General features: G+C 72.0%; 51 protein-coding genes and 1 tRNA gene (1 of these 52 running past the window's edge). 33 read left to right on the forward strand and 19 right to left on the reverse strand.

The window, feature by feature from the left end:
• Window positions 1-95 precede the first annotated feature (95 nt).
• The 5 genes from murJ to OO63_RS21120 are packed head-to-tail and all read right to left on the reverse strand — an operon-like array spanning window position 96 to window position 7407.
• On the reverse strand, window positions 96-1892 hold the full coding sequence (gene murJ, locus OO63_RS21100) for a murein biosynthesis integral membrane protein MurJ (RefSeq protein ID WP_051811050.1): 1797 nt from the start codon (window positions 1890-1892) through the stop codon (window positions 96-98).
• Window positions 1889-3361, reverse strand: a complete 1473-nt coding sequence (locus OO63_RS21105; protein ID WP_063750436.1) for an O-antigen ligase family protein — start codon at window positions 3359-3361, stop codon at window positions 1889-1891. Before OO63_RS21105 ends, murJ begins: the two co-directional genes overlap by 4 nt.
• 4 nt (window positions 3362-3365) lie before the next feature.
• Window positions 3366-4973, reverse strand: coding sequence for a sugar transferase (locus OO63_RS21110; RefSeq protein ID WP_030360546.1), 1608 nt, complete (start codon window positions 4971-4973; stop codon window positions 3366-3368).
• Complete coding sequence (locus tag OO63_RS21115) at window positions 4970-6247, reverse strand: glycosyltransferase (RefSeq protein ID WP_030360547.1); 1278 nt, start codon at window positions 6245-6247, stop codon at window positions 4970-4972. The genes OO63_RS21110 and OO63_RS21115 overlap by 4 nt, the downstream gene beginning before the upstream one ends.
• Window positions 6248-6291: 44 nt before the next feature.
• On the reverse strand, window positions 6292-7407 hold the full coding sequence (locus tag OO63_RS21120; protein WP_030360548.1) for a hypothetical protein: 1116 nt from the start codon (window positions 7405-7407) through the stop codon (window positions 6292-6294).
• Window positions 7408-7691: 284 nt separating this feature from the next.
• On the opposite strand from OO63_RS21120, the gene OO63_RS21125 reads away from it, so the two are divergent.
• From OO63_RS21125 to OO63_RS21160, 8 genes are all read left to right on the forward strand, one after another.
• A complete protein-coding gene (locus OO63_RS21125; RefSeq protein ID WP_030360549.1) occupies window positions 7692-7931 on the forward strand; it encodes a chaplin in 240 nt (79 codons plus the stop codon).
• A gap of 299 nt (window positions 7932-8230) precedes the next feature.
• A complete protein-coding gene (locus OO63_RS21130; protein WP_030360550.1) occupies window positions 8231-8902 on the forward strand; it encodes a hypothetical protein in 672 nt (223 codons plus the stop codon).
• Window positions 8903-9004: 102 nt separating this feature from the next.
• Complete coding sequence (locus OO63_RS21135; RefSeq protein ID WP_030360551.1) at window positions 9005-9283, forward strand: hypothetical protein; 279 nt, start codon at window positions 9005-9007, stop codon at window positions 9281-9283.
• A 127-nt stretch (window positions 9284-9410) separates the two neighbouring features.
• On the forward strand, window positions 9411-9659 hold the full coding sequence (locus tag OO63_RS21140) for a chaplin (RefSeq protein WP_030360552.1): 249 nt from the start codon (window positions 9411-9413) through the stop codon (window positions 9657-9659).
• Window positions 9660-9862: 203 nt separating this feature from the next.
• Window positions 9863-10366, forward strand: a complete 504-nt coding sequence (locus OO63_RS21145) for a DUF5949 family protein (RefSeq protein WP_030360553.1) — start codon at window positions 9863-9865, stop codon at window positions 10364-10366.
• Window positions 10366-11028, forward strand: coding sequence for a vitamin K epoxide reductase family protein (locus OO63_RS21150; protein ID WP_030360554.1), 663 nt, complete (start codon window positions 10366-10368; stop codon window positions 11026-11028). Before OO63_RS21145 ends, OO63_RS21150 begins: the two co-directional genes overlap by 1 nt.
• Window positions 11029-11074: 46 nt before the next feature.
• Window positions 11075-11476 carry a tyrosinase cofactor gene (locus tag OO63_RS21155; RefSeq protein ID WP_051811051.1) on the forward strand — a complete coding sequence of 134 codons (402 nt, stop codon included), beginning with the start codon at window positions 11075-11077 and terminating at the stop codon, window positions 11474-11476.
• A 45-nt stretch (window positions 11477-11521) separates the two neighbouring features.
• Window positions 11522-12391, forward strand: a complete 870-nt coding sequence (locus OO63_RS21160; RefSeq protein WP_030360556.1) for a tyrosinase family protein — start codon at window positions 11522-11524, stop codon at window positions 12389-12391.
• Window positions 12392-12478: 87 nt separating this feature from the next.
• On the opposite strand, the gene OO63_RS21165 is transcribed toward OO63_RS21160, so the two are convergent.
• On the reverse strand, window positions 12479-12745 hold the full coding sequence (locus OO63_RS21165; RefSeq protein ID WP_030360557.1) for a chaplin: 267 nt from the start codon (window positions 12743-12745) through the stop codon (window positions 12479-12481).
• 219 nt (window positions 12746-12964) lie between these two features.
• Here OO63_RS21165 and OO63_RS21170 point away from each other — a divergent pair, with 219 nt between their 5' ends.
• Entirely contained in the window at window positions 12965-13246 is a 282-nt protein-coding gene (locus tag OO63_RS21170) for a hypothetical protein (RefSeq protein ID WP_030360558.1), read from the forward strand.
• Window positions 13247-13275: 29 nt separating this feature from the next.
• On the opposite strand, the gene OO63_RS21175 is transcribed toward OO63_RS21170, so the two are convergent.
• Complete coding sequence (locus OO63_RS21175) at window positions 13276-13971, reverse strand: M23 family metallopeptidase (RefSeq protein WP_078619265.1); 696 nt, start codon at window positions 13969-13971, stop codon at window positions 13276-13278.
• Window positions 13972-14292: 321 nt separating this feature from the next.
• Between OO63_RS21175 and OO63_RS21180 the strand changes: the two genes are divergently transcribed.
• The 4 genes from OO63_RS21180 (at window position 14293) to OO63_RS21195 (ending at window position 18447) form a co-directional block, all read left to right on the forward strand.
• Window positions 14293-14847 (forward strand): chemotaxis protein CheB, encoded by a 555-nt coding sequence (locus tag OO63_RS21180; RefSeq protein ID WP_051811052.1) that lies wholly within the window; start codon window positions 14293-14295, stop codon window positions 14845-14847.
• A complete protein-coding gene (locus OO63_RS21185; RefSeq protein ID WP_030360561.1) occupies window positions 14847-16712 on the forward strand; it encodes a CheR family methyltransferase in 1866 nt (621 codons plus the stop codon). Before OO63_RS21180 ends, OO63_RS21185 begins: the two co-directional genes overlap by 1 nt.
• 158 nt (window positions 16713-16870) lie before the next feature.
• Window positions 16871-17734 (forward strand): GAF domain-containing protein, encoded by an 864-nt coding sequence (locus OO63_RS21190; RefSeq protein ID WP_030360562.1) that lies wholly within the window; start codon window positions 16871-16873, stop codon window positions 17732-17734.
• Entirely contained in the window at window positions 17731-18447 is a 717-nt protein-coding gene (locus tag OO63_RS21195; RefSeq protein WP_030360563.1) for an ANTAR domain-containing protein, read from the forward strand. Before OO63_RS21190 ends, OO63_RS21195 begins: the two co-directional genes overlap by 4 nt.
• A 210-nt stretch (window positions 18448-18657) precedes the next feature.
• On the opposite strand, the gene OO63_RS21200 is transcribed toward OO63_RS21195, so the two are convergent.
• Entirely contained in the window at window positions 18658-19380 is a 723-nt protein-coding gene (locus OO63_RS21200) for a DUF5324 family protein (RefSeq protein WP_030360564.1), read from the reverse strand.
• 287 nt (window positions 19381-19667) lie between these two features.
• Here OO63_RS21200 and OO63_RS21205 point away from each other — a divergent pair, with 287 nt between their 5' ends.
• Together OO63_RS21205 and OO63_RS21210 are read left to right on the forward strand one after the other, a co-directional pair.
• Window positions 19668-20201 carry a peptidylprolyl isomerase gene (locus tag OO63_RS21205; RefSeq protein WP_030360565.1) on the forward strand — a complete coding sequence of 178 codons (534 nt, stop codon included), beginning with the start codon at window positions 19668-19670 and terminating at the stop codon, window positions 20199-20201.
• Window positions 20202-20334: 133 nt separating this feature from the next.
• Complete coding sequence (locus tag OO63_RS21210; RefSeq protein WP_030360566.1) at window positions 20335-21231, forward strand: rhomboid family intramembrane serine protease; 897 nt, start codon at window positions 20335-20337, stop codon at window positions 21229-21231.
• Between the two features lie 378 nt (window positions 21232-21609).
• On the opposite strand, the gene crgA is transcribed toward OO63_RS21210, so the two are convergent.
• Window positions 21610-21867, reverse strand: a complete 258-nt coding sequence (gene crgA / locus OO63_RS21215; protein ID WP_030360567.1) for a cell division protein CrgA — start codon at window positions 21865-21867, stop codon at window positions 21610-21612.
• A 148-nt stretch (window positions 21868-22015) separates the two neighbouring features.
• Between crgA and OO63_RS21220 the strand changes: the two genes are divergently transcribed.
• Genes OO63_RS21220 through OO63_RS21245 form a run of 6 tightly spaced genes read left to right on the forward strand, consistent with a single transcriptional unit; the run spans window position 22016 to window position 26235 of the window.
• Window positions 22016-22786 carry a DUF881 domain-containing protein gene (locus OO63_RS21220; protein ID WP_033264321.1) on the forward strand — a complete coding sequence of 257 codons (771 nt, stop codon included), beginning with the start codon at window positions 22016-22018 and terminating at the stop codon, window positions 22784-22786.
• Window positions 22787-22809: 23 nt separating this feature from the next.
• Entirely contained in the window at window positions 22810-23508 is a 699-nt protein-coding gene (locus OO63_RS21225; RefSeq protein WP_030360569.1) for a class E sortase, read from the forward strand.
• A 51-nt stretch (window positions 23509-23559) separates the two neighbouring features.
• Window positions 23560-23721, forward strand: a complete 162-nt coding sequence (locus OO63_RS44770; RefSeq protein ID WP_030360570.1) for a hypothetical protein — start codon at window positions 23560-23562, stop codon at window positions 23719-23721.
• Window positions 23718-24368 carry an aminodeoxychorismate/anthranilate synthase component II gene (locus OO63_RS21235; protein WP_030360571.1) on the forward strand — a complete coding sequence of 217 codons (651 nt, stop codon included), beginning with the start codon at window positions 23718-23720 and terminating at the stop codon, window positions 24366-24368. The genes OO63_RS44770 and OO63_RS21235 overlap by 4 nt, the downstream gene beginning before the upstream one ends.
• Entirely contained in the window at window positions 24299-25435 is a 1137-nt protein-coding gene (locus OO63_RS21240; RefSeq protein WP_397622137.1) for a class E sortase, read from the forward strand. Before OO63_RS21235 ends, OO63_RS21240 begins: the two co-directional genes overlap by 70 nt.
• A gap of 26 nt (window positions 25436-25461) precedes the next feature.
• Window positions 25462-26235, forward strand: a complete 774-nt coding sequence (locus OO63_RS21245) for a class E sortase (RefSeq protein ID WP_030360573.1) — start codon at window positions 25462-25464, stop codon at window positions 26233-26235.
• 170 nt (window positions 26236-26405) lie between these two features.
• Here OO63_RS21245 and pknB read toward each other — a convergent pair whose 3' ends face one another.
• From pknB to OO63_RS21275, 6 genes are all read right to left on the reverse strand, one after another.
• A complete protein-coding gene (gene pknB, locus OO63_RS21250; protein WP_030360574.1) occupies window positions 26406-28445 on the reverse strand; it encodes a Stk1 family PASTA domain-containing Ser/Thr kinase in 2040 nt (679 codons plus the stop codon).
• 170 nt (window positions 28446-28615) lie between these two features.
• Window positions 28616-30079 (reverse strand): peptidoglycan D,D-transpeptidase FtsI family protein, encoded by a 1464-nt coding sequence (locus OO63_RS21255; protein ID WP_030360575.1) that lies wholly within the window; start codon window positions 30077-30079, stop codon window positions 28616-28618.
• Window positions 30076-31503 (reverse strand): FtsW/RodA/SpoVE family cell cycle protein, encoded by a 1428-nt coding sequence (locus OO63_RS21260; RefSeq protein WP_030360576.1) that lies wholly within the window; start codon window positions 31501-31503, stop codon window positions 30076-30078. Before OO63_RS21260 ends, OO63_RS21255 begins: the two co-directional genes overlap by 4 nt.
• 26 nt (window positions 31504-31529) lie before the next feature.
• Window positions 31530-33146, reverse strand: a complete 1617-nt coding sequence (locus tag OO63_RS21265) for a Stp1/IreP family PP2C-type Ser/Thr phosphatase (RefSeq protein ID WP_030360577.1) — start codon at window positions 33144-33146, stop codon at window positions 31530-31532.
• A 98-nt stretch (window positions 33147-33244) separates the two neighbouring features.
• On the reverse strand, window positions 33245-33751 hold the full coding sequence (locus tag OO63_RS21270) for an FHA domain-containing protein FhaB/FipA (RefSeq protein WP_030360578.1): 507 nt from the start codon (window positions 33749-33751) through the stop codon (window positions 33245-33247).
• 10 nt (window positions 33752-33761) lie between these two features.
• The gene (locus OO63_RS21275) at window positions 33762-34655 is read right to left on the reverse strand and encodes an FHA domain-containing protein (protein ID WP_030360579.1); all 894 of its coding nucleotides are present in this window, start codon (window positions 34653-34655) and stop codon (window positions 33762-33764) included.
• A 746-nt stretch (window positions 34656-35401) separates the two neighbouring features.
• Here OO63_RS21275 and OO63_RS21280 point away from each other — a divergent pair.
• Window positions 35402-35485, forward strand: a tRNA-Leu gene (locus OO63_RS21280).
• Window positions 35486-35696: 211 nt separating this feature from the next.
• On the opposite strand, the gene OO63_RS45455 is transcribed toward OO63_RS21280, so the two are convergent.
• Genes OO63_RS45455 through OO63_RS46865 form a run of 3 tightly spaced genes read right to left on the reverse strand, consistent with a single transcriptional unit; the run spans window position 35697 to window position 39972 of the window.
• The gene (locus OO63_RS45455) at window positions 35697-37406 is read right to left on the reverse strand and encodes an ATP-grasp domain-containing protein (RefSeq protein WP_030360580.1); all 1710 of its coding nucleotides are present in this window, start codon (window positions 37404-37406) and stop codon (window positions 35697-35699) included.
• Window positions 37400-38632: an argininosuccinate synthase-related protein gene (locus OO63_RS46860; protein WP_030360581.1), complete on the reverse strand. Its 1233-nt coding sequence runs from the start codon at window positions 38630-38632 to the stop codon at window positions 37400-37402. The genes OO63_RS45455 and OO63_RS46860 overlap by 7 nt, the downstream gene beginning before the upstream one ends.
• 59 nt (window positions 38633-38691) lie before the next feature.
• Window positions 38692-39972, reverse strand: coding sequence for a hypothetical protein (locus tag OO63_RS46865; protein ID WP_030360582.1), 1281 nt, complete (start codon window positions 39970-39972; stop codon window positions 38692-38694).
• Window positions 39973-40411: 439 nt separating this feature from the next.
• Here OO63_RS46865 and gpmI point away from each other — a divergent pair, with 439 nt between their 5' ends.
• From gpmI to OO63_RS21350, 11 genes are all read left to right on the forward strand, one after another.
• Window positions 40412-41941 (forward strand): 2,3-bisphosphoglycerate-independent phosphoglycerate mutase, encoded by a 1530-nt coding sequence (gene gpmI / locus OO63_RS21300; RefSeq protein ID WP_078619266.1) that lies wholly within the window; start codon window positions 40412-40414, stop codon window positions 41939-41941.
• A 53-nt stretch (window positions 41942-41994) separates the two neighbouring features.
• Complete coding sequence (locus OO63_RS42330; RefSeq protein ID WP_030360584.1) at window positions 41995-42840, forward strand: TauD/TfdA family dioxygenase; 846 nt, start codon at window positions 41995-41997, stop codon at window positions 42838-42840.
• Between the two features lie 194 nt (window positions 42841-43034).
• Window positions 43035-43859, forward strand: a complete 825-nt coding sequence (locus OO63_RS21310; protein ID WP_033264323.1) for an isocitrate lyase/phosphoenolpyruvate mutase family protein — start codon at window positions 43035-43037, stop codon at window positions 43857-43859.
• Entirely contained in the window at window positions 43856-45010 is a 1155-nt protein-coding gene (aepY, locus tag OO63_RS21315; protein ID WP_030360586.1) for a phosphonopyruvate decarboxylase, read from the forward strand. Before OO63_RS21310 ends, aepY begins: the two co-directional genes overlap by 4 nt.
• Window positions 45000-46175, forward strand: coding sequence for a phosphonoacetaldehyde reductase (locus tag OO63_RS42335; protein WP_051811053.1), 1176 nt, complete (start codon window positions 45000-45002; stop codon window positions 46173-46175). Before aepY ends, OO63_RS42335 begins: the two co-directional genes overlap by 11 nt.
• 29 nt (window positions 46176-46204) lie before the next feature.
• Window positions 46205-51394 carry a non-ribosomal peptide synthetase gene (locus OO63_RS47590; RefSeq protein ID WP_063750437.1) on the forward strand — a complete coding sequence of 1730 codons (5190 nt, stop codon included), beginning with the start codon at window positions 46205-46207 and terminating at the stop codon, window positions 51392-51394.
• Window positions 51395-51467: 73 nt separating this feature from the next.
• A complete protein-coding gene (locus OO63_RS21330) occupies window positions 51468-52784 on the forward strand; it encodes a biotin carboxylase N-terminal domain-containing protein (protein ID WP_030360589.1) in 1317 nt (438 codons plus the stop codon).
• 85 nt (window positions 52785-52869) lie between these two features.
• A complete protein-coding gene (locus OO63_RS21335) occupies window positions 52870-53772 on the forward strand; it encodes a hypothetical protein (protein ID WP_030360590.1) in 903 nt (300 codons plus the stop codon).
• Window positions 53769-55109: an MFS transporter gene (locus OO63_RS21340; protein WP_030360591.1), complete on the forward strand. Its 1341-nt coding sequence runs from the start codon at window positions 53769-53771 to the stop codon at window positions 55107-55109. The genes OO63_RS21335 and OO63_RS21340 overlap by 4 nt, the downstream gene beginning before the upstream one ends.
• Window positions 55096-56127, forward strand: a complete 1032-nt coding sequence (locus OO63_RS21345; protein WP_030360592.1) for a hypothetical protein — start codon at window positions 55096-55098, stop codon at window positions 56125-56127. The genes OO63_RS21340 and OO63_RS21345 overlap by 14 nt, the downstream gene beginning before the upstream one ends.
• A 143-nt stretch (window positions 56128-56270) precedes the next feature.
• The gene (locus OO63_RS21350; RefSeq protein ID WP_030360593.1) at window positions 56271-56618 is read left to right on the forward strand and encodes a DoxX family protein; all 348 of its coding nucleotides are present in this window, start codon (window positions 56271-56273) and stop codon (window positions 56616-56618) included.
• A gap of 102 nt (window positions 56619-56720) precedes the next feature.
• Here the strand turns inward: OO63_RS21350 and OO63_RS21355 are convergent, their stop codons facing one another.
• On the reverse strand, window positions 56721-57671 hold the 3' portion of the coding sequence (locus tag OO63_RS21355) for an acyl-CoA reductase (protein WP_051811054.1). The gene runs 1608 nt beyond the window's last position; 951 of the gene's 2559 nt are visible here — the last part of the coding sequence; its start codon lies off the right edge, out of view; it ends in the stop codon at window positions 56721-56723.

The raw sequence follows: 57671 nt of genomic DNA on the forward strand, positions 1-57671 counted from the left end.
GGGGGTGGGGGTGGGGGTGTGGGTGGGTGGCCGGGTGCGGGTTGGGAGTGGCTGGGGTGGTGCCGGGGCGCGTGGGTCTCGGGGGCTGTGTGAAGTCAGCGGTCATCGCGTCGCTTTCGTGTGGCGGGGCGAGGGGCGCGGGGGCGCGCGGCGGCGCCCACGCGGGCTGCGGCCGTGCGCAGAGCCGGTACGCCGAGCCCCCACCCGGCCGCCAGGAACGACACCCCCACCACCAGGCCGCCCGTCGCCACCGCGGCCACGGGCGGGCCGGCGTGGTGGGCGCACCAGGCGCCGAGGCCCGCCGCGCACGCGGCCGCGAGGGTGAGGCGGCCCAGTTGCCCGGCGACGGCGCGCGTGCGCAGGGGGACGGCGCGCGGCCCGAGTGCGTACAGCAGGAGCACCGCCGTGACGCAGATCCCGGCCGCGTTGGCGCCCGCGATGCCGTACACGCCCCACGTGCCCACCGTCAGGAAGCCGGCCCCGGCCGTCGTGAGGATGCCGACGCCCATCGCGGCCAGCGGCGCCCAGGTGGCCCGGCCGACGGAGAAGTGGGCGCGGGCGAGGGCGCCCACCAGCGTGTGGCCGAGCAGCCCGACGGCGTACACCCGCATGACGGCCGCCGTCGCCTCGGTGTCCGCCGCCGTGAACGCGCCGCGCTGGAAGAGGAGTCGGACCAGGTCGGGCGCGACGGCGACGATCGCCGCGGCGCCGCAGAGCACCACGCACCCGGCGAGCACCAGGTCCCGCTCGACCCGGTCCCGCGCCCGCTCGGTCTCGCCCGCGGCCAGCGCCCGCGCGACCACCGGGAAGGTGACCGTGCACAGCATCAGCGACAGGATCATCGGCATCTGCGCGACCTTCTGCGCGTAGTTCAGATGCGAGATCGCCCCGGCGGGCAGCGAGGATGCGAGGAACCGCTCGATGAGCACCTGCGACTGGCGGCAGAGCGCGAACAGCAGCACGGTCCAGATGACGGCCGTCTCCAGGCGTACGGCCTGCTCCCCCGGCCGCGCCGCCCGCCCCGCAGCCCCGGCCGCGCCCCGCAGCCGCAACTGCCGCCACAGGAAGGGCGCCTGTACGACGACCATCAGCGCGCCGCCGAGGGCCACGCCCACCGCGGCCGCGCGCACGCCGAGCGGCGCGGCGAGCAGGAACAGGGTGGCGATGATGGCGGTGTTGTAGACGACGTACACGGCGGCGGGCGCGGCGAAGCGCTGGTGGGCGCGGAGGGCCGCGCTGCAGTACCCGGCGAGCCCGAAGCTCAGGGCGCAGGTCGCGGTCAGCCGCGTGCAGTCCACGGCGAGCCCGGGGTCCGGCAGGCCCGGCGCGAGCGCGGTCACCAGGAGCGGGGCCGCGGCGACGATCGCGAGGCAGGCGCCCACGAACCACAGGGTCATCCTCGGCAGCGAGGCGGCGACCAGGGCGCGTACCGGATCGGGCCCGGGGCCGGTCCCTTCGGCCGCCGCGCGCCGCGCGAGCGCCAGGCTGAACGCGGGCACCAGGAAGAAGGCGAGCCCGTCCTCGATGAGCAGCGTCGCCGCCATCTCCGGCACGGTCCAGGCCACCAGGAACGCGTCGGTGGCGCTCCCGGCCCCGAAGAAGTGCGCGAGCACCTGGTCGCGCACGAGCCCGAGGAGGGACCCGGCGACGGTCAGGACGGCGGTGACGACGGCGGCCTTGGCGAGGAAGGCGTTGCCGGGGTCGGTGCCGGGGGGTGGCTCGGTGCCGGGGGGCGCGTCGGCGGCGGTGCCGGGAGGCATGTCGACGGTGGTGCCGGGGGGCTTGTCGGCGGCGGGGGGTGCGGTGGTGCCGGGGGATGTGTCTGTACGGAGGGTGGGGTCCGGCCCGGCGGCTCCCCCGGCCCCCGCCTCCGTGCCCGGCAACGTCGTCATCGCGCCCCCGCCACGGCACGCGGCACATCCACCCCGTACGAACTCCCGCTCCCGCACGCCGAGTCGGTCTCGAATGCAGAGTCGGCCCCGCACGCCGGACCCGCCGGGCCGGACCCCGCCTCCCGTACGGACGAACCCCGCAGCGCCCACCACGCGCACCCCCCGAGCGCCACCGCCGTGAGCACCGTGGACGGGCCGCCGATGTCGGCGTACATGAAGTCGACCAGCTGCCAGACCAGCAGGCCGCAGGCCGCGAGGGCGCAGTCGAGGCGCTCTCCCCCGGCGCGCTCTCCCCTGCCGCGTTCTCCTCCGGCGCGCTCTCCCCCGGCCCCCGCACGGCCGCGCCGCGGCCGGACCCGCGTCCACCCGCGCACCGCGCACACCAGAAGGGCGAGCCAGCTGCCCGCGAGGGTGAGCAGGCCGATGAGGCCCTGTTCGGCGAGGACGAGGAGGTACATGTTGTGCGGGGAGAGCAGCGGCTGGCGGCGGAACTCGGCGCCCGCGCCCGCCGTGTCGCTGCCGGAGGACAGGGCCAGGGAGGCGTGGCTGTCACGGTGTTCGGGGAAGCCCTTGAGGCCGACGCCGGTCACCGGGTGGTCCCGCCACATGTCGACGGAGGCCGCCCACATCGCGTACCGGTCGGTGACGGACTGGTCGGGGGCGTCCGTGACGTCGGTGATGCTGGTCAGGCGGTCCTGGAGCAGCTGTGAGCCGAGGCCGAGCCCGGCCACGAGGACGACGCCCGCCGCCGCGCCCACGAGCGCGGCCCGCAGCGCGTGCCGCGGCCCGGCGAGCAGAAGGACCACCCCGCAGGCCGCCACCGTCGCGATCCACGCGCCCCGGCTGAACGACAGCGCGAGCGGCACGGTGAGCAGCCCCGCGCAGGCCAGCGCGGCGGCCCGCTGCCGGGGCGCGTCCGGCCGGAAGGCGAGGGCGAGCGCGGCGATCAGCCCGTACGACACGACGGTCGCCATCCCCATGACGTCCGTCGGCCCGAACGTGCCCACCGCCCGGATGTCCGCGCCCATGTACGACGCCCCGGTCCCGGTGAGGTTCTGGTGCACCCCGAGCGCGCCCTGGAACAGCGCGAGACCGACGAATGCCCAGGCGAGCACCCGGAATTGGCGGGCGTCGCGGATCAGCACGAGGACGGCCGCGGGGACGAGGACGAAGACCTGGAGGTAGCGCGCGGCCCCGGTGACCCCGGTCGCCGCCGACGAGGAGGCGCACGCGGCCGCGGCGATGCCGACGACGGGCAGGCCGACGACCACGGCGGCGCTCCGGGTCAGGGGGCGGCGCGCGGAGCGGACGACGTGGACGAGGGCACAGCCGACGACCAGCGCGGAGAACGCGTCGGCGGGGGTGCCCCCGGAGCCGTCGCCCGCCGGGAGGGGCAGGGCGAGCAGGGCCAGGAGGGCCACGACGGGCAGGACGGTGGCCGCGTGGCGGAGGGCGGGCGGCAGCGGCACGCGATCAGCTCCCCGTGCGGCGCAGCAGACACCCGACCGTGCGCAGCAGGATGCACAGGTCCTGCCAGAGCGACCAGCTGTCGATGTACGCGTTGTCGTAGCGGCACCGGTCCTCGATGGAGGTGTCCCCGCGCAGGCCGTGGATCTGGGCGAGGCCGGTGATGCCGGTCGGCATCCGGTGGCGGTACGCGTACTGCGGGTGGCGCAGGCTGAACCGGTCGACGAAGAAGGGGCGTTCGGGGCGCGGGCCGACCAGGCTCATGTCGCCGCGCAGCACGTTCCACAGCTGGGGCAGCTCGTCGAGGGAGGTGCCGCGCAGGAACCGGCAGAAGGGGCTCATGCGGTGCTCGTCGGCGACGCTCCACCGGGTGGCCGACTCCTGGGGGTCGGCGGGGCGGTGGGTGCGGAACTTCAGGAGCGTGAACAGCCGTCCGTCCTTGCCGACGCGCTCCTGGCGGAACACCACACCCGGGCCCTCCGTGGCGCGGAGCACCAGCGCGCAGGCGAGCAGCAGCGGTCCGGTGAGCAGGAGCAGGGTGCCGGACACGGCCACGTCGAGGGCCCGTTTGCCCGCGCTCGGCCGCGGCCGGTCGGCGGCCACCAGCGGGCGGCAGCGGAATCCGGCCACGAACAGGGGGCGGGCGCGGTCGCGCGGCACGGGCACGGCCGGGCCGCGCGGGTCGACCTCCCACAGCTCGCAGCCCAGGGAGCGCAGGGCGGCGGCGCGGGTGTCGTCGGCGGGGGCGCGGCCGGACAGGAGCAGGACGGCGCGGACGTCGTTCTGGATGACGGCGCGGTGCAGTTCGTCCTCGGAGGACAGCAGGGGAAGTTCGGGCGCCGCACCGCCGTGGGCGCCCACGTGCTGCTCAGACGCGCCGCCGGGCCCGCCGTCAGGCCCCGCGCCCCGTTCGTACGCGTACGCGTCCGCCTGCTGCTCGTGCTCTGCGTCCCCCGCGTCTCCCGCGTCCCCGACGACCCCCACCGGCCGCACCCCGCACCGCGGCCGCCGCAGCAGGGCCGCCGCCACGCTCCGCGCCTGGCCGCCGTGGCCGAGCACCAGGACGGGGCGGGGCCTGCGCGCGGCCGCCGCCCTGCGGTGCCAGTGCGCGAGGGCACGGCCGCCCGCGCCGAGCACGCCGTGCAGCGCGGCCGCGGTGAGCAGGGTGGCCGGGGGCATCGGGGTGAACGGGGTCATCAGGGGGAGGCCCGGGGCGAGCGCCGGGGTCACGGCGGGGGCGAGGACCGCGGCGGCGCACCAGGCGAGGGCGATCCGCCAGGCGAGGGCGGGCAGCTCGTCGAGGAGGGACGGCGCGAGCGTGTCCTCGTACAGCCTGCCCTGGGTGTTGAGGGCGAGGACGCCGGTGAGGAGCAGGGCGAGCAGGGCCGGGGAGCGGTACGGGTCCGGGAGCAGCAGGGCGGCCGTCACGGCGGCGAACACGTCGGCGGTGAGCGGGGCGAGGGCCCGGTGGCCGCGGTGGACGGGCGGTCCGCCGCGGCGTCCGGCGCTGCCGGCCGGTGCTCCCCGGGGAGCGACGACGAGCGGTCCGGTGCGGTGCCGCTCGTCCTGCCGTGGGTGTCCGGACGCCGAGGTGACGGTACGTTCCGCGCTCACGTGGTGCTGCACTCCCTGTGCTCGGTGGGCGCCGGGCCCAGAAGTTCGCGGTACACCGCTTCGACCGCGGCCGCCGTACGGCGCACGTCGTGGTGGTCGAGGACGTGGGCGCGCCCCTGTGTGCCCAGGGACTCCCGCAGGGCCGGGTCGCGCAGCAGGGCCGTCAGGGCGTCGGCCAGCGCGTCCGGGTCCTCGGGCGGGACCAGGGCGTGGGCGTGGTGCGCGGGCGGCAGGCTCTCGCGGGCGCCGTCCACATCGGTGAGGACGACGGGCCGGGCGCAGGCCATGGCCTCCAGGGGAGCGAGCGCCATGCCCTCCCAGCGGGACGGCTGCACGACCACGTCGGCCGCCCGGTACCAGGGCGCGGTGTCCTCGGCCGCGCCGACGAAGGTCACGGACGGGGATGCGGGTGGGGACGTGTACGAGGGTCGGGACGGGGGCGAGTGCGAGGCCGAGGACGAGTCGGCCGCGTCGGCAAGCCCGGCTGAGTCCGCCGCTCCCGCCCGCAGCGCCCCCGCCTCCGGCCCGTCGCCGACCAGGATCAGCCGGGCCCCCGGCACCCGCGCCGCCACCGTCGGCCAGGCGCGCAGCAGCACGTCCTGCCCCTTCTGGCGGCAGAGCCGGCCGACGCACACCACCCAGGGGGCGGCCACCGCCCGGGGAGCGTCAAGACCCCACGGGCCGTCGGCCGCCGCGAGCAGCCCCGCGCGCGCCGCACGCCGGTCGGCGGGGACGAACCGTTCCGGGTCGATGCCGTTCGGCACGATGGAGCAGGGCCCCGCGATGCCCGCGCGGCGGCCGGTGTCCCGTTCCGCCTCGCTGACGCACAGGGTGCGGGCCGTCCAGCGGGCCGCGTGCCGCTCCCAGGTGCGGGCGAGCAGGGCGACGCTGCCGTCGACGGCCTCGAACGACCAGGCGTGCGGCTGGAAGACGGTCGGCACGCGCCCGCGCACGGCGACCCGGGCGGCGAGCCCCGCCTTCGCGCTGTGCGCGTGCACGAGGGTGGGCCGGACGGCGTCCACGACCCGGGCGAGGTCGCGCACCTCGGCGCGCAGGCCGGGCCCGGGGGAGCGGGCCGCCGCCCACGGGTGCACGGGGACGGGCGCCGCCGAGCGGGCGAGGGTGCCGCCGTCGGGGCAGGCCAGGTGCACGTCGATGCCCGCGGCGCGCTGCGCCCTGACGAGGTCGGTGACGACGCGGGCGACGCCGCCGTCGACGGGCTGGCTGACGTGCAGGACGCGCGGCGCGGGGGAGGAGTTCGACGGCAGTTGCATGCACGACTCCTTGAGTTCCTAGGGTCAGGACGACGGAATACGCGCTACCGCTTCACGTCGACGGCGGCGAAGAGCACACCCGTCCAGGCCGCGTCCCGCCGCGCGGACATCCGCACCGTCAAGTCGCCGCGCTGTCCGCGCAGCCGGTCGGGCAGGCGCAGCACGTCGGAGTCGTAACCCAGGGTGTTGGCGTACGCCGGGCTCCTGCGGGCCGGCCTGCCGGGCTCGCTGACGGTCGAGTTCAGTACGTCGTCGGCGGGGTTGGCGCGGTCCGAGAGCGGCACGGGCCTGCCGCGCCCCGCGGACACGTGCACCGCGTCCCCGCGCACGCCCCGGTCGCCGTCGTACGCGACGAGCCCGACGACCCCGCCGCCGCCCGCCGCGCCGGGCGCCACGGCAACGCCCTTCATCCGCACCGTGTGCCGCTGCCCCGGTGCGCCGAACGAGTCGAACCCGTCCCACAGCGCGAGCGACCGCTTCGGCAGCGCCGCGTTCTCGTACGCCACGACCAGCGTCCAGCCGCCCCACGCCCCGGCCTTGGAGTGCCCCATCGCCACATTGACCTGCGCGACCGTGTAGAGCCCCGAGCCGGAGCTCCGGACCAGCGAGGTGACGTCGGCGGACGCCTGGAACGCGTCCGCGCCGCCCGCGACCCGGTGGCCGGTCAGGGTGTCGGCGAGGACGGCGCGGTAGCTGCCGCCGGGCTCGGCGATCAGCACCCGGCCGTTGTCCTTGGGCGGCTTCTGCTCGCCGACGCGGAGGTTGCCGCCCCAGTAGAGGCGGGCGTACGAGACCCGGGACCCGGCGGGCAGCCGGACCTCGCCCGCGCTGGAGTTGTACGTGTTCGGGTCGCGGTCGATGTCCGTGTAGAACATCTCGAAGTCGTGGTTCGCGCCGGGGCCGCCGCGCCGCACGTCCGCGCACGGGGCCGCCGCGCGGGACACCGGACGGCGGCAGGTGATCGCCGAGTTGGCGGCTCGGACGATCCCGCCGTGCTGGACCGCGTGGTAGCGCTGTGCGAAGGCGATGCGGGGCTTCTCGCCCGCGGGGGCGGCGGTGTCCGTGCCCGGGGCCGCGGTGCCGGTGCCGGTCAGCGAGAGGCATCCGGTGAGGGCGAGCAGGACGGCGAGCACACGACGCGGGCGCAGAAGATGACGCATGACGGCACTGGCCTTCCACGGTGCGGTTGATCGCATTAAATGTGTGGATCTGAGCGCGTATGACGGAAATAGACTCAGAAGGAAGCGCAACAGTAGCGTTTATTGCGGGAGTTTCTGATGACTTGGTGGCGTGTGTCGGATTGGTGAAGCGTGTGGCCGAACCGCGAGGAAGACATCACTCATCTGGGCGCACAACCGACTGTCGGGGAACTCAGTTGATCCCCACACCGGGCATCACGCACGGCTTGAAGCATCACCAGCATCAGAACAAGGAGCAGTACTCCATGTCGCGTACCAGCAAGGCCCTCGCCCTGTCCGCCGTCGCCGCCGCAGCCGTCGCGGGTGGCGCCGGTGTCGCCGCCGCCGACAGTGGCGCGCAGGGTGCCGCCACCCACTCCCCCGGCGTCATCTCGGGCAACGCCATCCAGGTGCCGGTGCACGTTCCCGTCAACGTGTGCGGCAACAGCATCAACGTCATCGGTCTGCTGAACCCGGCGTTCGGCAACACCTGCGTCAACGACTGACGTACGGCCGTTCGGCGTACAGCGCCTGACGCAGAGTCGGCACAGCGGCGGTCGTCCCCGGTTCCGGGGGCGGCCGCCGCTTCGTGTGCGGGCGCTGCCGGTCGAAAGTACTCCGGTACCCCGGATGGGCGTCGTCCGCCGGGCCGCGCGACACGCCGTCGTTCTCCCTTCTCACCTGCGCCGATGCCGGTTCCGCCGGAGCCGGAAGACCACAGAACGTGGTCGCTCGGTTGCGGACCGTGGTCACCGTTTAGACGGTGATCACAGGATCCGACGCACCACTGAAAGGGGAATGACCTATGCGAGCTCTGCCTGTACGGCGCATCGCGACCACCTTCCTGTGCACCGCGCTGCTGCTCGGCACCGCGGGCCCCGTCTACGCCGCGACCCACGACGACACGACGCGCGAGGCGGCAGCCGCGCCGCAGGCACCCGTCCCCGGCGCCGACGCGCTCCTGGCGCAGGTGAAGACGCTCGGCGACATCGGCGGCGTCCTCAAGCCGGTCACCGACCTGCTCGACGGCGTCCTGAAGGCGGACAACGGCCAGCTCCCGGCCGCGGACGCAACGAAGCACGCCGACGCCGTCAAGGACGCGATCGCCAAGGTCACGGCCGCGGCCCCCAAGGGCGCCGAGCTCCCCGCGACCCCGCAGCTCCCGGCGACGCCTCAGCTCCCGGCGACCCCGCAGCTCCCGGCCCTGGGCGGCGCGCCGGCCGCCAAGGCGCCGATGGACCTCAAGGGCGACGCCCTGGCCGCGCTGCAGAAGGCGGTCGACAGCCTCATCAAGGCTGCCACCGGGGGCGACGTGGCGGCCGTCCTGCCGGCGGCGACGGCGGTCGTCACCGGCCTGGTCAACGTCGTCGTCGCCACCGTCCTCGGCGGCGGCCTGCCGGTGCCGAACCTGCCCGGCCTGCCCGCGCTGCCCAAGCTGCCGACCGACGCGCTGCCGCTGCCCAAGCTCCCGGTCTGAGGCCGCCGCGCCCCGCACCTTCGCCACCCGCCGCTCCCGTACCCCGGAGCGGCGGGGGGAATTGTGGACCCCATTCCTAAAGTCGCCGAAGAAAGGAACACGATGAAGTCCCTCAAGGCTGCCGCTGTCCTGGCCGGGTCGATGGCCGTCGCCGGTGTCGCCGCGCCCGCCATGGCCAGCGACCTGACGCCCACCAGCCTGAACGGCGGCCTGGAGACCGTTCTCGGCCAGTCGATGCTGGACACCAAGCCGGTCAGCACGAACATGCTGGACACCGAGAACAAGGACTCCGTCGTCAACACCGTCACGGACGCCGCGGAGAGTGTGAACCAGGGCGGCGGTCCCGCGAAGCTGCTCGGTGGACTTCCGCTCCAGAAGTAGTGGACTTCCCCTCACCGAGCCGTCGCGTAATGGGGGAATGAGGGGCGAGAACGTGTGGGCGTGTTATTGCGAAGCTTTCCGCATTCATGTCCATAGGCTGGCGTAAACCCAAGGAAAGGTTTTGATCATGAAGAATGTCAAGAAGGCCGCACTCGTCATCGCCGCCGCCGGACTCGCCGCGGGTGCCGCGTCCGGCAGTGCCTTCGCCAGCGGTGACGGCGCCAGCGCCGAGGGCGCGGCGGTCGGCTCCCCGGGCGTCGGCTCCGGCAACCTCGCCCAGGTCCCGGTGCACGTCCCGGTGAACGTCTCCGGCAACACGGCCAACCTGATCGGCGCCCTCAACCCGGCGTTCGGCAACTCGGCCGTCAACGACTGAAACCCCTCGGGGACGCCTCCGCACCCGGAGGCGAAAGGGCCGGTCCGGCGACACACCGCCGGGACCGGCCCTTCGTCGTCGGCGGACCGGGCGCGTCAAGTCCGGTGGCCCGCTGACCCCATCGTGTGATGCCGTTTCCGCGCTCCGCCAGACAGGTGACAAAGGGATTCGGGCGGCCCGCACGCGTCTATAGCGTGCAGCCCATGACCTCAACCTCCAACGAACAGCGCACCTTCCGGGTGACCGACCTCGGCACCCTCGCCGTCCTCGCCTGGAGCGGCGAACACCCGGAGGACGAGCAGGACATGGCCTTCCTCCTGGCCTACTCCCTGGGCGACGCCGAAGGCGGACCCGAGGCCACGGCCGAGGCCATGCGCACCCTCCTGCGCAACGAGCAACTGCCCCTCGGCGGACCCGTCCTCGACGGCGCCCGCACCCCCTCCCTGCCGGTCAGCCTCCTCGTCGAGGCCGAGCAGGCCGTCGTGAACATGCCCCACGTCAAGGCGCAGTGCGTCGTTCCGCCCGAGTGGCTCGCCGCCGTCGAACAGCGCGGCCACGCCTACTTCATGATCACCACCGTGGCCTGGCCCGAGGGCAAGCCCGGCAGCCCCGTCTCCGAGGAGGCGCTGCGCGACTTCGCCGGGTCCGAGGACACCATGCTGAACGCGGCCCACTGCCTGCTGCCCGTGCGCAGGCTGCGCGCCTGATGCGCACCGTCGCGACCACGGGACGGGTACCGGCGCAGGTCTCCGGAGCCCGGCCCGCCACCGCCCCCCGGCCGGACGACTCCCGGACGGCCGGGGGCGGGCGCGGCCTCGCCCTGCTGCTCGTGCTCACGGCGGCGGCGGGGCTGCTCGCCTCCTGGGTCATCACCCTCGACAAGCTCCAGCTCTTGAAGGACCCGGACTACGTCCCCGGGTGCAGCATGAACCCGGTGGTGTCCTGCGGCAGCATCATGAAGAGCGAGCAGGCCGCGGTGTTCGGGTTCCCCAACCCGCTGCTCGGCCTCGCCGCGTACGCCGTCGTCCTCTGCGTCGGCGCGAGCCTCCTCGCCGGGGCCCGCCTGCCCCGCTGGTACTGGCTGACGTTCAACGCGGGCACGCTCTTCGGCGTCGGATTCTGCACCTGGCTGCAATTCCAGTCGTTCTACCGCGTCAACGCGCTGTGTCTGTGGTGCTGTCTGGCGTGGGCCGCCACGATCCTCATGTTCTGGTACGTGACCTCGCACAACGTGCGCCATGGACTTCTGCCCGCGCCCGCGTGGCTGCGTACGTTCATGAATGACTTCACCTGGGTTCTCCCGGTGCTGCACGCGGGCGTCATCGGCATGCTGATTCTCACCCGTTGGTGGGATTTCTGGATGAGCTGACCGCGATTTCGTCGAAAGCGTCCCCGTGCGGGAGGAGAATGCCGCGGTGTCGTCCGTAAGCAGAGTCAGCGGAGCCAACCGGCTGAAGCGCCGTCATCTGATCGCCGTCGCGGCCGCGGCGGCCCTCGGAGCCGTCGGCGCCTTTCGCGGGCTGCGCGAGAAGGACGAGCGGGAGGGGCTGCCGGGGGCGCCCGGCGGGCCCGGGTTCGACGAGACGTACCGCGGCCGGCGCATCCAGGGCGAGCCCACGACGGGCGAGCGCGAGCACGGGCCCGACGGCTGGCGGGTCACGGTCGACGGGCAGCCGCTCGGCCTGATGCGCCGCGCCGACGGCAGCTATCTGAGCATGGTGGACCACTACCAGTCGTACGCGACGCCCCTGGCGGCCGCCCGCGGCGCGGTCGACGAACTCGGCTCGTACCAGACCCTGAGCGGTCGACTCCACTGAGCCCCGCCCGCACCGGGACCGGAGAACGGACGGACAGCGACTGCCATGGCCTACACGCGCAAGAACCAGAACAGCCTCAGCCGGGCCGAGCGGCGCCGGTTCGTCGACGCCGTGTTGCGCCTGAAACGCCGGGGCGAGTACGACGAGTTCGTGCGCACGCACATCGACTTCTACGTCTCCGACGGCGACGACCGGCTGCGCGTCGCCCATATGACGCCCACCTTCCTGCCCTGGCACCGCCGCTTCCTGCTCGACTTCGAGCGGGCGCTGCGCCGCATCGACGACAGCGTCACCGTGCCGTACTGGGACTGGACGAAGGACCGCAGCCCGGCCGCGTCCCTGTGGGGCGAGGACCTGATGGGTGGCAACGGCCGGCGCTCCGACCGGCGGGTCACGACCGGTCCCTTCGCCCGCGGCAACGGCTGGGTCGTCAAGGAGGCCGTCACCGACGGGGACTTCCTCACCCGCGACCTCGGGCGCCGCGCCGACCCGCTGGAGCTGCCGACCCGCCAGGACGTGGCGTGGGCGATGGCGGAGACGGTGTACGACGTCGAGCCCTGGGACTCCACCTCACGGCGCGGCTTCCGCAACCGACTTGAGGGCTGGACGGAGGAGAGCGGCAGCGCGCGCTGGCGCAACCACAACCGGGTGCACCGCTGGGTCGGCGGGCACATGCTCGGCGGCGCCTCCGTCAACGACCCCGTCTTCTGGCTGAACCACGCCTTCGTGGACCTGCTGTGGAGCCGGTGGCAGCGAAAGCGCCCCGACTCCGCCCCGTACCTCCCGGCCAAGCCGCCCACCCTCGGCGACGCGCAGTACCAGCGCATTGTCGCCCGCCGCGAGCCGATGCCGCCGTGGCGGACGACGCCGCAGGACATGCTCAGCCACAAGTCGGTCTACCGGTACGCCGAGTAGCGCCGCCCCGGCGGGGTGGTGCCGCCCGCGGGGGCGGCACCCGCACACAGCGAAGCCCCCGGCCGATGCCGGGGGCCCCGCTCGGCGTCACTTGCCGTAGCCGCCGTGCAGCTCGCCCTTGTTGGCGCACTGGTTGCCGAACGCCGGGTTCAGCAGGCCGATGACGTCGACGGTGTTGCCGCAGACGTTCACCGGAACGTTGACGGGGACCTGGATCAGGTTGCCCGAGACCACACCGGGGGAGCCGACGGCCTTGCCCTGCGCGCCCGCGTCCGCCGAGGCAAGCGCGGCACCGCTGAGTACGACGGCACCCGCGCCGAGCGTCACAGCGGCTGCCTTCGCGATGCGAGACATCACGTTCTCCTTTGACTGGGGAAATACGGCCGCATAAGGACGGCCGCGTTCCTCTAACGCACGTTCTTGACACGAAGTCACGCCGGGTGAGGCTTTGCGTATTCGTGTCGTACGAGGAGTCGAGGAATGCGGGAAAGCCCTCTGGAGCGGGCGTGCGCTTCCTGAGTGACAGCGTTCCGTGGGCCGTATCCTTCACCGCGCCCGGGCGTTTGTGAGGGCATGACATCAGCACGCCGACTCATGGCCGCCGTCTCCCTCGCCGCCGGTGCCGCTGCGCTGGCCGCGCCCGCCGCGCACGCGTCCACCGACGCGTCGACCGCGTCCAAGATCTCCGTCCTGGACACGATCGACGAGCTGCAGACGTCGAGCATCCCCGCCGAGCGCAGGGCCGAGGTGCCCAAGGTCGCCGACCAGCTCGGCGGTCTGCACCAGCTGCACCAACTGCACCAGCTCACCGACCTGGTGGCGCCCGTGACCAACGCGGTGCCCGCCGTCCAGTAGCCCGCGGCCGACGCTCGCGGACAAGCCGCCTACAGCAGCCGTACCCCTCGCCTGGCCAGGTAGGAGACGGGGTTGATGTCCGTGCCGTAGCCGCGCCGGGCCCGTATCTCCAAGTGGAGGTGCGGGCCCGTGGCACGTCCGGTGGCGCCGCTGTAGCCGATGCGGGCGCCGGTGCGGATGCGCTGGCCCTGGCGCACCGAGATCCGCGAGAGATGCGCGAACAGCACATAGCGCTTGTCCGGCATCCGTACCGTCACGGCCTTGCCGTACGCCCCCGACCAGCGGGCGAGCACCACGACCCCGCTGGTCACCGCGTACACCGGGGTCCCGCGCGGCACCCCCAGGTCGATGCCGGTGTGGTGCCCGGCGGCCCAGTTGCCGCGCACGCCGTAGCGCGAGGTGACGCGGTAGCGGCGGCGCAGCGGCCGGGTGTAGCGGCCCTTGGGGGCCGCCGCCGCGCCGAGGCCGCGGCTGTCCTCCTCGGGGAGCAGGGCCTCCGCCGCGGCGAGGTCGGCCTCGAACTCCTCGTCGAAGTCCGCGACGCACCAGTCCTCGGCCTCGGGGGTCCAGAACTCGCCCGGCACGGTCCATTCGTCGTCGTCCGCCGACGCGGGGGTCGCCGTCGTGACTGCCAGCGCGCCACCTGCCAGCAGGCCCGCGGCGAGGCCGAGCGCGTCCCGTCGTGTGGTGCCCGCTTCGCGCGGGCCGTCTATGTCGTAGCCCATACCTGCAAGCACACGCGCCACGGCACCGGCACGCACGGCCGGTTGGGCCGCATGGCGTAAGGGCGGGGAGCCGGACGGGCCGCCGGGCGCGGGGCCGCGGGTCCCGGCGCGGGCGGTCGGGTGCCGGGCGCGGGCAGGCGCGAGCCGTGCGCGGGGCGCACACGGGAGGGTGAACGGCCGCGGGAGCCGTCCGCCTCGTCGTGCCCCGCCTGCTCATGACCGGCCCGCGCTAGGCTCGGCCGCGTGACGGCTCATCGGTCGGCGGAGCAGCCGGCAGACGCTCGCACGCGGGACGCGGAGACGTCCTACTCGATCGTGGCCATGGCCGCGTCGGCCGGTGGCGTACACGGTGTCGCCGTGCTGCTCGACGGCCTCGGCCCCGAGCTCCCGGTGCCCGTCCTCCTCGTCCAGCACCTGGACCCCCGCCACCGCACGGTCATCGCCGAGGTCCTCGGCCGGCGCACCGGGCTGAGCGTGAAGCTCGCGGAGCAGAACGAGCGTGCGCTGCCCGGCACCGTGTACATCGCCCCGCCGGACCGGCACCTCCTGGTGGACGCCGACGGCGTCCTGACGTTGTCCGACAGCGCGCTCGTGCACTTCGTGCGGCCCTCCGCCGATCCTCTGTTCGCGTCCGTGGCGGGGGCGTTCGGGCGCGGGGCGATCGCCTGCGTCCTGACGGGGACGGGTAAGGACGGCGCGATGGGCGTGGCCGCGGTGAAGGCACGCGGGGGCACCGTCATCGTGCAGGATCCGAGAACGGCCGAGTTCAGTGGCATGCCGGAGGCGGCTGTGGGTACGGGCGCCGTGGACTTCGTGCTACCTCTGGAGGAGATCGCCGCGGTCATTCGCGGGCTCGTCGAGGACAAGAGGCAGTGATGGCTGACGTGCGGGACGCGGAGACGGACGAGGAACTGGAGGACCTCCTCGGTTTTCTGCGGGACGCCCGCGGCTTCGACTTCACGGGGTACAAGCGCTCCTCCCTGGGGCGGCGGATCCGCAAGCGGATGTCCGACATCGATGTGCGGTCGTACGCGGACTACCGGGACCGCCTCGAGACCAGCGCGGACGAGTTCAGCGCGCTGTTCAACACCATCCTGATCAACGTCACGTCCCTCTTCCGCGACCCGGACGCGTGGACGTTCCTGCAGCGCGAGGTCGTCCCCGAACTGCTTGCCGACAAGGAGCCGCACGACGAGATCCGGGTGTGGAGTGCGGGCTGCTCCAGCGGTGAGGAGGCCTACTCCCTGGCGATCATGTTCGCCGAGGCCCTCGGCGTCGAGGAGGCCCTCAACCGCGTCAAGATCTACGGCACGGACGTCGACGAGGAGGCGCTGCGGGACGCCCGCACCGCCCTCTACAGCGCCAAGTCCCTCGAAGCGCTGCCCGCGGAGCTGCGCGAGAAGTACTTCGAGCAGAACGGCGCGCAGTACGGCTTCCGGCCCGACCTGCGGCGCCGGGTCATCTTCGGGCGGCACGACGTGACCCGGGACGCCCCCATCTCCCGGCTCGACCTGCTGGTGTGCCGCAACACGCTGATGTACTTCAACGTCGAGGCGCAGGCCCAGATCGTGGACCGCTTCCACTTCGCGCTGCGGGAGAGCGGCCATCTCTTCCTGGGCAAGGCCGAGATGCTCCTCAACGACGCCGACCGCTTCGAGGTGGTCAGCATGCGCCAGCGGGTCTTCCGCCGCAGGCCGGGCGACGCCGGGCCGCCCTATCAGCCCGCGCCGCTGAAGATCAGGGCCGTCGTCGGCGCGGAACAGCGCACGGTGGCGCGCAACCGGCAGACGCGTGACCTCATCCTCGACGCCATCCCGGTCCCGGCCGTGGCGCTCGACGCCGAGGGCGTCGTCGCGCTGATCAACAGCACCGCCCGGCTGCAGTTCGCCCTCACCACGAACGATCTCGGCCGCCCGTTCCAGGACCTGGAGATCTCCTACCGGCCGGTCGAACTGCGCTCCCTGATCGAGCAGGCGACACACGAGCGCAGAACCCTGCGGGTCAACCGCGTCGAACGGCGCGTGGGCGAGGAGGTCCAGTACTTCGACATCCTCATCCAGCCGCTCACCGGCCCCACCGGCCTGGCCGCCGCCACCGTCATCACGTTCACTGACGTCACGGTCAACACGCGGCTCACGTCGGAGATAAAGCGCGTACGCGAGGAGCTGGAGACGGCGTACGAGGAACTCCAGTCGACGAACGAGGAGCTGGAGACCACGAACGAGGAACTCCAGTCGAGCATCGAGGAGCTGGAGACCACCAACGAGGAACTCCAGTCGACCAACGAGGAGCTGGAGACCACCAACGAGGAGCTCCAGTCCGGCAACGAGGAACTGGAGACGATGAACGAGGAGATGCGCATCCGCAGCGAGGAGCTGGACGAGGCCCGCGCCTTCCTGGAGGGCGTGATGAGCAGCGTCGCCGCGGGTGTGGTCGTCCTGGACGCGGAGAAGCGGGTCAAGAGCTGGAACCGCGGCGCCGCCGAGCTGTGGGGCCTGCGTGCGGACGAGGTCGCCGACAAGGCGTTCTTCAAGCTCGACTTCGGGCTGCCCACCGAGGAGCTGCGGTCGGTCGTCCAGAGGTGCGTCGACTCCGGCAAGCGCACCGACATGGCCGCGATCCGCGCCGTGAACCGCATCGGCCGCTCCATCGTGTGCAACGTGGTGTGCTCGCCGTTCGCCGGTCACCACGGGGGCGTGGTGCTCCTCATGGAGGAGGGTCCCGGCGCGTCCGCCGACTGACGTGACCGCTGTCGTAGAGAGGGCGTAGACGCACGGCCGTCTTCGCACGTCACGCGTGCGGAGACGGCGTGTGCCGCGATGACCGATTCAAGCCGTGTCGGCCGGAGAAGCCCGAAACCGCCTCCTCCGGATCGATCCCCGGGCGTACGCTGCTGGCCATGACCACGGGCGATGGCTCCGCCGAACAAGCGGCGGCAGCATGGCGCCGTGCGGCACGGGCGCGGGAACGGGCACGGAGTGCGGAGGAAGCCGCCGAGCGGTACGAACAGCGGGCGGTGGACTCGGGGAACGACGTGTACGCGCAGCTCGCCCTGATGCTGCGCTCCACGGCGAGCTGTCACCGCTCGTCGGCGCGGCTCCAGGAAGCCTTCGCGCGCAGCCTCGCGGGGTGGCGGCGGGGGCACGGGACAAGGCCGAAGTTCATGACCGGCGTCGCCGAGGCGTGCGGAACCAGCAGCGTGGCGCTCACCCTCGTCGACGCCGGTCACAGCCAGCTCGCGGTCGCCGCGTCCAGCGAACCCGCGCGCGCCGCCCAGGACCTGGAGTTCATGCTCGGTGAGGGCCCCACCAGGGACGCCACGACCGGCTGCCGGACCGTCCGCGCCTCGTGCGACGCGATCGAGCAGCGCTGGCCCTGCTACGGCCCCGCCCTGACCGCGCTCGGCGTCCACGAGGTCGCCGCCGTCCCCCTGGACACCACCGGGCGCTGCTTCGGCGCGCTCGCGGTGTTCGACCCGCGTCCCGGGCTCGTCGGCAGCCGGGCGTTCGCGGACGTCGTCGGGGCGCTGACCCGCACGGTGCTCCTGGACTCCGACGCCGACCCGGAGCTGTACGGCGGGATCGACCACCGGGAGGTCGTGCAGCAGGCGGCGGGCGTGCTGTCCGTGCACATCGGCCGGTGTGTCGACGACGCGCTGGCACTCATCAAGGCCCGCGCCTTCACCCTGGGGGTTCCGTTGGAGACCTTCGCGCGGGGCATCGTGGCCGGTGATCTCAAGCTCACCCCGGAAGGGCCGTCATGACGACGCCACGCCAGCATCTGGCTGACATCTTCGTGGAGTTGGCCGGGGGCAACCCCGATCTGCCGCTCGACCCCCCTGTCCTGCTCGCCGCGCTCGCGGCCCACAGCCGGGACCTCGTCGGCGCCCGCGCCTGCGGTGTCCTGGTCGCCCTGCCGGGCACCGGGGGCGGCGAGGTCTATGCCTCCGAGGACGCGGCCAGGGACCTGATCCTCGACGCCGAGCAACGGAGCCAGGGGCCGGGTCCCTACTGCCGGGCGACCGGGAATCCGGTGCCACGGACAGACCTGCGGCGGGCGGTCGCCCGCCAGCGCTGGCCGCACTATGTGCCGCGCGCCCTCGCGCTCGGCTACACCGAGGTCGCGGCGCGGCCGCTGCGCGGGCGCGAGGAGCCCATCGGCGCGCTGGTGCTGTTCGGGGGCGAGGAGGCGCGGCTCACCGACGAGGCACTGGAGTTCGGCCAGTCGCTCGCGGACATCGTGGCCATCGCGCTGACGCGGGACCTGGAGCTGAGCCGCAGCCGCACCCTGGCCGGGCAGTTGGAGCACGCCCTGACCAGCCGCCTCGTCATCGAACAGGCCAAAGGCGTGCTCGCGGCCCAGCGGTCGCTCTCCATGGACGAGGCCTTCGGGATCCTCCGCGGGCACGCGCGTGCGCGGCAGCGGAAGCTGACCGGGGTGGCGCAGGAAGTGGTGGAGGGGCGACTCATGCTGTGAGCCGCCCCGCCGGTACTGCTGGTCTGGGGCTCGGCCCGTCGGCAGTGCTGGTCAGGGGATCGGCCCGTCGGCAGTGCTGGTCAGGGGCTCGGCCCACCGGTACTCCCGTTCAGGGGCTCGGCCCGTCGGCACTCCCGTTCAGGGGCTCGGCCCGTCGGCACTCCCGTTCAGGGGCTCGGTGGGCCGTGACTGCTGCCACGGCCCCCGGCCTCAGCCCCGTTCTTCGCGCCCCTCCGCCTCGGCCTCGGCCTGCTTGGCCTGGACCTCGGGGTCGAGGGACGCCTGGGCGCTGCCGTCGACCGAGGTCAGCGGGGCCCGGTCGGGGACCTCCGTGGCCGCGGGGGGCTCGACCAGCCAGTCCGGGTTGGCCTGCTTGTCCCACCACTTCCACACGGCGACGGCGCCGGCCGCGAGCACGCCGAGGACGGCGAGCCGCTTGGCGAGACGCCCGGCGCGGGCCCGGCGTTCGTTCCTGCGGGCCAGTTGCCCGATCTGCTCGGGCGAGACCTGACCGCGCAGCGCGGCGAGCGCCGCGGCGCCGCGGGCGGCGGCCTCCTCGCGGACCGGCCCGGCCACGGCCACGGCGTGCTCGACGCGGGGCCTCGAGAAGTCGGCTGCCTGACGCGCGGCCCTGCGGGTGCGGACGGCGGCCTCGTGCGCCGCGTGGTCGACCCTCGGCGGCACATGGCTGCGGGCCTGCTCCACGCGCGGTGCCACATGCGCGTCGAACTGGACTCGGGCCTGGTCGGCGGCCGTGTGGGCGGCGTGCGACACCTTCGGCGCGAGCCGCGTCCGGGCTTCCTGCGCCAGATGCGCGGCCTTGTCCTTGGCCTCGGCCGCCTTGTCCGCGTACGGGGCCACCGCGTCCGCGGCGTGCCGCACGCTGTCCTTCGCCGAGTCGGCCGCGGCGCGCACGCTGTCTTTGCGGGTCACGGGATCCTCCTCCTTGGTGGCGTATAGGTATGTCACCTTTCCACCCTTACCGGGATCATGCCTGCCGGGAGGATCCGGGGCATGCGAGGGCGGGCATCCGGGTCATCGGCCGCTCCCCGTGAGATCGACCCGTGCGGTACGTCGTGAACGCGCCCAATTCGGTACGAGCGGAGCTTGCCGTCGACAATGCCACGGATCCCCGCGGCGCGCGCCCAGTCGGTGGCTACTCGTCCCAATCCGGTCCGTGCGAGGATCGGAGGGTCACAGAGGACAACGGAAGGCAGATCGTGGCCGAGCAGCTTTACGCCACCCTGAAGACCAATCAGGGCGACATCGAGATCCGGCTCCTGCCGAATCACGCGCCCAAGACGGTCAAGAACTTTGTTGAGCTCGCCCAGGGCGAGCGCGAGTGGGTGCACCCCGCTACCGGCAAGAAGTCCTCGGACCGCCTGTACGACGGCACCGTCTTCCACCGGGTGATCAGTGGCTTCATGATCCAGGGCGGCGACCCGCTGGGCAATGGCACCGGCGGCCCGGGCTACGAGTTCGAGGACGAGTTCCACCCCGACCTGGCCTTCGACAAGCCCTACCTGCTCGCGATGGCCAACGCGGGCCCGGGCACCAACGGCTCGCAGTTCTTCGTCACGGTGTCGCCGACGGCCTGGCTGACGCGCAAGCACACCATCTTCGGCGAGGTCACCAACGACGCGAGCAAGAAGGTCGTGGACGCCATCGCCGGTACGCAGACCAACCCGCGCACCGACCGCCCGGTCAACGACGTCGTGATCGAGTCCGTCGTCATCGAGACGCGCGAGGGCTGAGCGCCGACGCGAGCTCCGGGCACGCCCGCGCGGCGCACCCGTGAGGGAACCAAACCGCCCCGCCCATCCGTAGAGGAAGGGCGGGGCGGCGCGTTCGCCAAGCCGCCTTCGTACGGAGAATGAGGGGACCGCAATGGACCAGGCGCCAGGCAGCCCGCAGGAGCCGCGGGACGCGCAGGGCCCGCCGACGTGCTACCGGCATCCGGACCGGGAGACCGGCATCACCTGCACGCGCTGCGAGCGGCCGATCTGCCCGGAGTGCATGATCAGCGCCTCGGTCGGCTTCCAGTGCCCGGAGTGCGTCCGGGGCGGCTCGGGCACCGGGCACTCGCCGGCGGCCACCCAGCCGCGCACGCTCGCGGGGGGCACGATCGCCCAGGACCCCCGGCTGCTCACGAAGATCATCCTGGCGATCAACCTGCTGGTGTTCGTCGCGGTCCGGGTGCGCGGCGACAGCCTGCTCAGCGACCTGGTGCTGATCGGCGAGTGGCCGCCGCATCCCTTCGTGCCGACCGAGGGCGTCGCGGACGGTCAGGCGTATCGCCTGGTCACGTCGATGTTCACGCACCAGGAGATCTGGCACATCGCGTTCAACATGCTGGGCCTGTGGTGGCTCGGCGGCCCCCTGGAGGCGGCGCTCGGCCGGGCCCGCTATCTGACGCTGTACATGCTGTCCGGCCTCGGCGGCAGCGCCCTCACCTATCTCCTGGAGGACGCGAGCAAGGCCTCCCTCGGCGCCTCCGGCGCGATCTTCGGCCTGCTCGGCGCGACGGCGGTCCTGATGCGACGCCTGAACTACGACATGCGTCCGGTGCTCATCATCCTCGCGCTGAACTTGTTCTTCACGTTCAGGCTGGACGGCATCGCCTGGCAGGCTCACATCGGCGGCCTGATCGCCGGTGTCGCCATCGCGTACGGCATGGTGCACGCCCCGCGTGAGCGGCGCGCCCTGGTGCAGTGGGGGACGTGCGCGGCGGTGTTCGTGGTGATCGTGGTGACCGTGGTGCTGAGGACGGCCCAGCTCACCTGAGGTGCGGCAGGTGGCCCAGCTCACTGAGGTGCGCGCGCCGGTCCCCACGTGATGTGCGTGGACCGGCGCGCGCACCCGTGTTGTCCACAGTCTGTGCCCGATCTTGTGCACGAAGTGGGGAACGGGTGTTCCTCGCGTCGCCGATCCGGGTTTTCCCAGGCGGGACAAGGGGTCTGCGGGCCGGTGCGCGGCAGTGGGCCAGTCACACCGGCGTCAACCTTCTGAGAGTTATCCACAGATCTTCAGACCTTTCCCCAGGTCTGTGGATGGCGGTGCTCGCGCTGTGGATAACTCAGGCCAGGGCTTGCGGACGGGCTTCGTTTCCGCTCTCGCGGCACACGTGTGCCCGCCCGCCGTGCCCTCAGCTGCGTGGAACCGCTACTTCCACTGCGTGGAGACGCCGAACCCGGCCGCGATGAAGCCGAAGCCGACGACGATGTTCCAGTTGCCCAGCGGGTCGATCGGCAGCTTTCCGTCCGTGACGTAGAAGACGACGATCCAGGCCAGGCCGATCAGGAACATGGCCAGCATCACCGGAGCCACCCAGCTGCGGCTGGTCAGCTTGATGTTCGTCGCCTTCTTCGACGACGGCGGCGTGTAGTCGTCGTCCTTCTTGCGGATACGTGACTTCGGCACGAGGGTCTCTCCTGTCGATGCGCTGCGTGGCCGCGCAGGGAACGGGGTGTGACGCGGGGCGGGTTCTTCGGCGCTACGGTGCGCGAAGTCCTCCCCCGGGCGTCCGTTAGCGTAGTGCTTCCGCGGCGGTGAAGGAGATAAGGGTACGTTGAGCAATTCTGCCGACTTCCCGGGAGGCACCGGTCGAGGCCGCCGCTGGCGCCCGGTGCGGCTCCTCACGATCGCCGTCTTCGCCCTCGCCGGCCTCATCTTCGTCACCAGCTTCAACACGGCCAAGGGCACCAACATCCGTACGGACGCCTCCCTGTTGAAGCTCTCCGACCTCATCCAGGAACGCAGCCGCGAGAACAAGGACCTGGAGGAGTCCAACGGCTCCCTGCGTGGCGACGTCGACTCCCTGACCCAGCGCGACAGCCCCGGAAGCAAGGCCGACGACGCCCGCCTGAAGGCCCTGGAGAAGCACGCGGGCACCCGCAGGCTCAGCGGCGACGCCGTCACGGTCACCCTCACCGACGCCCCGCCGGACGCCACCGCCAAGCTCCCCGGCTACCCCGAGCCGCAGCCCAACGACCTGGTCATCCACCAGCAGGACCTGCAGGCCGTGGTGAACGCGCTGTGGCAGGGCGGCGCCGAGGGCATCAAGGTCATGGACCAGCGCCTGATCTCCACCAGCGCCGTGCGCTGCGTCGGCAACACCCTGATCCTCCAGGGCCGCGTCTACTCACCGCCGTACAAGGTCACCGCCGTCGGTGACCCGGACAAGCTCAGGAAGTCCCTCGCGGCCTCCCCGGAGATCCAGAACTACATGCTGTACGTCAACGCCTACGGCCTCGGCTGGAAAGTCGACGACGACGGGGCGGTGACTCTTCCCGGGTACTCGGGCACAGTGGATCTCCATTACGCGAAGCCTGTGGAGTAGCCCTCGCCCGGGAGGTCCCAGCGGTGTCCGTACGCGCGCTCGTCAGGACGTTCAGCGAACTGTGCATCACTGTCGGCACCGTGATCGTGCTCTTCGTGGTCTATGTGCTCTTCTGGACCGGCGTGAAGGCCGACCGCGCGATGGACCACCAGATCGACCGCCTTCAGGACCAGTGGGCCGAGCAGTCCCTGGCCGCGAGGGACGGGAAGAGCGGCCGAGGGGCCCCGCTCCTCGCGTTGCACACCAAGTACGAGGACGGCGAGCCCTTCGCCGTCATGTACATCCCGCGCTTCGGTTTCACGTGGAACAAGCCCGTGCTCCAGGGCACCGCCACCGGCACCCTCAAGAAGGGCCTCGGCCACTACGCCCGTACCGCCCAGCTCGGCCAGAAGGGCAACTTCGCCGTCGCCGGGCACCGCCGCACCTACGGCGACCCCTTCAAGGACTTCCCCGAGCTGCGCCCCGGCGACGCCGTCGTCCTGACCGACGGGACCACCTGGTTCACGTACCGCATCGACAGGAAGCCGTACCGCACCCTGCCCGCCGACATCGGTGTCATCGACCCCGTCCCGCGCAAGTCCGGCTACCGCGAGCCCGGCCGCTATCTCACCCTCACCACCTGTGAACCCGAGTGGGGCCACAGCCACCGTCTGATCGCCTGGGCCCACCTCGACGCCACCCAGCCCGTGGAGGCCGGGAAACCCGAGGCACTGCGCCGTTAGTCTGGTGCCGAACGGCGACGGCTTGTGGCGCCGGACGACGGAAGGGACGGCATGTACGGCTGGATCTGGCGGCATCTGCCCGGGAACGCTTGGGTGAAGGCGCTGCTCTCGCTGCTGCTCGTCCTCGCGGTCGTCTATGTGCTGTTCCAGTACGTCTTCCCCTGGGCGGAGCCGCTGCTGCCCTTCAACGATGTGACGGTGGACGGCCAGTGAGCTCCAGCAAGAACGCCCGCATTCTCGTCGTCGACAACTACGACAGCTTCGTCTTCAACCTCGTGCAGTACCTGTACCAGCTCGGGGCCGAGTGCGAGGTGCTCCGCAACGACGAGGTCGAGCTGCGGCACGCCCAGGACGGCTTCGACGGCGTCCTGCTCTCGCCGGGACCCGGCACGCCCGAGCAGGCGGGCGTCTGCGTGGAGATGGTGCGCCACTGCGCCGCGACCGGTGTGCCCGTCTTCGGCGTCTGCCTCGGCATGCAGTCCATGGCGGTGGCGTACGGCGGTGTGGTGGACCGGGCGCCGGAGCTCCTGCACGGCAAGACCTCGCCGGTCACGCACGAGGGCAAGGGCGTCTTCGCCGGTCTGCCCTCCCCCTTCATCGCCACCCGCTACCACTCCCTTGCCGCCGAGCCCGCCACGGTCCCGGCCGAGCTCGAAGTGACCGCGCGTACGGCCGACGGCATCATCATGGGCCTGCGCCACCGCGAACTGCCCGTCGAGGGCGTCCAGTTCCACCCCGAGTCCGTCCTCACCGAGCACGGCCACCTCATGCTCGCCAACTGGCTGGTCGAGTGCGGCGACGCGGGGGCGGTGGGGCGGTCGAGCGGGCTTGCGCCGGTGGTGGGCAGGGCCACGGCGTGACCGTGCCCGGTGGCCCCGACGCCGCCGCGCCGGGGCAGCACCCGTCGCCGTGGTTCCGGAGCGCGGCGGGGGCGGCCGAGGGGCAAGTGGGGCCCGAGGCGCCCGCGGGGGAGGCGCTGGGGGACGCGGAGGTGGCGCCCGAGCCGTACCCGGCGGCGTACGACCCTCCCCGGGACGACGAGACCATCGGGCTGCGGACGGCGGACACGCGCCGAATAGTCGGTGAGGCGGGGGTGGCACCGCCCACAGGTGGGCGTGCGGCCCGCCGCAAGGCCGCCAAGCACAAGGGGCGTCGGGGCGCGAAGCCCCCGGCCACCCCGCCCGCCACGCCCCCCGCCGAGGCGGAGCGCCCCCTCACCCGGGTCGAGGCCCGCCGCGCCGCCCGTGCCGCGAAGCCGGGCCCGGCCACCGTGGCCAGTCGCGCCATCGGCGAACTCTTCATCACCATCGGCGTCCTGATGCTCCTCTTCGTCACGTACCAGCTGTGGTGGACGAACATAAGGGCTCAGCAGCAGGCCGACGCGGCCGCCCGCAAGCTCCAGGAGGACTGGGCGAAGGGCAAGGGCAAGCCGGGGGTCTTCGAACCCGGCCAGGGCTTCGCGCTCCTGCACATCCCGAAGCTGGACGTCGTCACTCCGGTCGCCGAGGGCATCGACAAGCACAAGGTCCTCGACCGGGGGATGGTCGGCCACTACAACAAGGGCGGTACCAAGACCCCGATGCCGGACGCGAACCCGGGCAACTTCGCGCTCGCCGGTCACCGCAATACGCACGGCGAGCCGTTCCGCTACATCAACCGGCTCAAACCGGGCGATCCGATCGTCGTCGAGACGCAGGACACGTACTACGTCTACAAGATGGCGAGCATCCTGCCGCAGACGAGTCCCGGCAACACGGCGGTCCTCGATCCGGTGCCGCCCGGCTCCGGCTTCACGAAACCGGGCCGCTACATCACACTGACCACCTGTACCCCCGAGTTCACGAGTAAGTACCGAATGATCGTGTGGGGCAAGATGGTCGAAGACCGGCCACGCGACAAGGGAAAGCCACCCGCGTTGGTCGACTAGAAGCTGAGACGGACGGGGCAGACGCAGTGGCAGCCACCACCGAAGAGGACGAGCAGGGGCGGGCCGAGGAGCGGACCGGGGCCGACGAGCGGGCCGGGGAGCCCGCGCCGAAGCCCGCGCCGCGGCAGCGCGGCCGTGGCCGGATCGCGACGGCGGTCAGCGTCTTCGGTGAACTCCTCATCACCGCGGGCGTGATCCTCGGCCTGTTCGTCGCGTACTCGCTGTGGTGGACCAACGTCATAGCGGACCGCGAGGCCAAGAAGCAGGGGAACCGCGTCCGCGACCACTGGGAGGCGAAGGGCCCCGGGCCCATCGACACCAAGGACGGCATCGGCTTCCTGCACGTGCCCTCGATGAGCGGCGGCGAGATCCTCGTCACCAAGGGCACCAACCCCAAGACCCTCAACCACGGCGTCGCCGGCTACTACACGGACCCCATCAAGTCCGCCCTGCCCGAGGACGACAAGGGCAACTTCACCCTGGCCGCCCACCGCGACGGCCACGGCGCGAAGTTCCACAAGATCGACAAGATCGACGAGGGCGACCCGATCGTCTTCGAGTCCCGCGACAAGTGGTACGTGTACAAGGTCTACAAGACCCTCCCCGAGACCTCGAAGTACAACGTCCGCGTCCTCGACCCCATCCCCAAGGAGTCCGGCGCGAAGAAGGCGGACCGCTACATCACGCTCACCACGTGCACGCCCGTCTTCACGTCGAACTACCGGTATGTGGTGTGGGGGAAGCTGGAGCGGATCGAGAAGGTGGACAACCGGCGGACACCGCCGCGGGAGCTGAGCTAGCCGCTGGGCCGGGCCAGGGCGCGGGCCTGGAGCCGCGGGCCCGGAGCCGTGGGCCTTGAGCGCCGACCTGGAGCGTCGGCCTGAGCACGGACGAGGGCCCCGGCACCTTTCTGGTGCCGGGGCCCTCGTCCTTGTCCGCTGTACCGCCGGAGGCGTCGGTGCCGGAGGCGTCAGTCCCGACTGTGGCGGCCGAAGCCGGTGGCGCCCTCGATGAAGCCGCCGCCGTTGTCGCCGCCGCCCTGGTCGCCGCCGCCCGGGCCGCCGGAGCCGCCGGTGGTCACCAGGTTGATCGCCGTGCCGGACGGGACCTTCTGGCCGCCGCTCGGCGTGGAGAGGACCACACGGGCGTCGTCGTCCTGCGGGCCCGTGATGGTGCCCACGGTGAGGTCGGCGTCCTCGATGGCGTCACGGGCGTCTTCGAGGGTCTGGCCGCCGACCGCCGGGACGGTGGCCTCCTCAGGCGTCTCCTCGGCCTTCTTCTTGGCGACCTGGACGGTCACCGTGGAGCCGGGGTCGACCTCGGTGTTGGCCGCGGGTGAGGTCTGGATGACCTTGCCCTCCTCGACGCTTTCGCTCTCGACGTCACTGCGCACCGGCTTGAGGCCGTTGTCCTCGAGCTGCTTCTTCGCGGCTTCCCAGGTCTGACCGGAGACGTCGGGCACGGGGGTCTTCTGCTGCTCCTTGGCGACGGTCAGCGTGATCGTGCTGCCCTTCTGCCGCTCCGTGCCGGAGGTCGGGTCCTGCTCCAGGACCTCGCCCTCGGTCTCGCTGGAGATCCGCTGCTCGCGCTTCACACGGAACTGGTACTTGTCACCTTCGAGCTTCTCGGTCGCCTCGTCGATGTCCATGCCGATGACGCTCGGGACCGCCATCTTCGGCGCACCCGTCGACACGACCACATGGATCGTGTCGCCCTTCTCGACCTTGGCGTCCGCGCCGGGGTCCTGCGAGCAGACCTGCCCCTTGGGGTACTTCTCGCACGGCTCGCGCTTGGACACCGCGATCTCCAGGTCGACGTTCTTCGCCGACTCCCGCGCCTCCTGCAGGGTCTCGCCCACGAAGTTCGGCGCCCTCTTGTCATCGCTGGTCCCGCTGCCCCCGCTGAACGCCCACTTCCCGATGAGGATCGCCCCCACCAGGACGAGCACGCCCGCGGCGATCAGCAGGATCGTCGACGTGTTGCTCTTCTTCTGGCCCCGGCCGCGCCGCGACCCCTCGTCGTAGCCGCCGTCGTCCGGGTTGACCGGCGGCATCATCGACGTCTGGCCGTGGCCGGGTCCGCCGTGCTGCGGGCGGAGCATGGCCGTGGCCTGGTCGTCCGGGTGGCCGCCGTAGCCGACGGCGCCCATGGCGGCCGTGGCGGCGACGGGCTGGCCGTCGAGGCAGGCCTCGATGTCGGCGCGCATCTCGTCGGCCGACTGGTAGCGGTAGTCCGGGTCCTTGGTGAGGGCCTTCAGGACGATCGCGTCCATCTCGGGCGTGATCTCGCCGTCGAAGACGCTGGGGGCCTGGGGCTCCTCGCGGACGTGCTGGTACGCGACCGCGACCGGGGAGTCGCCCACGAAGGGCGGCCGGACGGTCAGCAGCTCGTAGAGGAGGCAGCCCGTGGAGTAGAGGTCCGAGCGCGCGTCGACCTGCTCGCCCTTGGCCTGCTCCGGGGAGAGGTACTGCGCGGTGCCGATGACGGCGGCCGTCTGCGTCATCGTCATGCCGGACTCGCCCATCGCGCGGGCGATGCCGAAGTCCATGACCTTGACCTGGCCGTTGCGCGTCAGCATGACGTTCGCGGGCTTGATGTCGCGGTGGACGATCTGGTTGCGGTGCGAGTACTCCAGGGCCTGGAGGATGCCGATCGTCATTTCCATGGCGCGCTCGGGCAGCAGCTTGCGCCCGGAGTGCAGCAGCTCACGCAGCGTCGAGCCGTCGACGTACTCCATCACGATGTACGGGATGGAGACCCCGTCGACGTAGTCCTCGCCGGTGTCGTAGACCGCGACGATCGCCGGGTGGTTGAGCGAGGCGGCCGACTGGGCCTCACGGCGGAACCGGGCCTGGAACGACGGGTCGCGGGCGAGGTCGACTCGCAGCGTCTTCACCGCCACGGTGCGGCCGAGGCGGGTGTCGTGCGCGAGGTAGACCTCCGCCATCCCGCCGCGGCCGAGCACCTGGCCCAGCTCATACCGGCCGCCGAGGCGACGCGGCTCTTCCATAGCTATTCCAGCCCTCTCCGTCGGTCCCGACCGCACCGTGTTGCGCGGTCCGGCGGTGTGCTGTCCGGGCATACCGTACCCGGCTCGCCTGACGTGACCCGGCCGCAACCGTCACCCGATACAGGACCGGTATCGCAACGTGCACCGATGTGGAGGGGTCGTGACAGGGGTCACTTCTTGCTGTCGATGACCGCCTTCATCACGTCCCTCGCGATCGGCGCCGCGAGCCCGCCACCGGAGATGTCGCCACGGGAGGCGTCACTGTCCTCCACGACCACGGCCACGGCGACCGGGGAACCCGAGTCGGTCTTGGCGTAGCTGATGAACCAGGCGTACGGGTTCTTGCTGTTGTTCAGACCGTGCTGAGCGGTACCGGTCTTGCCGCCCACTGTGACGCCCGGGATCTTGGCCCTGGTTCCCGTGCCCTCGTTCACGACGGTCTGCATCATGTCCTGGAGCTTCTGCGCGTTCTCCTTGGACAGCGGCTCGCTCATCTCCTTGGGCGAGTGCTTCTCGATCACGTCGAGGTTCGGCGCCTGGAGCTCCTTGACCATGTACGGCTCCATGAGGGTGCCGTCGTTGGCGATCGCCGAGGTGACCATGGCCATCTGCAGCGGCGTCGCCGCGGTCTCGAACTGGCCGATGGAGGACAGCGCGGTCTGCGGCTTGTCCATCTCCTTCGGGAAGACGGAGGCGTTGGAACGGACCGGGACGAACTGCTCCTCGTTGAAGCCGAACTTCTCGGCCGTCTCCAGCATCTTGTCCTTGCCGAGGTCCGAGCCGATCTTGCCGAAGACCGTGTTGCAGGACACCCGCAGCGCCTCGCGCAGCGTGGCGTTCTTGCAGGGGATGTTGCCCTCGTTCTTCAGCTCGGTCGTGGTGTTCGGCATCGTCCAGGGCAGCGGCGACTTCGTCTTCTCGTCTATCTCCGTGTACAGGCCGTGCTCCATCGCCGCCGCGGCCGTGACCACCTTGAAGGTGGAGCCGGGCGGGTAGGTCTCGCGCAGCGCGCGGTTCAGCATCGGCTTGTCGGAGTCCTTGTCGAGCTTCCCGAAGGTCTCCGCCTCGGCGTTGGTGTTGCCGGCGAACTTCGAGGGGTCGTACGAAGGCGTCGAGGCCAGCGCGAGGATCGCGCCCGTGGAGGGGTCGATGGCGGCGACCGCGCCCTTGCCGAGGCCCTTCAGACCGTTGTACGCGGCCTTCTGGGCGTCCCGGTTGAGCGTCGTGACGACGTTGCCGCCCTCCTTCTTCTTGCCGGTCAGCATGTCGAGGCTGCGGCGGAAGAAGAGCCGGTCGTCGTTGCCGGTGAGGATGCGGTCCTCGATGGACTCGATCTGCGTGGCGCCGATGCGCTGCGAGGCGAAGCCGGTCACGGGCGACCACATGGGCCCGTTCTTGTACGTCCGCTTGTACTTGAAGTCGTCGCCGTCGACCTTCTGCGAGCCGGTGATGGCCTTGCCGTCGACGATGATGTCGCCGCGCGGCTGGGCGTACCGCTCGATGGGCACGCGGCGGTTCATGTCGTGCTCGGCGAGGTGGTCCGCCTTGACGTACTGCAGCCAGTTGTCGCGGACGAGCAGCGCGAGGACGAGCAGGCCGCAGAAGATCGCGATGCGGCGCAGAGGCTTGTTCACGGCCGTACCACCTGGGTCATCTCGGCGTCGGGGTTCGGGGCGGGCGACGGGGCCGGGCGGCGCGCGGTGTCGCTGATGCGCAGCAGGATGCCCACCAGCGCCCAGTTCGCGATCACCGAGGAACCGCCGTACGCGATGAACGGCATGGTCATACCCGTCAGCGGGATCAGGCCCATGACGCCGCCCGCGACGACGAAGACCTGGATGGCGAAGGCGCCGGACAGGCCGACCGCGAGCAGCTTGCCGAACGGGTCGCGGGCCGCGAGCGCCGTGCGCACACCGCGCTCCACGATCAGGCCGTAGATCAGCAGGACGGCCATGATCCCGGCGAGGCCCAGCTCCTCGCCGTACGTGGCGAGGATGAAGTCGGAGTTGGCGGCGAAGCCGATGAGGTCGGAGTGGCCCTGGCCGAGGCCGGTGCCGAGGGTGCCGCCGGAGCCGAACGCCATCATCGACTGGGCGATCTGGTCGGTCCCGGTCGACGCGATGACTTCCTTGTTGAACGGGTCGAGCCAGGCGTCCACACGCACCTTGACGTGCGGCTCGAAGGAGGCCACGGTGACGGCGCCGATGGCCGACATCAGCAGACCGAACACGATCCAGCTGGTGCGCTCCGTGGCCACGTACAGCATCACGATGAACATGCCGAAGAACAAAAGCGACGTACCGAGGTCGGTCTCGAAGACCAGGATCAGGATGGACATCGCCCACACGGCCAGGATCGGACCGAGGTCACGGCCACGCGGCAGGTACAGGCCCATGAAGCGGCGGCTGGCGAGGGCGAGCGCGTCGCGCTTCACCATCAGGTATCCGGCGAAGAACACCGCGATGACGATCTTGGCGAACTCCGCGGGCTGGATGGAGAACCCGCCGACCTGGATCCAGATCTTGGCGCCGTAGATGTTCTTGCCGAGGCCCGGCACGAGCGGCAGGAGCAGCAGGCCCATCGCGCCGATCATCGAGATGTACGTGTACCGCTGGAGGACGCGGTGGTCCTTGAGCAGCAGCATCACGGCGACGAACAGGGCGATGCCGATCGCCGAGTACAACAGCTGCTTGGGGGCCGCCGCGCTGAACGCCCCGAAGGAGGCCTTGCCCAGCTGCTGCAGCCGCTCGGACTGGTCGAGCCGCCAGATGACCACCAGACCGAGGCCGTTGAGCAGCGTGGCCAGGGGCAGCAGCAGCGGGTCCGCGTACGGCGCGAACTTGCGCACGACGAGGTGCGCGACGCCCGCGAGCAGGCCGAGGCCGAGGCCGTACCCGAGCATGCCGGGGGGCAGCTCGCCGGAGATGGCGAGGCCCACGTTCATGTAGGCGAACAGCGGGATGACGACGGCGAACACCAGGAGCGCGAGCTCCGTGTTGCGCCGGCTCGGCGCACCGATGGCGCCGATCGTCGACGTTTGTGTAGTGCTACTGCTCATGGCGTGCAAGGGCCCCCAACGGCTGCTTACTGCTTACCGCACTGCGGGACCAGATCCTTCTCCTGCTGGGAGAGGCTGGGGCCGGGTGTGGGAGTCGGTGCGGTGGTGGACTTGGACTTGTCGTCCTTGGCGCCGGGGTCGTCCGCCGCGCGGAAGCTCGCGTTGCGGAAGTCCGGCTTGGAGGTTTCGGCCGGGTCGGGCGAGCCGTTCTGGCCGCCCGCCTCGCCCTCACCGGGCTTGGCGTTGTCGTTCTTCTCGCGCTCGCGCTTCTCGCGGTTCTCCCGCTCGATCGCGCGCCGCTCGGCGTCCTTCTTGCACGCCGACGCCTGCAGGCCCAGCTCGCCGATCTTCTTCTCGGCGTCGTCGAGGTTGCCCTCCTGGATCGTGGACTCGACCTGCTTGCGCTGGTACGGCGGCAGGTACTTGAGTTCGATCTCGGGGTGGTCCTTCTCGACCTTCGACAGGCTCACCCAGGCGAGGTCCTGGTCGATGCCGCGGTAGAGCGCGACGTGCTCGTCCTTGGTGCCCACGTAGTACTGCGTCTGGGTCCAGCGATAGCCGCCGTACAGGCCGCCGCCGATGACGGCGAGGGCGAGCGCCGTGTACAGCGATCTCTTCAGCCACTTGCGGCCGCCGCCGGGCTTCACCAGGTCCTCGTCGCCGTACGCCCCGAAGGAGCCGCCCTCGGGGTCGTACCCGGGGGTGCTGTCACCGCTGCCGGGCGGGCCGAAGCCGCCGCCGGACGGGGGCGGCGCCTGGCGGCCGAGGCCCGACGCGCGGCCCGCGGGCGTCTGCATGGCGCCGTCGTCGTTCGCCTGGAGCTGGTTCTCGGCGACCGCGCCGACCACCACGGGGGTGTCGGACAGCTGGCCCGCGAGGGTGTCGCCGGTGTCGATGTCCAGGACGTCGGCGACGATCACCGTGATGTTGTCGGGGCCGCCGCCGCGCAGCGCGAGCTGGATGAGCTCCTGCACGGTCTCCTGGGGGCCCTGGTAGCTGGCGAGGGTGTCCTCCATCGTCTGGTGGGACACGACGCCCGACAGACCGTCGGAGCAGATCAAGTACCGGTCGCCGGCGCGGACTTCACGGATCGACAGATCCGGCTCCACGTGGTCGCCGCTGCCGAGCGCGCGCATCAGGAGCGACCGCTGCGGATGCGTCGTCGCCTCCTCCTCGGTGATGCGGCCCTCGTCGACGAGCCGCTGCACCCAGGTGTGGTCCTGCGTGATCTGCGTGAGCACGCCGTCGCGCAGCAGATACGCGCGCGAGTCGCCGACGTGCACGAGGCCGAGCCGCTGGCCGGTCCACAGCAGGGCGGTCAGGGTGGTGCCCATGCCCTCGAGCTGCGGGTCCTCCTCGACCATGAGGCGCAGCTGGTCGTTGGCCCGCTGCACGGCCGTGCCGAGCGACGTGAGGATGTCGGAGCCGGGGACGTCGTCGTCGAGCGTGACGAGCGTCGAGATCACCTCGGAGCTGGCGACCTCGCCCGCGGCCTGGCCCCCCATGCCGTCGGCGATGGCGAGGAGACGCGGACCCGCGTAGCCGGAGTCCTCGTTCCCCTCCCGGATCATGCCTTTGTGCGATCCGGCGGCGAAGCGCAGTGACAGACTCATGCGCACCTCGCCCGTCGGCTCCGGGTACATCCGCACGGTGCCCACCCTCCGGTCGGGAGCGCGCTGGCGTCCAAGTCCTGGACCGCGTCGGCTCGCTCGCTCCGCTCGCGCTCATTCATGATGTAGCACTACTTCCGCAGCTCGATGACGGTCTTGCCGATGCGGATCGGCGCGCCCAGCGGAACGGGCGTCGGGGTGGTCAGGCGGGTCCGGTCCAGATACGTGCCGTTCGTGGACCCGAGATCCTCGACGATCCACTGGCCGTCACGGTCCGGGTAGATCCTGGCATGCCTGCTGGAGGCGTAGTCGTCGTCGAGGACGATGGTCGAATCGTGTGCCCGGCCCAGCGAGATCGTCTGCCCCTGGAGCGCGACGGTGGTGCCCGTCAGGGTGCCCTCCGAGACGACCAGCTTGGTGGGCGCGCCACGACGCTGGCGGCCGCCGCTCTGCTGGCGCTGTGGCGGCGGTGCGGCCTGCTGGCGGGCCGCCTGGCGGCCGCCCTCACGGCGCGAACCGCGCTGAGTGACACGCGTTCCGAACAGGTCGCTGCGAATGACCTGGACGGCCACGATCACGAACAGCCACAGAACGGCCAGGAAACCCAGCCGCATGACCGTCAGGGTCAGCTCTGACATTGCCCCCGCTTCACCCTTCGGCTTGCCGGTAAATGATGGTGGTGCTGCCCACGACGATCCGCGAGCCGTCGCGGAGCGTAGCGCGGGTGGTGTGCTGCCCGTCTACCACGATGCCGTTGGTAGACCCGAGATCCTGGATCGTCGAGGGCGTTCCGGTCCGGATCTCACAGTGCCGGCGCGAGACGCCGGGGTCGTCGATCCGCACATCGGCGTCGGTGCTGCGGCCCAGCACCAGCGTCGGGCGGGAGATCTGATGGCGGTTGCCGTTGATCTCAATCCAGCGCCGCACTTGCGTGCCCGGGGAGCCGGAGCCCGGCCCCTGCGGCCGCGCCGCCGCCGGAGCGGCTCCGCGGCCCGCGCCCGCGCCGGGAGGCGGCGCGGCGGGCATGGGAGGGGCGCCCGAGGGGCCCTGTGGGTAGCCGTAGCCGCCGCGGGGGCCCTGGCCCGCGCTCGTGGGGCCGCCGCCGGGGGCGCCGGGCCCGCCGGGGCCCGCGGAGGCACCGGGAGCGGGGTCGGGAGTCTGCGAGGTGCTGGACGCGAGCGTGCGGCTGCGCACTCGGTAGAGGCCCGTGTCCAGGTCCTCCGCCTTCTCCAGGTGGACCTTGATGGGGCCCATGAAGCTGTACCGCTGCTGCTTCGCGTACTCACGCACCATGCCGGAGAGCTCGTCGCCGAGCTGTCCGGAGTACGGGCTCAGGCGCTCGAAGTCGGGCGCGCTGAGCTCCACGATGAAATCGTTCGGAACGACGGTCCGCTCGCGGTTCCAGATCGTCGCGTTGTTGTCGCACTCGCGCTGCAGGGCGCCGGCGATCTCGACGGGCTGGACCTCGGACTTGAACACCTTGGCGAAGGTGCCGTTGACCAGACCTTCGAGTCGCTGCTCGAACTTCTTCAGGACTCCCATGGGGCACCTCCTCCGTCGTTGTCATCCTCGTACTGCTTACTGATCGTATCCACGCGTCGGGAAATCAGGTGGTTCCCCCTGTCCGCCCGGACCACGAGTGTCGCCTCTCACAAGGCATGCCCGCACTGGTCTTCCGCGATCCTCAGGGTTCCTTCAGGGGTGTCCCGGGGCTCGGCCCGGGTTCGCTCCGCCGATCCTCGGGGATCGGTCGGGGCTCCCGCGGGAACCGTCCTGAGTCCCGCGTCGGAGGTGTGGCCGACGGCTCGGTCCGGGCTCGCTCCGCGCCTGGTGCCGCGCTCCGCTCGGGGCTGATTCCGCGCTCCTCCTGGGCTCCTTGTGGGCTCCTTCCGGGGTCCCGGGCCGGGCCTGGCTCGGGCCTCCTCCTGCTTCCTCTTACCAGGGATCGTAGAGGGGGTCCCAAGACAGTGTCCCGCACGCGGCTGTGGACCTAGGAGGAGGACTTGACGTCCGCCTTGGTTGCGTCGGGCGGGTGGTTCGGCCGGTTCCGCCCCGGCCGGGACCCGTACGGAGCCCCGCGCGGGGCCGGGCCTCCGGCGGCCGCGATCGGGCCGGGGCGGCTGGTGGGGGCGGGGTACGCCACGTCCGTGCAGGCTGTCGCCACGTCCCCGGGTGCCACGCGGGTGCCCCCGAATACGGATGTGAATCCACCCTCTCCAGCGTGCTAATCTTCTGGATGTCGGCAGGCGCTCGCACCAACAAGTGAGAGACCCAAAGACAACACCCATGCGCGGGTGGCGGAATAGGCAGACGCGCTGGATTCAGGTTCCAGTGCCCGAAAGGGCGTGGGGGTTCAACTCCCCCCTCGCGCACAAGGAACATCGACGAGTCGGTGTTCTGAACAACGACGAAACGGTCGTCATCGTGATTCACGGTGGCGGCCGTTTCGCTGTGGGCGTGTCGGTGGGTGACCCGGCGGCTGGGTGGCAGGGCGGCTAGGTGGCAGGGCGGGCGTCGGCTGCTGTGACCTATGTCATGCCCTGGTGGGGCGGCGCCGCCGAGCGTGGCCGCCCCCGGGACCGTTCACCGCCGGTATTCGTCCTGGAGGTCGTCGATCCGCCGCAGGAGCGTGTCGTCGTCCGGGGCCTTGATCACGTAGGAGTCGAGGAAGTCCGTCGAGTGGCGGACGCCGCCGCGGCCGTTGCCCGCACCGCTGGTCGCGATGTGCTCGACGACGCCGAGCTCCGCCAGGCGTGCCGGGGCGATGGCGCGGGTCTCGCCGCCGCCCGGGTAGAAGGCGAGGAATCCGCACGTGCCGCCGCCCGGCGCCGCCGGGTCGGTGCCCAGACGGATGTCGAGGCCCGCGTCGAGACGGATCTGTGCCTCGACGATGTTGAAGCCGTACTGCCACTCGATGACCGGCGGGATGACGCCGCCCGGCGGGCGGCCCGCCACCTCGCAGAAGACCAGCTCGTCGGCCGGGGTGTGGAACAGCTCCAGATGCGTGGTGCCGTCCTTGATCCCCAGGGCGGCGAGCACCGCGGCGCTGAGTTCGGTGATGCGCTTCGCCAGGTCGCCCTCGCGCACCAGGACGGTGCCGAAGATGCCGCCGGGCCGGTACCCGGCCGGGTCGGTCAGATAGCGCGCGACGCTGCTGAAGCGGATCTCACCGTCCTGCACCACGGAGTCGCAGTGGTAGATCTGCCCCGTGACGAACTCCTCGATGCCGTAGTGCGCGCCGGAGAGGTCGAGACCCGCGACGAGATCGCGTGCCTCGTCGAGGGTGTCGACCATGAAGAGGTCCTTGGCGGCCAGGCCCCAGCGGCTCTTGATGACCTTGCGGCCGGTGCTCCAGTCCACGTTCATGAGGTCGGCGGGGCTGTCGAGTGCGGAGAAGTCGGGCACCACGGCCGCCCCGGACGCGCGCACCGCCTCCTTCATCCGCAGCTTGTCCCGGAAGAGCGTCGCCGTCTCGAAGTCCATCCCCGGCAGCCCGAACTTCGAGCGCATCTCCGCCGCGAGCAGCACCGCGCGCTCGTGCACGGCGATGACCCGGCCGACGGGGTGCGTGCGCAGCGTCCACTCGCAGGCGGCGCGCCAGCGGTCCTCCTCCTCCGGGTCGCACATCGAGACCTGCGTGACGGGATTCTGCTCGAGCCCGCGCACGCCTCCGTGGAACTGGTTGCGGGTCACCAGGTGGACGTCGAGCTCCGACGTCGGCAGGAAGTGCCGGCCGCCGCGCTGGAAGTGCGCGTAGGAGTGGTGGTTGACGAAGAGCGCGGCAGGCTTCGGCGTCCGGTTCGCGGAGGTGCCGAGGCGGCCGCCGGAGGGGGCGGTGGCCGGCGGGGACTGCGTCAGGCGTTCCAGGTCCTCGGTCGCGATGCCGGATGTCCCGAGCAGGGAGTTCGCCACCGCCGCGGCCCGCTGCCCCGCCGGGGAGAGGCCGACCACCGCCATGGGCGCCAGGGGCCGCAGCACCTGCGTGACGAAGTCGGTGAACGCCTCCGGTACCGAGGCCTCGGGCTCCGAGTCCCCCGGCCCCGAGTCCCCCGGCCCCGAGTCCTGCGTGAAGTCCACCGTGTAGAAGCCGGAGTGGTCGTCGACCAGGTCCTGTACGGGGGAGCCGGGCCGCTGCACGAAGAACGTCTGGTACGGCAGGGAGTGCGCGGTTCGTGCCGTGGCCACGCTCGCGTCGATGAGGACGAGGCGCCGGTCCGGGTGGGCGGGGCTGGCGGCCGGGTCGAGGTGGGCGGGGGTCTCGGTGGCGGGCGAGGTCTGTTCCGGATCTACCACTGCATGTCCCTGTCTGCGGTCTGCGAGCCCTCGCCCAGGTGGGAGAGCTCGTCCTTGATGGAGGCCTGCTCCCAGTGCTCCCGGTCGCGTACGTAGCGGGGCGCGTCCGCGACGATGGCGGTGGTCGCGGTCCGTGCGCCGTCGAGCCGCCAGGTCACCGAGCCGGTGATCGGGAGGACGGCCTCGGTAATGAACGCCTGGCAGGCGGCGCGGAGTTCGCCGAACCAGCGGCCTTCGAGCGCCTCGCGGACCCAGAGCTGCTCCATGTGCAGCTTCTCCCTGAGCACCTCGGCGTCGAGCACCGCGGTCTCCAGGTGGCGGCGCGAGGCGAGCAGCAGCCAGGCCGCGGGCATCTCGCGGACCTCCAGGACCTTGATGCCGCCGGGCAGGTGCTCAAGGCCGGTGTAGCGGCCGAGGCCGTGGGCGCCCACGGCCGGGTTGAGGCGGGCGACGACGTCGGTGAGGGGCAGCTCCTCCCCGTCGACGGCCACCGGCGTCCCGGAGCGGAACGTGACGGTCAGGCTCCGCCGATCCGGCGCGGCGCCCGCCTGTGGCCGCGCGCTCCAGCGGTAGAAGCTCTCGGGTACGGCGTGGTTCTCGGGGTCGTCGAGAACGCCGGACTCGAACTCGCGGCACCACAGGTTGGAGTCGCCGCTGGCCGACCGCTCGGCCATCTCGTCGAGGCCGATGTGGCGCAGCTCCTTGATCTTCTGCTCGCGGTCCACCGGCTCCAGGTCGTACGGGCTGCCGAAGTGCCCCTCGAAGCCCAGCTGTTCCAGGGCGCCGTTCAGCCTGCGCAGGGTGTTCTGCGAGCGGTTGGCGGTGTGCAGGATCACCCCGGCGCCGAGGTCGCGGGCCACCTCGGTGGCGGTGCGGGCGATCAGCGGACGGCTGAGGGTGGAGCTGACGGGGTGCGTGTCCAGGTACACGGCGTGCGCGGTGATCGCGGGCCGTACGAACTCCTCGACGAACGCGGCCCGGCCGTCCACCAGGTGCAGGCGTACCCCGAGCGCGGTCGTGATCCGCTCGATGTGGGACCGCTCCTCGTCACCGCCCACCGCCACGCTGAGGGCGTGCACGTCGGTGGCCCCCGCCTGCACCAGGCGGTACAGGAGGTAGGAGCTGTCCAGACCGCCGCTGAACAGCGTCACGATGGGGCGCCGCAGGTCGACATCGCCATGGGTGATGTCGCGGAAGGAGCGGATGCCCCGTCGGCTTGTCTTCACGCCGCACGTCCTTAATCGTCCAGCTGGGCAGGGCTGAGTGGTGGGTGGCGGGCGCGGCGTCAGGATCCCGCGGAGACCGTCGCGCCGGTCGCCACGCAGTCCCGCAGGAACGAGAGCTTCGAGTAGTGGTTGCGCTCGGAGGCGACGCCTGCCCTGGCGAGGTAGGACTCCACCAGGCGGGTCAGCCGCTCCATCTCGTCGTCGATGGTGGTGGCGTCCAGACCCTCGTGCCGGTAGGTCTCCAGGTACTCCATCTCCACCTGCCGCAGCTTGCGCCCGCCGACCGCGTCGACGGTCACCTCGTCCGTCTCGATGCCGAAGCCGTGGCCGGTCGCCAGGGAGTGCACATTCACGTCGAAGCGGGTGCGCCGGAAGCTCGGAAGCCGCCGGAAGGTCAGTGCCGGGAACTCCCGTGCCAAGTACGCTTCGAAGTCGCCACCGGGAACCTCGACGCCCTTGCGGAAGGTCTCCTGGCGGCGCACGGCGTCGGCGGGGAACTTCTTCATCTTGAGCTGGTAGCGATTCCCGGGGTTCTCCTGGAAGGCGTAGTGGCCGACCTCCTCGGCGGGACCGGTGACCTCGAAGTTGTGCTGCACGAAATGCCAGCGGGTCAGTTCGTAGCCGGGATAAGTGATGAAGCCGGGGAACTCGCCCGCCTCCACGGCCGTCCACATGTCCTTGGTGAGGGACCAGATGGAGGCTTCGTCGAGCAGAGTGACCTTCTGCTCGATCTCGATGTCCTCTTCGCAGTTGATATAGGCGTTGCTCTCGATCCGCATGTGGTCCTGCAGCTCGGTGCGGTACTCGAGAGCGCGGGCGACCAGGTCGGCGAGGTCGATCTCGGCCGCGTGCGTGAAGCGCGCCGTCCGCACGAACAAGGTGCCGTTCGCGCGGTAGCGGGCACATATCAGAACTTCGGTGAAGGGGTCCGAAGCGGTCGTGTGCGTGCGCAGAAGCAGCAGCGGGCCGAGCGCGGAAAGGCCGGCGCCGGCAGAATCCGGAATTCCATCTTCCGTTGCGAGGGCGCCGTCCAGATAGGCGGTGAAATCGGCGGGGAAGTGGGTACAGGACCAGGTCGGCAGGGGTGCGGCGGGCGGGCTGAGCGGCCGGGTCTGTCCTGTCGCCCGGACCAACGTCAGGGCCTTGGACGCGGTCTGCTCCGGGCGCAGGAACTCCATGGCTCGGGTGCCGTCACCGGTTTCGGCGGCGAGCTCGGCCACCAGCGCCGGGGCGTCGGCGGCCGGGGCGACCGAGTACTGGTGGGCCATGTCGGCGATGACCAGGCGCCTGGTGACGGTGGCCCCGGCTTCCCCGACGCCGGCGTTCGACTGCGCTGTCAAAGCAACTCCTAGAGGTACTCGGGACACCGGAAATAATCGGTAATGAATGTGGCGGGGAACTCTTTGGAAATCTTTGCAGGCGCCTTGTGAAATGCCTGGCGGGAAAGGGTGTGAAGGCCAGGACGGGCGCCCGCGCCCACTGCTGGAGCCGCAAATTCCGCTGAGCGGGAATGGCCGCGTGAGGCAGCTTGGATTCGGCCGTTGGCGATCTACTCGATCACAACGACGACGCACACTAAACGGTGTCGACATTGCACGTCAATGGTCATTGATCGGCAGCCGGAATCTGTGAACGGCTGCTATCGGCTTCTTTGAGAATCAAACGTCAGAACTGTCCGAAAGTGGACATTAGCTCACTTGTTTGGCAACGCAAAGTCACCCCCTTGACTCCTCCTGTTCATTCAGTGAAGCTTGATGCGATCTTGGTCGACTGGTTCCGATGCTGTGGCCGGCTCGGTCGGGCTCTTCAGGCCGAAAACACGGGGGTGTTCAGGTGGGTGACGCAAAGCAGCGCCTTCTGCTGCTTGTGCTCGATGGGTTCGGATGGGATCCCGACGGCGAGCACAATCCGTTATTGGAAGCGGATATTCCATTTATCTCCCGCCTCGCCGAGGATGTGCCTCCGACCCTTCTCGAAGCGTCGGGTTCGGTGGTCGGTCTGCCGTCCGGGCAGGTCGGGAACTCCGAAGTCGGACACCTCACCATCGGCACCGGCCGCACCATCGCGCAGGCGTCGGTGAAGATTCGCCGGGCGATCACCGAGGGTGGTTTCCGTTCCTGTACCGCCCTCGCGGACGTCTTCGCCAGATCACGTGCGGCGGGCACTCCGGTGCATGTGATCGGCATCGCCTCCGAGGGCGGCGCCCACGGCCACATCGACCACATCAGCGCGGTCCTCGACCTGGCCGAGGAGTACGGCTGGTCGGACCGCACCTACGTGCACGCCGTCAGCGACGGCCGTGACGTACCCGCCCGCACCGCCCTGCACGACCTCGCGCAGCTGGAGGAGAAGGGCGCGCGGCTCGCCACGGTGGCCGGCCGGAAGCTCGCCATGGACCGCTCGGGCAGGACGGACCGCACGGAGAGTGTCGTCGCCGCTCTCACGGGTGCGGACGACGCCCCCGGGATCACAGCGGACTGGCGTACGGCGGTCGAGGAGCACTACGCCGCAGGCGTCACGGACGAGCACCTGCCGCCGATCGTCCTGGACGCGCCCCGCATCGCGCCCGGCGACGAGATCGTCATGACGAACTTCCGCCCCGACGGGCTGCGCCAGCTCGCCACCGCGCTCGCCGCGACCGGCCGCCCGCTGACCACGATGACCCGGTACAGCGACGACATCCCGGCATCCGTGGTCTTCGACCAGGAACACGTGGACGGCACCCTCGCCGAGGCGGTCGCCGCGGCCGGGCTCGCCCAGGTACACATCGCGGAGCGGGAGAAGTACGGGCACGTCACGTACCTCCTGAACGGCTACACCCAGCAGCGGCAGGCCGGCGAGCGGCACATCATGGTGGCCAGCAGGACCGACGTGCCGAGCTTCGACCTGGCCCCCGAGATGTCCGCGCGGGAGATCACCGAGCGGCTGATCGGCGAACTCCGCTCGGGCGAAGCGCAGTTCCTGGTCGCCAACATCGCCAACATCGACACCGTCGGGCACACCGGCAACTACGACGCCGTGCGGCAGGCCGCCGAAGTGGTCGACGCCTGCCTGCGGGACATCGCCGCGGCCGCCGCCGAGCACGGCGCGTACCTGGTGGTCACCGCCGACCACGGCAACGGCGAGTCCATGCGCGAGGCCGACGGCACCACGCCGAGCACCCGGCACACGACCAGCCCCGTGCCCCTGTGGGTGCTCGGCGCGGACCGTGCGCTCGCGCCGTCCGGAGACCTCCGGGACATCGCGCCGACCTGTCTCCACCTCCTGGGCATCGAGCCGCCCGCGGCCATGTCCGGCCGAGTTCTGTAAGCGGACTTCTGCAAGCCGTCTTCCGTAAGCCGACTTCCGTAAAGGCCCACCACATGACCACGCACCACGCTTTCGATCCGGTGCGCTTCGAGCTCCCCGCGCATCTGCGCAAGGGCGCTACGCGCGAGCAACTGCGTGCCGAACTGCTGCCCCACGCCCGCCGCTGCCTGGAGGGCGACCCCGGCTTCTTCGTCCTGACCGGCCTCGGCCACTTCGACGAGCAGGAGTACCGGGAGTTCGCCGTCACCGCGTCGGCCGCCCTCGGCGAGCTCGTACCGCAGGACAGCAAGGGCACCCTGCTGCGCGAGGTCCGCTACCGGGGCGTCAAGCTCGGCGAGGGCGCCACCGGACGCTACTCGGACTCCCGCACCGGCGGCAGCCTGCACACCGACTCCCCGCACCGGCCCACCGACGTGCCGGACTACTTCGCCCTCGCCTGCGTGCACCAGGCCGCCGTCGGCGGTGACCTCGTGCTCGTCCGGCTCGCCGACATCGTGGCGCGCCTGAGCGAGCGGCCCGACGTGCTCGACACGCTGCGCAGGCCCGTGTACTTCGACACCCGCGACGACACCCCGGGTGCTGCCCGCACGGTCCTGCGCCCCGTCCTCGAGCACACCGACGACGGCCGGGACCGCGTCCACTACCTGCGCGAATACATCGAGATCGGTCACCGCAGGGACGGTGTCCCGCCCCTGACCGAAGCCCAGATCGAGGCGTTCGACCAGTTCGACGCCCTGCTCGACGACCCGGAGCTGCGGTCCCAGGACCGGCTCGGGGAAGGCGAGATGATCTTCATCGACAACCGGTGGACCCTGCACGGCAGGGTGGAGTTCCAGGACAGCGACCAGGGCCACCAGCGGCTGATGCTGCGCACCTGGATCGCCGCCGACGTCTCCTAGTTCACCGTCACCGCCGCCGAGTCGCCGCGGTGACCCCTGCCGTCCGCTCGCTTCTTCGCCGTTCGCCGCCGCACATCCGTGTGCCGTAACGCACCTTCCAACCGCCGTCGGGAAACGGTCTGCCGACCGTGCCTCCGGCGAGACTCAAAGGAGCAGCAACCTTGACCTCTCATCGGGCCTCCTTCCGTGAAGTCATGTCCCAAGGCGACCTGGTACGGGTCGCGGGCGCACACGACGCGATGGGCGCGACGCTCGCCCAGCAGGCCGGTTTCCAGGCGGTGTGGTCCTCAAGCCTGGAGGTGTCCGCCTCGCGCTGCCTGCCGGACGCCAGCGTCCTGACGATGACCGAGTACCTGGCCGCGGCCGCCAACATGCAGAAGGCGATCGACATCCCCGTCGTCGCCGACGTGGACACCGGCTACGGCAACAACCTGAACGTCGCGCACATGGTGCACGAGTACGAGGCGGCGGGCATCACCGCCGTGGCCATCGAGGACAAGCTGTACCCGAAGGTGAACAGCTTCGCGGAGGCCGCACAGACCCTGCTGCCGCTCACCGACTTCGCGCACAAGATCGAGACGGCCAAGAACGCCCAGCGCGGCGAGGACTTCTACGTCATCGCCCGCACCGAGGCCCTCATCGACGGCCTCGGCGTCGAGGAGGCCCTCAAGCGCTGCACGGCCTACGCCGACGCGGGCGCCGACGCGATCCTGATCCACTCCAAGAAGAAGGACGAGGGCGAGATCGTCGAGTTCCTCGACGGCTGGGACGGCCGCAAGCCCGTCGTCATCGTGCCGACCACCTACCCGCAGTGGTCCGCGGCGGAGGCGACCAAGCACGGCGTCTCCGTCGTGATCTACGCCAACCAGGGGCTGCGCGCCACCGTCCAGGCCCTGCGCACCACCTTCGGCACCATCTACCGGGACGGTACGTCCCTCGGTGTCGAATCCGAGATCGCCCCCGTGTCCGACGTGTTCGCTCTCCAGCGACTTCAGGATTGGCTGGCCCTGGAAGCGTGATATCCAACGACGACTTCTGCACGGCGCTCGCGGACCGCGGCTTCGACTTCGTCGCCGGCGTCCCGTGCTCCTACTTCAGCGGCCCGATCGAGCGGCTGACCCGTGACGGCGTCTACCTCCCGGCCGCGAACGAGGGCGCCGCCCTCGCCGCCGCCGCGGGCGCCGCCGTCGCCGGACACCGCGCCGCCGTCATCGCCCAGAACTCGGGGCTCGGCAACCTCGTCAACCCGCTGGCCTCGCTCACCGCGACGTACGGGATCCCGGTCCTGGTCTTCATGAGCCTGCGCGGCTGGCCCGACCCGGGTCAGGACGAGCCCCAGCACGAGGTCATGGGCCTGGCCACGCACAGGCTGCTCGACGCGATGGACGTGCCGCACCTGACGGTGCCGGCCACCGCGACCGCCGCCGACTTCGCCGACGTGCTCGACCGCGCGGAGGCCGAACTGGCCGCGGGCCGGACCGTGTTCGTGCTCACCCAGAAGGGAGCCATCGAGAAGGCCGCCGGGGCGGGGGGCAAGGACGGCGAGAAGGCCGCCGAGCCTGCCGCCGCCTCCCGGGAGCACGGGCTCGGCCGGGTCGAGGTGCTGCGGGCGATCGAGCATCTCCTCGAGGGCGCCGCGGTGGTCTCCACCACCGGCTACACCTCCCGCGAGCTGTTCGGCGTCACCGGCTCCAAGAGCCACTTCTACATGCAGGGTTCGATGGGGCACGCCGCCGCGTTCGGCCTGGGCGTCGCCCTGCGCGAACCCGGCACGCCGGTCGTGGTCCTCGACGGCGACGGCGCCGCCCTCATGCACCTGGGCACGCTGTCGTCCGTCGGCGCCGCGGCACCGGACAACTACGTCCACGTCATCTTCGACAACGGCTCGTACGAGTCCACCGGCGGCCAGGCCACCACCTCGCACACCACGAGGTTCGACACCGTGGGCGAGGGCGCCGGATACGCGTCGGCACGGGTCTGCGACTCCGTGGCGGAGGTGACCGAGGCCCTCACCGCGGCGCTCGGCGGCGGCGGACCGCACCTGATCGTCGTCCCCGTCGCCCCGGCCGGGGCCTCCGCCTTCTCCCGGGCCACGGCCGCCATGACCACGACCGACATCCGCGAGGGCTTCGCGGCACGGCTTCGTGTGGAGCACACCGGTGGCGGCTGACCCCGGCGGGCACGGCGCGCAGGCCGCGTCGGGCGCGCGCCGCGGCGTCGAGGTGGTGTTCGGGGCGGGCGCGGTACGACGCCTCGACGCCATGGTCGACTCCCGCGGCGCGCGCCGCGTCCTGGTCGTGGCCACCGAGGGCGGCCTGCGGCGGGCGGGCTTCGGACACTGGCTGGACTCCCCGCGCCACCACGTGTTCTCCGGCTTCCGGCCCAACCCCGTGCTCGACGACGTCCTGGCGGGCTGTGCCCTGCGCGACCGCGTCGCCCCCGACCTCGTCGTGGGGCTCGGCGGCGGCAGTGCCATGGACGTGGCCAAGATGGTGCGGGCCCTGCCCGCCGACGGCGCCGCCGCCCGGGCCTGCCTGGGCGCGGGCGCCGACCCGCTGCCGGCCGCGGGGGACCTCGTCCTGGTGCCCACCACCAGCGGCACGGGCAGCGAGGTGACGCAGTTCGCGACGGTCTACGACGGGGAGCGCAAGTTCTCCTTCGACCACCCGACGGCCGCCGCGACCTGCTCCGTCGTGGACCCGGAGCTGACCGCGACCTGCCCGGCGGAGGTCACCACGAGCTGCGCCATGGACGCGCTGTGCCACGCCGTCGAGTCGCTGTGGGCCCGCCGCTCGCAGGAGGGCTCGCGGGCCGACGCGCTGCGCGCCCTCGGCGCCCTCACCGGACCGCTCGGCGACGGCGTCAAGGACACGTCGGCCGCCGTACGGGAGCAGCTCGCCCGGGCGGCGATCGACGCGGGCCGCGCCATCAACGTCACCCGCACCACCGCCGCGCACGCCTTCGCCTACCGGCTGACCAGCCACCACGGCGTCCCGCACGGCGTGGCCTGCCTGCTCAACCTCCAGTGGCTGTTCGCCTACAACACCGAGCGGTCCGGCACCCACTGCGAGGACGACCGGGGCCCGGCCCACGTCCGTGCCCAACTCGACGCGGTGGCCGCCGCCTTCGGCCTCGACCCCGTCGGCGTACCCGGCAGGCTCGGCGAGCTGCTCACGCAGTCGGGCTGGTCCTCGCGGCTCTCCGACTACGGCCTGACCGAGGGGCAGCTGCCGGAGTACGTCGCCGCGGGCCTCGGCTCCACGGCGCGGGCCGCCAACAACCCCGTACGACTGGACGAATCGCTGGTGCTGCGGGCGCTCCGCGCCGTGTGCTGACGCGGTAGGAAGCGGAAGGAACAGCAGTCATGACACAGGCCGCTCCCTACGGGGCATGGAGTTCACCCGTTTCGGCGGCGGACGTCGCGGCGACGGACAGCCACCCCAACTGGCCCGGGTTCGTCGGCGACGAGATCTGGTGGTCGGAGCGGCTGCCCCAGGAGGGCGGGCGTACGACGCTCATGCGCGCCGAGCCCGGCGGCGGGGCGCGCAGTGCCCTGCCCGCGCCGTGGAACGTGCGCAGCAGGGTCATGGAGTACGGCGGCCGGGCCTGGGCGGGCGCGGCCACCGAGCACGGTCCGCTGATCGTCTTCGTGCACGCCGACGACCAGCGGCTCTACCGCCACGACCCGGCCGCCCCCGGCGCCGCGCCCCGGCCCCTCACACCCGTGGCCGCGCCCGGGTCCGCGCTGACCTTCGTCGACCCGGTGCTGCCCGCCGCCGCGGGGGCGGTACCGACCGAGGTCTGGTGCGTACGGGAGCGGACCGCTCCGGGAGGCGTCCCCGTACGGGAACTGGTGGCGGTGCCGCTGGACGGTTCGGCCGCCGAGGACGGTGCCTTGCTGCGCACCCTGGCGTCCGGGCACGACTTCCTGACCGGGCCGCGCGTCGCGCCGGACGGGCGGCACGTCGCCTGGATCGGCTGGAACCACCCCGACATGCCGTGGGACGCGAGCGAGGCCTGTGTCGCCGAGATCCGGGGCGACAACACCCTGGCCGCGGCCCGCGTCGTCGCGGGCGGGCCCGGGGAGTCCGTCGCCCAGGTCGAGTGGACCGACGACGGCGACCTCTATGTGATCACCGACCGTTCCGGCTGGTGGAACGTGCACCGGGCCGACCTCGGCGGCGGCACCCCGCGGGTGGTCGCCGTGTGCCCGCGCGAGGAGGAGTTCGCCGGGGCGCTCACCAAGATCGGGCTCACCTGGTGTGCGCCGCTGCCCGGCGGCCGGCTCGCCGTCGTGCACGGCACCCACTCCATGGCCCTGTCGGTACTCGACCCGGCCACCGGGGAACTCACGGCCCTGCCCGTCCCGTTCACCGAGTGGGAGCCCCTGCTCGTGAGCCACGGCCACCGGCTGATCGCGATCGGCGCACGGGCCGACCGGGACTTCACGGCCGTGTGCGTCGACACCTCCGACGGTACGTACACCACCCTGTCGGAGCCGCGCGCGACCGCGCCCGCCGACGTGCTTCCGGTGCCCGAGGCCCGCACCTTCCACGGCGGTGACGGCCGCCCGGTGCACGCCGTCGTCTTCCCGCCGCGCAACCCCGGCTTCACTGCCCTGCCCGGGGAGCTGCCCCCCTATGTCGTCTTCGCCCACAGCGGTCCCACCAGCCGCTTCCCCATGGCGTACGACCTGCGGATCGCGTTCCTCACCAGCCGCGGGATAGGAGTCGTGGGCGTCAACTACGGCGGCTCGACGGGATATGGCAGGCAGTACCGCGAACGGCTGCGGCACGCCTGGGGCATCGCCGACGTGGCGGACTGCGCCCTGGTCGCCGAGGCCCTCGCGGCCGAGGGCGCCGCCGACCCCGACCGGCTCGCCATCCGCGGGGCGAGCGCCGGCGGCTGGACCGCCGCGGTGTCCCTGACCACCCTCGACACCTACTGCTGCGCGGCGCTGCACTATCCCGTCCTGGACCCGGTGACCTGGCGCGACACCCAGAACCACGGCTTCGAGGCGTTCTACCTCGACACGCTCGTCGGCCCCTGGCCCGAGGCCGAGAGCGACTATCTGACGCGCTCGCCCGCACACGCCGCCGACCGTGTCGACGTGCCGTTCCTGCTGCTCCAGGGCAGCGCCGACCCGATCTGCCCGCCCGCGCAGGCCGAGCGGTTCCTGGCGGGGGTGCGGGCCGACGCGGCGCCGTACCGGCACCTGGTGTTCGAGGGCGAACGGCACGGGTTCAAGCGGAGCACATCGATCGTGGAGAGCGTCGAGGCGGAACTCGCCCTGTTCCGGGGGGCGTTCGGGGTGCCCGGGTTGTCCGAAGCGCCCGGGGATTCTGTGGCCTCCGCGCCGGAGACCGTGCACGGGCTGGTCGCCGCCCGGGCCGCGCGTGCGCCCGAGCGCGTCGCCGTGCAGGACGCGTCCGGCTCCTGGACGTACGCCGAACTGCTCGCCCGCGCGGACGAACTCGGCGTGCTGTTGCGCCGGGCCGGGGTACGGCCCGGCGACCGGGTCGGCATCCATCTGGACCGCACGCGCGACCTGGTGGCGGGGCTGCTCGCGGCGCTGCGGGCCGGCTGCGCGTACCTGCCGCTCGATCCCGAGTACCCGGCCGACCGGCTCCGCTTCATGATCGGGGACGCCCGGCCCGCGGCTGTCCTCACGTGCCGGGGGCTGCCGCGGCCTCCGCTCGGAGACGGGACGCGTCTCGTGCACGTCGACGAGCCGGGCACGCCTTGCGGGGAGGCAGGGGAAGCAGGGGAGGCGGAGGAGGCGGCGGCGCCCGCGTCGGTGGCGGAGGCGTTCGCACCGGTGGCCTGTTCGCCGGACGCACCGGCCTTCGTCATCTACACGTCCGGCTCCACCGGCACCCCCAAGGGCGCCGTGCTCGCCCACCGCGGCATCGTCAACATCCTGCGGCACAGCAGGGACGCGTTCGGCTTCACCGAGGACGACTCGGTGCTCGCCATGGCCGCGTTCTCCTTCGACTTCGCCCAACTGGAGCTGCTCCTGCCCCTCGTCGCCGGGGGCACCGTGCACCTGGTCGACCGGGCCGTGGCCCGCGACCCCGAACTGCTCGAAGCAGCGCTCGCCGCGCGCCGGGCCTCGTTCGTGATGGGCACGCCGTCGATGTTCGCCGCGCTCACCGCGTTCGGCTGGCGGCCGCCGCGCGGGATCAGCGTCGTCTCGGGCGGCGAGAGCCTGACGCCCGCCCTCGCGGAGGCCCTCGCGCCCGCGGTCGCGCTGTGGAACATCTACGGCCCCACCGAGACGTCCATCTTCTCGCTGTACGAGCGGGTGCCCACGTCCGGCGGCCCCCGCGCCGCCGCCTCCGGGTCCGGGACCGACATCACCATCGGCCGACCCGTACCGCACACGGTCGTCGAGATCCTGCGCGACGGCGAGCGCTGTGCCGACGGCGAGACCGGCGAGATCCACCTCGGCGGCCCCGGCCTCGCCCTCGGCTACCTCGACCGGCCCGAGCTGACGGCCGGGCGCTTCCTGCCCGACCCGTTCAGGACCGGCGAGCGCCTCTACCGCACGGGCGACCTGGGCCGCAGGCTGCCCGACGGCCGCATCGCCTACGAGGGGCGCGCCGACGACCAGGTGAAGATCCGCGGGCACCGGGTGGAACTGGGCGAGGTGGAGGGCTGGTTGCTGCGACACCCGTCGGTCCGCGCCGCCGCCGTCGTCGCGGAGCGGGGGCACCACGCGTTGCGGCTCGTGGCGTATGTCGTGCCGGCGGGGGACGCCGGAGGCGTGCCGGGTACGGCGGGTGGCGAAGGCCGTACCGCCGAGCTGCGTGGCCACCTCGCCCGGCACCTGCCCGCCTACGCCCTGCCCCACCGCATCGTCGAAGTCCCCGAGATCCCCCTCAGCCCCAACGGCAAGACCGACCGCCGTGCGCTGCGCGAGGCGGCGCGGCCCCGGTCCGCCGGGGCGGAGGGGCTCGCCGGGGTGTGGCGCGACGTCCTCGGCGTCGCCGACGTCGGGGCCGCGGACAACTTCTTCGCGCTCGGCGGCGACAGCCTCAGCGCGATGGAGATGACCATCAGGGCCCGGGACCTCGGCATCGTGCTGCGCGTCGCCGACCTGTACGGCGCGGAGACCTTCGGCGAGCTCGCGGACACGGTCGAGGCCCGCGGTCCGGCCCCCTCCGCCGTGCCGGCCGCCGCCGAGTCGCCGACGGCGCTGTCCCCGGCCCAGCTCCGCTTCCTGGAGTGGGACTACCGTGACGCCGACCACTACAACGTCTCGCTGCTCCTGGACGTCGCGGACACCGTGGACCGGGGCGCCCTGCGCGAGGCCCTGGACGCGCTGGCCGAGCGGCACCCCGCGCTGAGCCTTCGGCTCACCGGACCCGCCGACGCGCCCGTACCGGTCACGGACCGCACGGCCCGCGCGCCCCTGTCCTGGCACGAACTCCCCGACACCGGTGACGACGAGGGGGCCGTCGAGCGGGCCTTCCTGAAGGAGGCCGACCTCCTCCAGCAGTCGCTGAGCCTGCGGGACGGGCCCGTCTGGCGGGCCGCCTTCTTCGCGGGGAGCGGAGGGTCCGGCAGCGGAGGCCACCGGCTGCTGCTCGTCCTGCACCACTTCATCGCCGACGGCATGTCCCTGAAGATCATCGCGCGGGATCTCGGGACGCTGTACGCGGCGGCCGTCGGCGCGGAGCAGGGCGCGGTGTCGCCCGCCCCCGCGTCCTCGTGGGCCGCGCACGCGGGCACGCTGCGCCGGTTCGCGAACGGGCCGCTCGACGAGTTCTTCGTACGCCGTTGGGAGTCCCTTCCCTGGTCGCGGTGTGCCCCGCTGCCCGCCGACCGGCCGGACGGCAGCATGCACCTGAGCCACATCAGGGCCTTCGACACCGAGGTCCCGCTGCCCGCGGGCATCAGCGCCCCGAGTCAGGAGGAGCTCCTGATCTCGGCCCTCGCGGCGGCCCTCGCCGAGGAGTCGGGCAGCCGCGGCGGCGCGGTCGAGGTGTGCCGCCACGGCAGGACCGACCTCACCGGCGGGCCCGGCCACTTCGACGCGGTCGGCTGGCTCAACAGCATCACGCCGTACGTCCTCGCCCTGCCCGGCCCCGGTGCCACGGACACCGTCACCGCCGCCGCGCTGCGGGCGCAGATCGGCGAGATCCGCGACATGGAGCAGACCTGGGGAGCCCTGCGCCACCTGCACGACGACCCGGGTGTACGCGCCCGGATCGCCGCGCTGCCCGCGCCGGACGTCTATCTGAACTTCCTCGGCTCGCACATGCACGAACTGGAGACCGCGGGCCCCTTCCGGCCGCGCCACGGCGACGTCGGCATCGAGATGACCCTCGACCGCACCCAGCCGTACCGCGTCAAGATCTACGCGGAGACGGAGACGGAGACGGAGACGGATACGGGGCCGGGGCCGGGGCCGGGGGCGGGGGCGGGGCCCGGCGCTGCCACCGTACGGCTGAAGTGGCAGTACAGCGCCGATGTCGACGACGAGTCCCGGATCCGGCGGCTCGCGGCGTCCTGCGGGCGGCTGCTCCAGCGCCTGGCCCGCTGTCCCTGACGGCCGTTGCCCTGACGCCCGCTGCCCCTGACGTCCGCTGCCCCTGACCGGCCCTGACAGGAGACCCGACCCCATGCAGCACATCCTCATAGCCAACCGCGCCGCGATCGCGGTGCGTGCCGCTCAGACCTGCCGCGGCCTCGGCCTGCGGACGACCGCGCTTCGCGCCCGCACCGACACCCAGGCCGCGGTCCACGCCGCCGCGGCCGACCACGAGGTCGCCGTCGACGGGTGGGGTCTGCCCGACACCTACGACTCGTCCGCGCGCGTCCTCGACGCCGTGGACCGCAGCGGCGTCGACACCGTGTATCCGGGCTACGGCTCGCTCGCCGAGAACGCCGACTTCGTGGCCGGTCTCGAGGAGCGGGGTGTGACGTTCGTGGGGCCGTCGTCGGCGGCGCTGCGGCTCGCGGGCAGCAAGGCCGCGGCCGCCGAGGCCGCGCGCCGGCTCGGCGTACCGGTGCTGCCGCACGCCTCGGGCCGGGGCCGGGACGAGATACTCGCCCACGTCCGGGAGATGGGCCTGCCGGTCGTCCTCAAGCCGGAGTTCGGCTACGGGGGACAGGCGGTGCGCATCGCCCACACCGAGGCCGACGTCGAGCGGGCGGTCGCGGGGAGCACCGACGGGAGCCGTGACGGGGCGGCGGGGAGCCCCGACGGGGCAGCGGGGACTTCCTGGTACGTCGAGAAGTACCTGCCCGTGAACCAGGTCGTCGGGGTCACCCTCGCCGTGGACCACGAGGGCACCGTCCTTCCGCTCGGCGAGCGCGAGAGCCTGCTGGTGGCCGACGGCCTGAAGCTCCTGGAGGCGTCCCCCGTCGCGGGCGTCGACACGGAGGTGCTCGCGGCCATGCGGGCGGACGCGGCCCTGGTGGCCCGGGAGTTCGGGCTGACCAACGTCATGACGGTGGAGTTCATCGTCGGCCCGGACCGCTACTACTTCCTGGAGGTCAACGGCCGGCTGCCGCTGGCCTACCAGATGTCGGAGAGCCAGCTCGGCACGGACCGCACGGATCTCACCGACCTCGTGGAACTCCAGCTCCGCATCGCCCGGGGCGAGCCCGTCTCCCCCGCCGCGCACCCCGTGGACCGGACGCGGCACTGCCTGGAGGCCCGGCTCTTCGTCCACCCGCAGGAGCTCGCCGACTTCCCGGACGTGGGCACGCTCGACCGGTTCGACCTTCCCGACGTCGACGGCGTCGCGTACGCCCGGTCGGTGGACCCCGCGCGTCCCGTCACCTACGAACTCATCCTCGCCCAGGCCCTGGCCACGGACACCTCACGTGCCGCCGCCGCCCGCCTGGTGCGCAAGGCCGTCGAGGGCAGCCGCGTGACGGGACTGCGCTGCTACGTCGAGGAGATCACGCGGCGGCTCGACGCGGAGTGCTGAGCACGGCCGCCGAATGCGGCGCCGAGCGCGGGGACCGATCAGAAGTGCTGCTGGGACAGCGGCTGAACACCAGGAGGAAATACCCATGAGCCAAGGTCTTACCGTCGCTTTCCTCGGCATCGACGGCATCGGCAAGAGCACGCTGTGCCGCGCCTTCGAGGAGCGCGTGCGCGACAGCGGCCAGGAGGTGGTGACCGTCACCTGGCGGTCCGCCCTGGAGGAGACCGCGGGCCCCTGGCCCGCGGTGCCGCTCCAGCAGCTGTGGCTGGAGTCCTTCCGCACCCTGTACGGCGCGGGTCTGCGCGACGGCGAGCCGCTGGACATCCCCCGTGGCTACGACGACTGGCGCGACCACGACTGGGAGCGTCATCTGGCCGCCGAGCCCGTCATGGGCAACAAGGCGTCGGGCGCCCTCGCGGCCGCGTTCGTGGAGATCGCGGGCAATGTGCTGCTCGCCTCCGAGGTGACCCGCAAGGCCTTGGCCAGGGGCGCGATCGTGGTCCAGGAGTCGTACCCCATCAAGCACGTCCTGAAGGAACTCGCGGTCGCCGAGCGGCTGGCCGCGGAAGGCGACTCCGGTGACGGCGGCGACCCGGCCGCCGCCGCGGTCGGCGAGCTGACCCGTACGCTGCGCGGCCTCCTCGACCTGGTCTTCGGCTCGTCGCTGCTCCGCCCCGACGTCGGCATCCTCGTCGACGGCCCGTCCTCGTACGCGTACCGCTGGCGCACCGCGCAGAACGGGGCGGTCGGCGCCCTGGAGGACTACGGGCCCGCGGGCGAGCGCAGCGAGGAGTCGTTCAGCCGGATGCAGGACGAGACGGCCAAGCTGTTCCGTGAGTACGCGGACTCCTGGGGCTGGATCGTGCACCAGGTCGACGACGGCGGCGTGGAGGCCAACACGGCCCGGGGCCTCGCTGCCCTGTGCGCCCACCCGGAGCTGGCCCGCCGCCTCGGCGCCCCGGAGCGACCCGGCGATGTGACTGCATGACGGCCCCGGAACCGGCCCTGGGGGCGGACTCGGGCCCGGCGCCGGGCCCGGTGCCGCGGGACAGGCGGGTCCTGCGCGTCCTGATCACCTCGTCGATGTTCTCGAAGGTCGCGGACTGGCAGCTCGGCATCGTGATCCCGCTCGCGGTCCTCGCCGAGTCGGACTCCGTCGCGCTGTCCCTCGTCTCCTTCGCGCTGCGCGGGGTCACCTACGTCGGCTCGCCGTTCCTCGGCTCGGTCATCGACCGCTTCGACAAGCGTCTGATCTTCGTGCTCGCGCAGCTCCAGCAGGCCCTCTGCCTGGTGTTCCTCGCGGCGACGCTGTCCAGCCAGGTGTCGGTGGCGGTGCTTGTGCTCCTTTCGGGCGTGGGCGGCGTGGCGAGCGCGATCACCGGCCAGTTCGTCCTGATCCCCAAGCTGATCAGCGCGCCCGGCAGGGCCGTGGCCGTGGCCAAGCTGAACTCCGCCATCGAGCTGTCGAAGGTCATCGGCCTGGTCCTCGGCGGCGTCGGCTTCACCTTGCTCGGGCCCGCCGCCGCCACGCTGTGCATCGCGCTCCTGTACGTGGTCGCGGGCTGCGTCGCGATGCTGCTGCCCGCGGTCGCGGCGAGCCCGGAGAAGATCAACATCCGTCGCGACCTCGCGATCGGTTTCCGCTGGGTCGGCAAGCGCGAGATCCTGTGGCTCGTCGTGACCATGTCGATGACCAATCTGGCCATCGGGCAGCTGGAACCGGCGCTGATCACCGAGTTCGGCGATCAGGGCATGAACACCACCGTGATCTCCGCGGTGATGGCGATCGGCCTGCTCACGGGGGCCGGGGCGAGCCGGGTGGCCCCGCACTTCCTGCCGCTGTGGACTCCCGAACGGCGCATTCTGGTGTGCCAGTTGATCGGCTTCGCGGGACTCGCGCTGATCGCCGTACCGATTCTGCCCGTACGGGTCCTCGGCTTCATGGTGGAGTGTTTCGCCGTCGCCGTGAGCAACGTCGCGTCCATCACCTACCGCCAGGAGACCATCCCGTCCGACGTCGCGGGCCGCGCCAACGCCACGATCCGCATGTTCATCACGGGAGCCGCCCCCCTCTCCGGCTTCCTCTACGCCTGGGCCAGCCGCCTGGACGGCTACTGGTACTGGCTGCCGGCTCTCGGCCTGTGGGCCGCGGCCAACGTGATCTGGGCGGTGCACGTGCGGCGGGGCACGAGCACCCTCGGAGGGGGGACGCCGGAACGCCCCGAGACAGCGGCGGCTGAAGGAGTGGCAGAGGGAGTGGCAGAAGGAGTGGGCACGGGAGTGGCTGACGGAGTGGGAAAGGGAGGGGCACGTGGAGATCGTTGAGCAGGACCACCTCGTCATCGCCACGGTGGACCGGGCGGAGGCGGAGAGCCACGCCTGGAAAGCGGCGGGGGCGGGGGCGGACGGGCCGCCGATCGACATCGTGCGGCTCGCCGAGTCCGACGTCGACCCTTCCGGGGCCGTCGACGCGGACCTGGCCGCCCTGGGGTTCGTGGCCCGCCCGAAGTGGCTGAACTGGTGCGCCCCCGTCCAGGAGTCCCGGGCCGCCTTCGAGGCGGCGCTCTCCGGCACCGAGCGGCGCAACATCCGCCTCGGCACCCGCTTCGTCCACGACGAGGAGCTGCGGCTCGATGTCCGCGTGGGCCTGACCGAGGATCTCGTGGACGAGTTCCTGGTCCTGTACGAGCAGCAGATCGCCGGTATGCCGCGGGGGCAGAACTTCGCGCGGCGCGGCAGGGACCGGCTGCTCGCGGGCGCCGACGAGCACGTCAGCGTCTGCGTCACCACGCGCGACGGTGCCATGCTGGTCGGTTCCCTGTGGTGGATCCGCCCCGAGGACTCGGTGCTCCAGATGCGCTACTCCGCGTCGGCCGCGGACGCCCGGTCCGGCCGGGTGATGCGGGCGGCGTACGCGGAGGCTCTCCAGTTCGCCCGTGAACAGGGCCTGGCATACGCCTCGTTGGGCAACGACCCCTCGCTCTTCGGCCATGTCGTCCAGCCGGGCCTCTTCAACTTCAAGACCCGCTTCGGCTTCGCACCCGTCCCCGCGCAGGTGCTCACGCCGAAGCTCGGCGGCGGCTTCGTGGACAAGTTCCTCACCCTGCGGTCGCTGTCGGACCCGGCCCTTGTGGTGACGTGGGGGCGGCACGAGGGTGCGACTCCGACGTGGCCCGAGGTCGGGGCCGCGGGGCCGGGGCACGATCTGCTGATTCTGTCCGGGGCCGACGGCGGGGACCGGGCCGGTCGGGTGGCGGAGGCCGACGGCGGCGTGGAGGCGGAGCTCGCGGGACGCTTCCGCACGGAGGGGTTCCGGCGGACGCGGGTGGTGGCGGTCCCGTAGCTCACGATCGGGGTCGGCGCGAAGTTCCTGGCGCTCGCCGGTCACATTCCCGCGACGCGGTGCGTCATGGCGGTGACGGGCCGCACCGGCCCGGCCGGGAGCGGGATCGCGCCGGCGCACTCGTTCGCAGAGGAGCCCATCTGATGTCCACCGCCCACATCGTCGTCACCCTCGTCGCCGCCGCCATGACCGGCTTCTCCGCTGCGTCCGTCTTCCTGCGGGCCAAGTGGGTCGTCGAGCCCATGGCCGACTACGGCATTCCGATGGCGTGGCTGCCGTGGCTGGGGGCGGCCAAGGCGGCGGGGGCGCTCGGGCTCGTGGCCGGGCTGTTCCTGCCGGTGGTGGGGGCCGCGGCCGGAATCGGGCTCGTCCTGTACTTCGCCGGTGCCGTCGTCGCCGTGGTCCGGGCGCGCTGGTACGCCCACATTCCCTTCCCGCTGGTGTACGCCGCTCCGGTCGTCGGTGCGCTGGCGCTGGGGCTTGCCGCCTGAACGGGCCTTTCGCCTTCAGGCCGTCAGCAGTGGTGTGTCTGTGGTTGTTCGTGGGCCGGTGCCGGCCCGCGCCCGCCGCCGGAGCGGCGGGCGCGGGAGTTCCTAGTGGCTCGGCTGCGGTTCGGTGGGACGGCCGGTGGCCGCGGGGCGGCGGTCGATGATGTTGCGGAGTTTTCCGCTGGTGGCGCCGCGTTCGAAGTGGGCGCTGTCGATGACGTGGACCTCGACGTCGGCCATGCGGGCCTCCTCGACGGCGTTGCGCAGTTCGGGGTAGTGCGTGAGGAAGTGGCGGCGGGCGGTGGCGGGGTCCGGGGCGTGGCGGTGGTCCAGGCGGATCGTCAGGCGCTCCTGTTCCAGGCCTTCGGAGAGGACCAGCTGGAGTTCGCCCGCGTACCCGAAGGCCTCGGCGGCGACGCGGGTCAGGTGCTGGTGGCTGATGAAGAAGGCGCCGACGCGTGCGGTGTCGCCGTAGCGGCCGAGGAGCTCGAAGCGGGGCGTCTGCCTGCCGCAGGCGCAGGGGCCGGGGATCCAGCGGCCCAGGTCGCCCGTCTCGTAGCGGTCGAGTCGCTGGCCGAGGCGGGTCCTGGGGGTGAAGACCAGGCGGCCCGGCTCGTCCGCGGGGGCGGGGCCGTCCGCCGCGCGGTCGAGGATCTCCAGGTCGAGCTGGGTGGTGAAGAGGTGGTGGACGGCCCCGGTGGCGTGGTCGCACTGGTAGCCCATGGGGCCGAGGTCGTTGCTGCCGTAGATCGCGGAGCGGACCACCTTGACGCCGAACTCGTCGTGCAGAACCCGTCGTTGGGCGTCGGTGAGGTGGGCGCCGCCGTAGAAGACCTTCTCCACGCGGCCGTGATCGCGCAGCCGCTCGCCCTCGGCGGCGAACAGCTGGAGGAGGTAGGAGGGGGCTCCGAACAGGGTGTTGACCCGGTAGCGGATCAGGGCGTCGGCGACCGCCTCGAAGTCGGCGTGGACCCCGTAGGGGATCTGGGTGGCGGCAAGGCGCTCCAGGATGTCGAAGAAGCTGGTGAAGCTGCCGTACATCTGGCCCGGCATGAA

The sequence above is a fragment of the Streptomyces alboflavus genome (assembly GCF_000716675.1).
Lineage (GTDB): Bacteria > Actinomycetota > Actinomycetes > Streptomycetales > Streptomycetaceae > Streptomyces > Streptomyces alboflavus.

Bases quoted from the DNA above. Each gene is read 5' to 3' on its own strand.
- murJ (WP_051811050.1), bottom strand. From the start codon at position 1,892: ATGACGACGTTGCCGGGCACGGAGGCGGGGGCCGGGGGAGCCGCCGGG.
- OO63_RS21115 (WP_030360547.1), bottom strand. From the start codon at position 6,247: ATGCAACTGCCGTCGAACTCCTCCCCCGCGCCGCGCGTCCTGCACGTC.
- OO63_RS21120 (WP_030360548.1), bottom strand. From the start codon at position 7,407: ATGCGTCATCTTCTGCGCCCGCGTCGTGTGCTCGCCGTCCTGCTCGCC.
- OO63_RS21125 (WP_030360549.1), top strand. From the start codon at position 7,692: ATGTCGCGTACCAGCAAGGCCCTCGCCCTGTCCGCCGTCGCCGCCGCA.
- OO63_RS21130 (WP_030360550.1), top strand. From the start codon at position 8,231: ATGCGAGCTCTGCCTGTACGGCGCATCGCGACCACCTTCCTGTGCACC.
- OO63_RS21135 (WP_030360551.1), top strand. From the start codon at position 9,005: ATGAAGTCCCTCAAGGCTGCCGCTGTCCTGGCCGGGTCGATGGCCGTC.
- OO63_RS21140 (WP_030360552.1), top strand. From the start codon at position 9,411: ATGAAGAATGTCAAGAAGGCCGCACTCGTCATCGCCGCCGCCGGACTC.
- OO63_RS21145 (WP_030360553.1), top strand. From the start codon at position 9,863: ATGACCTCAACCTCCAACGAACAGCGCACCTTCCGGGTGACCGACCTC.
- OO63_RS21150 (WP_030360554.1), top strand. From the start codon at position 10,366: ATGCGCACCGTCGCGACCACGGGACGGGTACCGGCGCAGGTCTCCGGA.
- OO63_RS21160 (WP_030360556.1), top strand. From the start codon at position 11,522: ATGGCCTACACGCGCAAGAACCAGAACAGCCTCAGCCGGGCCGAGCGG.
- OO63_RS21165 (WP_030360557.1), bottom strand. From the start codon at position 12,745: ATGTCTCGCATCGCGAAGGCAGCCGCTGTGACGCTCGGCGCGGGTGCC.
- OO63_RS21170 (WP_030360558.1), top strand. From the start codon at position 12,965: ATGACATCAGCACGCCGACTCATGGCCGCCGTCTCCCTCGCCGCCGGT.
- OO63_RS21175 (WP_078619265.1), bottom strand. From the start codon at position 13,971: ATGGGCTACGACATAGACGGCCCGCGCGAAGCGGGCACCACACGACGG.
- OO63_RS21180 (WP_051811052.1), top strand. From the start codon at position 14,293: ATGGCCGCGTCGGCCGGTGGCGTACACGGTGTCGCCGTGCTGCTCGAC.
- OO63_RS21185 (WP_030360561.1), top strand. From the start codon at position 14,847: ATGGCTGACGTGCGGGACGCGGAGACGGACGAGGAACTGGAGGACCTC.
- OO63_RS21190 (WP_030360562.1), top strand. From the start codon at position 16,871: ATGACCACGGGCGATGGCTCCGCCGAACAAGCGGCGGCAGCATGGCGC.
- OO63_RS21195 (WP_030360563.1), top strand. From the start codon at position 17,731: ATGACGACGCCACGCCAGCATCTGGCTGACATCTTCGTGGAGTTGGCC.
- OO63_RS21210 (WP_030360566.1), top strand. From the start codon at position 20,335: ATGGACCAGGCGCCAGGCAGCCCGCAGGAGCCGCGGGACGCGCAGGGC.
- OO63_RS44770 (WP_030360570.1), top strand. From the start codon at position 23,560: ATGTACGGCTGGATCTGGCGGCATCTGCCCGGGAACGCTTGGGTGAAG.
- pknB (WP_030360574.1), bottom strand. From the start codon at position 28,445: ATGGAAGAGCCGCGTCGCCTCGGCGGCCGGTATGAGCTGGGCCAGGTG.
- OO63_RS21260 (WP_030360576.1), bottom strand. From the start codon at position 31,503: ATGAGCAGTAGCACTACACAAACGTCGACGATCGGCGCCATCGGTGCG.
- OO63_RS21265 (WP_030360577.1), bottom strand. From the start codon at position 33,146: ATGTACCCGGAGCCGACGGGCGAGGTGCGCATGAGTCTGTCACTGCGC.
- OO63_RS21270 (WP_030360578.1), bottom strand. From the start codon at position 33,751: ATGTCAGAGCTGACCCTGACGGTCATGCGGCTGGGTTTCCTGGCCGTT.
- OO63_RS21275 (WP_030360579.1), bottom strand. From the start codon at position 34,655: ATGGGAGTCCTGAAGAAGTTCGAGCAGCGACTCGAAGGTCTGGTCAAC.
- gpmI (WP_078619266.1), top strand. From the start codon at position 40,412: ATGCTGTGGCCGGCTCGGTCGGGCTCTTCAGGCCGAAAACACGGGGGT.
- OO63_RS42330 (WP_030360584.1), top strand. From the start codon at position 41,995: ATGACCACGCACCACGCTTTCGATCCGGTGCGCTTCGAGCTCCCCGCG.
- OO63_RS21310 (WP_033264323.1), top strand. From the start codon at position 43,035: ATGTCCCAAGGCGACCTGGTACGGGTCGCGGGCGCACACGACGCGATG.
- OO63_RS47590 (WP_063750437.1), top strand. From the start codon at position 46,205: ATGACACAGGCCGCTCCCTACGGGGCATGGAGTTCACCCGTTTCGGCG.
- OO63_RS21330 (WP_030360589.1), top strand. From the start codon at position 51,468: ATGCAGCACATCCTCATAGCCAACCGCGCCGCGATCGCGGTGCGTGCC.
- OO63_RS21335 (WP_030360590.1), top strand. From the start codon at position 52,870: ATGAGCCAAGGTCTTACCGTCGCTTTCCTCGGCATCGACGGCATCGGC.
- OO63_RS21340 (WP_030360591.1), top strand. From the start codon at position 53,769: ATGACGGCCCCGGAACCGGCCCTGGGGGCGGACTCGGGCCCGGCGCCG.
- OO63_RS21350 (WP_030360593.1), top strand. From the start codon at position 56,271: ATGTCCACCGCCCACATCGTCGTCACCCTCGTCGCCGCCGCCATGACC.